This window comes from Nonomuraea sp. NPDC050022, from assembly GCF_044460705.1.
GTDB lineage: Bacteria > Actinomycetota > Actinomycetes > Streptosporangiales > Streptosporangiaceae > Nonomuraea.
Genome location: NZ_JBITKE010000005.1, coordinates 112,911 through 170,373 on the forward strand (window position 1 = coordinate 112,911; position 57,463 = coordinate 170,373).

At 69.1% G+C, this 57,463-nt stretch carries 52 protein-coding genes and 1 riboswitch (2 of these 53 only partly in view); of the genes, 20 read left to right on the plus strand and 32 right to left on the minus strand.

The features are described 5' to 3' along the window. Window positions 1–4,295: the 3' portion of an SDR family NAD(P)-dependent oxidoreductase gene (locus tag ACIBO2_RS21990; protein ID WP_397298724.1), read on the plus strand. It extends 739 nt beyond the left edge of the window; 4,295 of the gene's 5,034 nt are visible here — the last part of the coding sequence; its start codon lies off the left edge, out of view; its stop codon occupies window positions 4,293–4,295. A gap of 6 nt (window positions 4,296–4,301) precedes the next feature. Here the strand turns inward: ACIBO2_RS21990 and ACIBO2_RS21995 are convergent, their stop codons facing one another. Continuing rightward, window positions 4,302–5,000 (minus strand): alpha/beta fold hydrolase, encoded by a 699-nt coding sequence (locus ACIBO2_RS21995; RefSeq protein ID WP_358551663.1) that lies wholly within the window; start codon window positions 4,998–5,000, stop codon window positions 4,302–4,304. A 188-nt stretch (window positions 5,001–5,188) separates the two neighbouring features. Here ACIBO2_RS21995 and ACIBO2_RS22000 point away from each other — a divergent pair, with 188 nt between their 5' ends. Then, window positions 5,189–5,887: a sulfite exporter TauE/SafE family protein gene (locus ACIBO2_RS22000; protein WP_397298727.1), complete on the plus strand. Its 699-nt coding sequence runs from the start codon at window positions 5,189–5,191 to the stop codon at window positions 5,885–5,887. A gap of 265 nt (window positions 5,888–6,152) precedes the next feature. Here ACIBO2_RS22000 and ACIBO2_RS22005 read toward each other — a convergent pair whose 3' ends face one another. From ACIBO2_RS22005 to ACIBO2_RS22035, 7 genes are all read right to left on the minus strand, one after another. After that, window positions 6,153–6,914 (minus strand): ABC transporter permease, encoded by a 762-nt coding sequence (locus ACIBO2_RS22005; protein ID WP_358551667.1) that lies wholly within the window; start codon window positions 6,912–6,914, stop codon window positions 6,153–6,155. Between the two features lie 9 nt (window positions 6,915–6,923). Next, on the minus strand, window positions 6,924–7,688 hold the full coding sequence (locus tag ACIBO2_RS22010) for an ABC transporter ATP-binding protein (protein WP_397298730.1): 765 nt from the start codon (window positions 7,686–7,688) through the stop codon (window positions 6,924–6,926). A 649-nt stretch (window positions 7,689–8,337) separates the two neighbouring features. Continuing rightward, entirely contained in the window at window positions 8,338–8,664 is a 327-nt protein-coding gene (locus ACIBO2_RS22015; protein ID WP_397298733.1) for a DUF1048 domain-containing protein, read from the minus strand. A gap of 1 nt (window position 8,665) precedes the next feature. Beyond that, complete coding sequence (locus ACIBO2_RS22020) at window positions 8,666–9,022, minus strand: DUF1048 domain-containing protein (protein WP_358551673.1); 357 nt, start codon at window positions 9,020–9,022, stop codon at window positions 8,666–8,668. Beyond that, window positions 9,019–9,345, minus strand: a complete 327-nt coding sequence (locus ACIBO2_RS22025) for a PadR family transcriptional regulator (protein ID WP_358551675.1) — start codon at window positions 9,343–9,345, stop codon at window positions 9,019–9,021. Before ACIBO2_RS22025 ends, ACIBO2_RS22020 begins: the two co-directional genes overlap by 4 nt. Window positions 9,346–9,540: 195 nt before the next feature. Continuing rightward, a complete protein-coding gene (locus ACIBO2_RS22030; RefSeq protein ID WP_358551677.1) occupies window positions 9,541–9,864 on the minus strand; it encodes a multidrug efflux SMR transporter in 324 nt (107 codons plus the stop codon). A gap of 18 nt (window positions 9,865–9,882) precedes the next feature. Further along, window positions 9,883–9,948: riboswitch (guanidine-III (ykkC-III) riboswitch) on the minus strand. Window positions 9,949–10,145: 197 nt separating this feature from the next. Next, entirely contained in the window at window positions 10,146–10,769 is a 624-nt protein-coding gene (locus tag ACIBO2_RS22035) for an SDR family NAD(P)-dependent oxidoreductase (protein ID WP_397298738.1), read from the minus strand. Window positions 10,770–10,849: 80 nt separating this feature from the next. Here ACIBO2_RS22035 and ACIBO2_RS22040 point away from each other — a divergent pair, with 80 nt between their 5' ends. Next, complete coding sequence (locus ACIBO2_RS22040) at window positions 10,850–11,269, plus strand: MarR family winged helix-turn-helix transcriptional regulator (protein ID WP_358551681.1); 420 nt, start codon at window positions 10,850–10,852, stop codon at window positions 11,267–11,269. 284 nt (window positions 11,270–11,553) lie between these two features. On the opposite strand, the gene ACIBO2_RS22045 is transcribed toward ACIBO2_RS22040, so the two are convergent. The 4 genes from ACIBO2_RS22045 to sigE all read right to left on the minus strand — a co-directional run bounded on the left by ACIBO2_RS22045 (window position 11,554) and on the right by sigE (window position 15,094). Beyond that, window positions 11,554–11,910, minus strand: coding sequence for a sec-independent translocase (locus tag ACIBO2_RS22045; protein WP_358551683.1), 357 nt, complete (start codon window positions 11,908–11,910; stop codon window positions 11,554–11,556). A gap of 271 nt (window positions 11,911–12,181) precedes the next feature. Beyond that, entirely contained in the window at window positions 12,182–13,741 is a 1,560-nt protein-coding gene (locus ACIBO2_RS22050) for a trypsin-like peptidase domain-containing protein (RefSeq protein WP_358551685.1), read from the minus strand. A gap of 194 nt (window positions 13,742–13,935) precedes the next feature. Beyond that, window positions 13,936–14,472 (minus strand): anti-sigma factor family protein, encoded by a 537-nt coding sequence (locus ACIBO2_RS22055; RefSeq protein WP_397298742.1) that lies wholly within the window; start codon window positions 14,470–14,472, stop codon window positions 13,936–13,938. Between the two features lies 1 nt (window position 14,473). Then, window positions 14,474–15,094, minus strand: a complete 621-nt coding sequence (sigE, locus tag ACIBO2_RS22060) for an RNA polymerase sigma factor SigE (protein WP_372451219.1) — start codon at window positions 15,092–15,094, stop codon at window positions 14,474–14,476. 182 nt (window positions 15,095–15,276) lie between these two features. Here sigE and ACIBO2_RS22065 point away from each other — a divergent pair, with 182 nt between their 5' ends. Next, entirely contained in the window at window positions 15,277–15,915 is a 639-nt protein-coding gene (locus ACIBO2_RS22065) for an O-methyltransferase (RefSeq protein ID WP_225300697.1), read from the plus strand. Window positions 15,916–15,984: 69 nt separating this feature from the next. Here the strand turns inward: ACIBO2_RS22065 and ACIBO2_RS22070 are convergent, their stop codons facing one another. Next, window positions 15,985–17,391: a leucyl aminopeptidase gene (locus tag ACIBO2_RS22070; protein WP_397298746.1), complete on the minus strand. Its 1,407-nt coding sequence runs from the start codon at window positions 17,389–17,391 to the stop codon at window positions 15,985–15,987. Window positions 17,392–17,469: 78 nt separating this feature from the next. Next, a complete protein-coding gene (locus tag ACIBO2_RS22075; RefSeq protein WP_020545024.1) occupies window positions 17,470–17,637 on the minus strand; it encodes a DUF3117 domain-containing protein in 168 nt (55 codons plus the stop codon). A 150-nt stretch (window positions 17,638–17,787) separates the two neighbouring features. On the opposite strand from ACIBO2_RS22075, the gene ACIBO2_RS22080 reads away from it, so the two are divergent. Together ACIBO2_RS22080 and ACIBO2_RS22085 are read left to right on the plus strand one after the other, a co-directional pair. Further along, a complete protein-coding gene (locus ACIBO2_RS22080) occupies window positions 17,788–18,594 on the plus strand; it encodes a PaaX family transcriptional regulator C-terminal domain-containing protein (RefSeq protein ID WP_357944246.1) in 807 nt (268 codons plus the stop codon). Beyond that, complete coding sequence (locus ACIBO2_RS22085; protein ID WP_358551689.1) at window positions 18,591–19,367, plus strand: enoyl-CoA hydratase-related protein; 777 nt, start codon at window positions 18,591–18,593, stop codon at window positions 19,365–19,367. The genes ACIBO2_RS22080 and ACIBO2_RS22085 overlap by 4 nt, the downstream gene beginning before the upstream one ends. Before the next feature lie 3 nt (window positions 19,368–19,370). Here the strand turns inward: ACIBO2_RS22085 and ACIBO2_RS22090 are convergent, their stop codons facing one another. The 6 genes from ACIBO2_RS22090 to ACIBO2_RS22115 all read right to left on the minus strand — a co-directional run bounded on the left by ACIBO2_RS22090 (window position 19,371) and on the right by ACIBO2_RS22115 (window position 24,336). Next, on the minus strand, window positions 19,371–19,937 hold the full coding sequence (locus ACIBO2_RS22090; protein WP_397298749.1) for a DNA-3-methyladenine glycosylase I: 567 nt from the start codon (window positions 19,935–19,937) through the stop codon (window positions 19,371–19,373). After that, the gene (locus ACIBO2_RS22095; RefSeq protein ID WP_358551691.1) at window positions 19,934–20,746 is read right to left on the minus strand and encodes a hypothetical protein; all 813 of its coding nucleotides are present in this window, start codon (window positions 20,744–20,746) and stop codon (window positions 19,934–19,936) included. The genes ACIBO2_RS22090 and ACIBO2_RS22095 overlap by 4 nt, the downstream gene beginning before the upstream one ends. Before the next feature lie 80 nt (window positions 20,747–20,826). Beyond that, a complete protein-coding gene (locus ACIBO2_RS22100) occupies window positions 20,827–21,411 on the minus strand; it encodes a TIGR00730 family Rossman fold protein (RefSeq protein WP_358551693.1) in 585 nt (194 codons plus the stop codon). A 10-nt stretch (window positions 21,412–21,421) separates the two neighbouring features. Next, window positions 21,422–22,219: a TIGR00730 family Rossman fold protein gene (locus ACIBO2_RS22105; protein WP_358551695.1), complete on the minus strand. Its 798-nt coding sequence runs from the start codon at window positions 22,217–22,219 to the stop codon at window positions 21,422–21,424. A 227-nt stretch (window positions 22,220–22,446) separates the two neighbouring features. Beyond that, on the minus strand, window positions 22,447–23,502 hold the full coding sequence (dapE, locus tag ACIBO2_RS22110; protein ID WP_358551697.1) for a succinyl-diaminopimelate desuccinylase: 1,056 nt from the start codon (window positions 23,500–23,502) through the stop codon (window positions 22,447–22,449). After that, a complete protein-coding gene (locus ACIBO2_RS22115; RefSeq protein ID WP_358179325.1) occupies window positions 23,503–24,336 on the minus strand; it encodes a 2,3,4,5-tetrahydropyridine-2,6-dicarboxylate N-succinyltransferase in 834 nt (277 codons plus the stop codon). A 37-nt stretch (window positions 24,337–24,373) separates the two neighbouring features. Between ACIBO2_RS22115 and ACIBO2_RS22120 the strand changes: the two genes are divergently transcribed. After that, window positions 24,374–25,195, plus strand: a complete 822-nt coding sequence (locus tag ACIBO2_RS22120; RefSeq protein WP_358551699.1) for a hypothetical protein — start codon at window positions 24,374–24,376, stop codon at window positions 25,193–25,195. Window positions 25,196–25,206: 11 nt separating this feature from the next. On the opposite strand, the gene ACIBO2_RS22125 is transcribed toward ACIBO2_RS22120, so the two are convergent. The 3 genes from ACIBO2_RS22125 to fdxA form a co-directional block, all read right to left on the minus strand. Continuing rightward, a complete protein-coding gene (locus ACIBO2_RS22125) occupies window positions 25,207–25,872 on the minus strand; it encodes a DUF4178 domain-containing protein (protein WP_358551701.1) in 666 nt (221 codons plus the stop codon). 78 nt (window positions 25,873–25,950) lie between these two features. After that, window positions 25,951–27,021, minus strand: coding sequence for a succinyldiaminopimelate transaminase (gene dapC / locus ACIBO2_RS22130; protein ID WP_397298756.1), 1,071 nt, complete (start codon window positions 27,019–27,021; stop codon window positions 25,951–25,953). Window positions 27,022–27,124: 103 nt separating this feature from the next. Further along, window positions 27,125–27,451: a ferredoxin gene (gene fdxA, locus ACIBO2_RS22135; RefSeq protein WP_358551705.1), complete on the minus strand. Its 327-nt coding sequence runs from the start codon at window positions 27,449–27,451 to the stop codon at window positions 27,125–27,127. A gap of 103 nt (window positions 27,452–27,554) precedes the next feature. Here fdxA and ACIBO2_RS22140 point away from each other — a divergent pair, with 103 nt between their 5' ends. The 9 genes from ACIBO2_RS22140 (at window position 27,555) to ACIBO2_RS22180 (ending at window position 41,304) form a co-directional block, all read left to right on the plus strand. Beyond that, window positions 27,555–27,785, plus strand: coding sequence for a hypothetical protein (locus tag ACIBO2_RS22140; protein ID WP_358551707.1), 231 nt, complete (start codon window positions 27,555–27,557; stop codon window positions 27,783–27,785). Between the two features lie 17 nt (window positions 27,786–27,802). Further along, window positions 27,803–28,864: an ABC transporter substrate-binding protein gene (locus tag ACIBO2_RS22145; RefSeq protein WP_397298759.1), complete on the plus strand. Its 1,062-nt coding sequence runs from the start codon at window positions 27,803–27,805 to the stop codon at window positions 28,862–28,864. Between the two features lie 101 nt (window positions 28,865–28,965). Continuing rightward, entirely contained in the window at window positions 28,966–29,742 is a 777-nt protein-coding gene (locus ACIBO2_RS22150) for a class I SAM-dependent methyltransferase (protein ID WP_357944215.1), read from the plus strand. A gap of 153 nt (window positions 29,743–29,895) precedes the next feature. Next, window positions 29,896–31,899, plus strand: coding sequence for a hypothetical protein (locus ACIBO2_RS22155; RefSeq protein ID WP_358551711.1), 2,004 nt, complete (start codon window positions 29,896–29,898; stop codon window positions 31,897–31,899). A 3-nt stretch (window positions 31,900–31,902) separates the two neighbouring features. Then, complete coding sequence (locus tag ACIBO2_RS22160) at window positions 31,903–33,723, plus strand: UvrD-helicase domain-containing protein (protein WP_358551713.1); 1,821 nt, start codon at window positions 31,903–31,905, stop codon at window positions 33,721–33,723. Window positions 33,724–33,771: 48 nt separating this feature from the next. Next, window positions 33,772–35,619, plus strand: coding sequence for a sigma factor-like helix-turn-helix DNA-binding protein (locus ACIBO2_RS22165; protein ID WP_358551715.1), 1,848 nt, complete (start codon window positions 33,772–33,774; stop codon window positions 35,617–35,619). A gap of 33 nt (window positions 35,620–35,652) precedes the next feature. Next, window positions 35,653–37,011: a cysteine--tRNA ligase gene (gene cysS / locus ACIBO2_RS22170; protein WP_358551717.1), complete on the plus strand. Its 1,359-nt coding sequence runs from the start codon at window positions 35,653–35,655 to the stop codon at window positions 37,009–37,011. A gap of 340 nt (window positions 37,012–37,351) precedes the next feature. Beyond that, on the plus strand, window positions 37,352–40,012 hold the full coding sequence (locus tag ACIBO2_RS22175; RefSeq protein WP_397299883.1) for a penicillin acylase family protein: 2,661 nt from the start codon (window positions 37,352–37,354) through the stop codon (window positions 40,010–40,012). A gap of 242 nt (window positions 40,013–40,254) precedes the next feature. Continuing rightward, a complete protein-coding gene (locus tag ACIBO2_RS22180) occupies window positions 40,255–41,304 on the plus strand; it encodes a hypothetical protein (RefSeq protein ID WP_397298764.1) in 1,050 nt (349 codons plus the stop codon). A 144-nt stretch (window positions 41,305–41,448) separates the two neighbouring features. Here ACIBO2_RS22180 and ACIBO2_RS22185 read toward each other — a convergent pair whose 3' ends face one another. The 4 genes from ACIBO2_RS22185 to ACIBO2_RS22200 all read right to left on the minus strand — a co-directional run bounded on the left by ACIBO2_RS22185 (window position 41,449) and on the right by ACIBO2_RS22200 (window position 45,342). Next, complete coding sequence (locus ACIBO2_RS22185; RefSeq protein WP_397298767.1) at window positions 41,449–42,387, minus strand: MBL fold metallo-hydrolase; 939 nt, start codon at window positions 42,385–42,387, stop codon at window positions 41,449–41,451. A 231-nt stretch (window positions 42,388–42,618) separates the two neighbouring features. Further along, window positions 42,619–43,338 carry a zinc ribbon domain-containing protein gene (locus ACIBO2_RS22190; RefSeq protein ID WP_397298770.1) on the minus strand — a complete coding sequence of 240 codons (720 nt, stop codon included), beginning with the start codon at window positions 43,336–43,338 and terminating at the stop codon, window positions 42,619–42,621. A 225-nt stretch (window positions 43,339–43,563) separates the two neighbouring features. Next, window positions 43,564–44,613: a hypothetical protein gene (locus ACIBO2_RS22195; protein WP_397298772.1), complete on the minus strand. Its 1,050-nt coding sequence runs from the start codon at window positions 44,611–44,613 to the stop codon at window positions 43,564–43,566. Between the two features lie 297 nt (window positions 44,614–44,910). Then, on the minus strand, window positions 44,911–45,342 hold the full coding sequence (locus tag ACIBO2_RS22200) for a hypothetical protein (RefSeq protein WP_357944194.1): 432 nt from the start codon (window positions 45,340–45,342) through the stop codon (window positions 44,911–44,913). Between the two features lie 90 nt (window positions 45,343–45,432). On the opposite strand from ACIBO2_RS22200, the gene ACIBO2_RS22205 reads away from it, so the two are divergent. After that, window positions 45,433–46,419 carry a hypothetical protein gene (locus ACIBO2_RS22205; RefSeq protein WP_397298775.1) on the plus strand — a complete coding sequence of 329 codons (987 nt, stop codon included), beginning with the start codon at window positions 45,433–45,435 and terminating at the stop codon, window positions 46,417–46,419. Between the two features lie 393 nt (window positions 46,420–46,812). On the opposite strand, the gene ACIBO2_RS22210 is transcribed toward ACIBO2_RS22205, so the two are convergent. The 3 genes from ACIBO2_RS22210 to mshB form a co-directional block, all read right to left on the minus strand. After that, window positions 46,813–47,313, minus strand: coding sequence for a flavin reductase family protein (locus tag ACIBO2_RS22210; protein ID WP_358558179.1), 501 nt, complete (start codon window positions 47,311–47,313; stop codon window positions 46,813–46,815). 18 nt (window positions 47,314–47,331) lie between these two features. After that, the gene (locus ACIBO2_RS22215) at window positions 47,332–47,769 is read right to left on the minus strand and encodes a DUF6113 family protein (protein ID WP_357944186.1); all 438 of its coding nucleotides are present in this window, start codon (window positions 47,767–47,769) and stop codon (window positions 47,332–47,334) included. Window positions 47,770–47,873: 104 nt separating this feature from the next. After that, a complete protein-coding gene (mshB, locus tag ACIBO2_RS22220) occupies window positions 47,874–48,779 on the minus strand; it encodes an N-acetyl-1-D-myo-inositol-2-amino-2-deoxy-alpha-D-glucopyranoside deacetylase (RefSeq protein ID WP_358558176.1) in 906 nt (301 codons plus the stop codon). Between the two features lie 29 nt (window positions 48,780–48,808). Here mshB and ACIBO2_RS22225 point away from each other — a divergent pair, with 29 nt between their 5' ends. Together ACIBO2_RS22225 and ACIBO2_RS22230 are read left to right on the plus strand one after the other, a co-directional pair. Further along, window positions 48,809–50,875, plus strand: coding sequence for a DPP IV N-terminal domain-containing protein (locus tag ACIBO2_RS22225; protein WP_358558173.1), 2,067 nt, complete (start codon window positions 48,809–48,811; stop codon window positions 50,873–50,875). 214 nt (window positions 50,876–51,089) lie between these two features. Next, window positions 51,090–52,478: an alpha/beta fold hydrolase gene (locus ACIBO2_RS22230; RefSeq protein WP_358558170.1), complete on the plus strand. Its 1,389-nt coding sequence runs from the start codon at window positions 51,090–51,092 to the stop codon at window positions 52,476–52,478. 98 nt (window positions 52,479–52,576) lie between these two features. Here ACIBO2_RS22230 and ACIBO2_RS22235 read toward each other — a convergent pair whose 3' ends face one another. Continuing rightward, window positions 52,577–54,376 carry an ABC transporter ATP-binding protein gene (locus ACIBO2_RS22235; protein ID WP_397298781.1) on the minus strand — a complete coding sequence of 600 codons (1,800 nt, stop codon included), beginning with the start codon at window positions 54,374–54,376 and terminating at the stop codon, window positions 52,577–52,579. Between the two features lie 2 nt (window positions 54,377–54,378). Continuing rightward, window positions 54,379–56,157: an ABC transporter ATP-binding protein gene (locus ACIBO2_RS22240; protein WP_397298784.1), complete on the minus strand. Its 1,779-nt coding sequence runs from the start codon at window positions 56,155–56,157 to the stop codon at window positions 54,379–54,381. Window positions 56,158–57,277: 1,120 nt separating this feature from the next. Here ACIBO2_RS22240 and ACIBO2_RS22245 point away from each other — a divergent pair. Further along, on the plus strand, window positions 57,278–57,463 hold the beginning of the coding sequence (locus tag ACIBO2_RS22245) for a phosphotransferase (RefSeq protein ID WP_397298787.1). The gene runs 441 nt beyond the window's last position; only the first 186 of its 627 coding nucleotides appear in the window; it begins with the start codon at window positions 57,278–57,280; the stop codon falls past the right edge of the window.

The following is a 57,463-nucleotide window of genomic DNA, read 5'->3' on the forward strand; positions in this document are numbered from 1 at the left end:
TGGTGCTCAAGCGGCTCGCCGACGCCATGGCAGACGGCGATCGGATCACCGCGGTGATCCGGGCTGTGGCCGTCAACAACGACGGCGCGAACAAGGTCGGCTTCACCGCGCCCAGCGCCGATCGGCAGGCGGAGGTCGTGCTGAGAGCCATGGAGCTGGCCGGCGTGGGTCCCGAGGACATCGGGTACGTGGAGGCGCACGCCACCGCTACTCGACTGGGTGACGCCATCGAGATCGCGGCGCTGAGGAAGGCGTTCAGCGCTCGGGCGACGTCGGGACTCGCACCCGGGCGGTGTCCCATCGGATCGATCAAGGGAAACGTGGGCCACCTGGGTCACGCGTCAGGGATCACGTCGCTGATCAAAGCGGCGCTGTCGCTCGATCATGAGCAGATCCCCGCGAGCGTCAACTTCACGGAGGTGAACCCGTTCCTCGAGCTCGGGAGCTCACCCTTCTTCGTCAACGACACGCTGCGGCCCTGGCCTCGATCGGCCGGGCAGCGACGCCTGGCAGGGGTCAGCTCCTTCGGCATCGGCGGCACGAACGCGCACGCGATACTCGAAGAGCCGCCGCCCCGCGTGGTCGACCCCGCTCCGGGGCCTACGCAGCTGATCGTGTGGTCAGGACGGACGCCGTCCGCGGCCGAGGCGTACCCGGAGCAGCTTGCCCGCTCCTTCAAGGAGAGCGCGGACCCGCTCTCCAGCGTCGCGTTCACGCTGCGGCAGGGGCGTACGCCGCACCCGGTGCGAGGCGCTGTGGTGGTCGAGAGCATGTCCGACGCGGCCAATGCCGTACGTGACCACGGGAGGCGAATCGTCACCCCGGAGGAGCAGGCAGACCGAAGCACCGTCTTCCTGTTCCCGGGCGAAGGGGCGCGGCACGCCCACATGGCGGCGGAGCTCTATCGCACCGAACCAGCGTTCAGCGAGGCACTCGACGAGTGCTTCGCTCTCTTCGATGCCTGCGGCCTGCCCCAGCGGCAGATCTGGGAGCGGGCGCCGGAAGAGCCGTCGCTCTTCAGCGTCGAGTACGCGCTGGGGCGGCTGTGGCTGGCCCTGGGCATCGAGCCCGACGCGCTGCTCGGCCACGGCGTCGGGGAGTTCGCGGCCGCCACGCTCGCCGAGGTGTTCACCCTTCCGGAAGCGGTACGGCTGGTGAGCGCCCGAGCGATGGGCGAGTCACCCGGAGGCGCGCGGCCGGCCTTCGACGGCATCGAGTTACGTCGTCCTCGGTGGAAGCTCTACTCCGCGTCCACAGGCGGCCTGGTGAGCAGCGTGGACTTCTGGAGCCGGCAGCTCACCCAGCCCGCCCTGTTCAAGCAGGCGCTTGAGGCTGTGTTGTCCGACGGTGACCGCGTGCTGGTGGAGGTGGGTCCCGGGCGGACGCTCACCACCCTGGCGCGCTCACATCCTCAGGTGCGCACCAAGCGGCATTTGACGGTGCCGACGCTGCCGAGCGGGCCGTCCAAGGGCGCCACCGAACGCAGCTCGTTCCTTCACGCGCTGGCCCGGCTGTGGACCCTTGGCGCCGATGTGGACTGGTCGGCGCTGGCCGCGACGGGTGAACGCGTACCTCTGCCGGGCTACCCGTACCAGCGCGAGCGGTACTGGATCGAGTCTCCGAGCGGCCCCGCGCCCGTCCACGAGGCGCGGGAACCAGCGGGCCGCGCGGTGTTCCGTCTGCCCACGTGGGTGGAGGCCGCGTCGGCCGGGCACACCGAGGTCTGGGACCGGCCACTGGTATTCCTGCCCGACGATGCGCGACGAGCCGCCGAGCTGATCGGCCTGCTCGGCAGGGCCGGTCTGGAGGACGCGTTGCTGGTACGGCACGGTTCCGCCTATTCGGGAGCAGCGGACTATTCGGGAGCCGTTTCGGGCGCAGCGGACCGGAGCTCGGAGTTCGTGATCCGTCCCCGCCACGATGCGGACGTCGTCCGGCTGCTGGACGAGCTGAGAGACTCGCGGCGCTACCCGGAGCTCATCATCGACGCGACGCAGCTCGGCGGCGACCTGGCCGAACCCGGCCTGAGCGGCATCGACGACCAGCTCGACACCGGTTTCCAGCGAATCGTCGACCTGCTGCAGGAAGCGGCGCGACGGGCGCCCGACAAGCGCGCTCGCGACGTCCTGGTCATCACCGAGCTGTCCGCTGACGTGACAGGCGGCGAGAACGTGCACCCGGTGCGGGCCATGCTGCTCGGGCTCCTGCGGAGCTACATCCTTGAGAACCCGCGCGCCATGTGCAAGCTCGTCGACATCCAAGACGGCGTGACAGACGAGCGGCTGATCGCGGAGCTGGGCGGCCGGAAGCGATCCGAGATCGTCGCCCTGCGGGGGGATCGGCGTTGGGTGCCCGGGGAGCGGGAGTTCGTCCCTGACGGTGCGGGCCCTGTCGACCTGCGGCACAGGGGTGCCTATGTGATCACCGGCGGACTGGGTGGCCTCGGTCTGGCGGTGGCGCGCGGCCTGGCGGACACCGGTCTGCGACCACGGTTGCTGCTGCTGGGCCGCCATGTGGCAGGCGGGCACGAAGCCGAGCTCGCCGAAATCCGGGCTCTCGGCGCCGAGTGCCGCGTCGAGGCCTGCGACGTGACCGACGTGGCCGCGCTGCGCCGGGTGATCGACCAGGCGTCGGACTCCTTCGGGGGCATCAACGGGGTCTTCCACCTGGCCGGCGTGGCGGGAGGGGGCATGCTCCAGTTCCGGACGCGGGAGCAGGTGTCGCGAACGCTCGCACCGAAGGTCCACGGTACGTTGGCGCTGGTCGAGGTGCTGCGGGGCCGGGCGGACCTCGACTTCTTCGTGGCCTTCTCCAGCCGCGCGGCGCTCAGGGGCTTGGTCGGCGGTGCCGACTACGCGGCGGCGAACGCCTTCCTCGATGCGGTGGTACGCCGGCAGCCCTTGGCAGGCTGCGCCTCGATGACCATCAACTGGCCCTCGTGGGCCGAGGTCGGTATGGCTGCCCGCCAAGGGCGGCCACCGCAAGACACATCATCGGATGTGCGTTGGTGGTCGACCCCGCTGTCGGCCGAGAACTATCCGATCCTGGACGAACACCGTATGGACGGCGTACCGGTACTGCCGGGCACGGCCCAGGTCGACTTCGTCCTGCGCGCCTTCCACGAGGCGATCGATCGCCCGAACGGGCGGCCCGCGCAGCTGCGCCACATGGTCTTCCGGAAGCCGATCACCACCCCGGAGCCGGTGTCACTCGAGGTCGGCTTCGAGCCGCACGAGGACCTCTGGCGATTCACCGTTCGCACCGCGCCGCTCTCCCCCGACTCTCCTGACGGCTACCGCGTCCACACGACGGGGGAGATCCTGCTGGTGGACGCCGGGGCGGACACGGTGGACCTGGACGGGCTGCGCGCGTCGCTGCCCGAGCGGCGGATACCCGTGAACGACGCGGAGAACCGGCTGTTCACCATCGGGCCGCGATGGCCGGGAGAGGAGATCTGGACCTCCGGGGAGGACATCAGCACGAAGCTCGCCGTACTCACCTTTCCCGAGGCGTTCGACCATGAGCTCGACGAGCACGCGCTGCATCCCACCCTTCTGGACGCGGCGGTGTCGCTGGCGCGGGATCCTGACCTTGAGCCTCCGCACGCGCCCTTCGCGTACCAGTCGATCGTGGTGCACCGGTCGATACCGGGGCTCGCATACAGCCACATCCGCCGGCGCCCGAGCGGTTCGGACACGATCGTGGCGGACATCGACGTGCTGACGGCCGGCGGTGACGTCGCCGTCGAGGTCAGGGGCTTCACGATGCGCCGCGTCGACGAATCCATGGTCGCCCCCGAGACCTCTCGTGACTCTCGTGAAGAGCGAGGCGCCGATGCCCCGTCATCGCCCGACGACGGGATCACGCCCGCGACCGGGGTCAGCATGCTGCTGCGCCTCCTGGGTCGGCCCAGCCACAGACAAGTGGCGATCACCATGTCGGGGGAGGACTCGGTCCTGAAGAACTCCCCCGAGGGCATGCCAGACTCCGCCGACGCCGACGCCTCTGAACAGCCGACGGCCATGGCACGTGCGCCCGAGCGGGTCTCGGATGGAGCGCCATCGGACGAGGCGTCGCTCGAAGCTCGGCTGACGGAGATGTGGTGCGCCGAATTCGGTGTGGAGTCGGTCCGCCCCGACGAGGACTTCTTCGAGCTGGGCGGCGACTCCTTCGCCGCGGTGGGTCTGGTCGAGGAGATCCGCAGGGCTTTCAGTGTGGACGTCGGCATCGCGGTGATCTTCGACCACCCGACGGTGGCTGAGCTGGCCGCCGAACTGCGCCGGCTGACGTCATAGCGGCGTTCAGCCACGAACCTTCCTGACCCATTCGTGAAGAGTCTCGGGAGGCAATTGCTCGACGATCTGGTGGCCGCCGTCGATCATGTGGACCGACAGCCATTCTGTCGTGTACTGGCTCCAGTCATTGAGACACTCGGTGTTCCATGAGCTCGCATCATCCTTGGCGCCGACCGCGATTATCGGCGCGTTGAGCATCGGCCGCGGATCTGTCTCAAGATAGCGATTGAGCAGCTGATATTCAGACCGCCAGAGACGTGCGTACTCGGGGAGAGCCGCCGTTTCCATGATGTGTGACGGCGCCTCCAACTCCTCGGCCAATGCCCGGTCCGGCAGCTCCGCCAAAGGCGAGACCGGCGTGCGATGCGGCGGATACTGGCACATGACGACGGTGCCGCGAAGCTGTCGCTCCAGGTGTTTGGCCGCCTCCAGGCAGACCAGAGCACCCATGCTGTGGCCCACGAGCACGACATCCGTGGCGCCAGAGTCCGCGATGAGGACCGCGAGCGCCGCGCCGCGCTCGTCGACGGAGGGCACATTCATCGGCTCGCTCCAGTTGGCCCGGCGGACGACAGGTTCCTGGCCCGGCTCGTTCCACCGCTCCACGAACTTCGTCCGGCCGCCCAGACCGGGAACGAAGATGACGGCCTGGCCACCATCGAGTGCCGGGCTGACAATGTAGCTCGCAGGCTCCTGACCACCCATTTCATTCGCTCCTATTGACAAGTGACGAAGTACAAGGGCCAACCATTTACCAACGTGTAACTACCCCATCCCGGACAGTCTCCATATATCGCAACGCCAACCGCCAGAGGCAAATTTTCCGAGAATACTGGTTCATTTCAGTAGATCATGGCAAAGTGTGGCAGGTGTCCACGCTGCTAGCTGCCGCCGTGATTATCCTGATCGCTTCAACAGTGCACGCGGTGACCGGATTCGGGTACGCCCTCGTCGCCACTCCCCTACTGGCCCTCACGGTCGACCCTCATACAGCGGTGGTCGCCACGACGATGTCCGCCCTGGCCATGACCGTCACGATCGCCGTGCGGCAGCGTCACCACGCCGAGTGGAAGGTGGCCATGATCGCCATGGCCGGCATCGTGCTCGGCATGCCGCTCGGCCTCTGGGTCTATGGAGTGACGTCCGAGCGAGTGCTCACGGCGCTCATCGGGGTCGGAGTCCTGGGCTGCACGGTGATGGTGTGGCGGCGCGTGAAGGTGCCGGGGAATGTTCCCGTACTGGTGGGAGTCGGCTTCATCTCCGGTGCGCTCTCCACCTCGACCGGCACCAATGGGCCACCGATGGTCGCCGCCTTCCAGGGCATGGGCTACGACCCCACCAAGTTCCGCGCCACCCTCTCGGTGGTGTTCGCCGGCACCAGCGTGCTGAGTCTGGTCGGATTCGCCGTGGCCGGCGAGGTGAACACCCAGTCGATCTGGATCGGAGTGGTGGGCCTGCCGATCGTGCAGCTGGGGTGGTTCGCCGGCAACGCGGTCTTCCGCCGCATCGATCCGGACCGCTTCCGCAAGATGGTGCTGGCGGCCCTCCTGGTCAGCGCGGTGGTAACCCTCTCCGCCGCACTGAACGGCTGACGTCCTTTTACCGCTTCTACAGCTTTTACGGCAGGCCCGGTGGGCCCCAACCGCCGCACGGGGTCGGCCTCTGTCCAGGGAGACGCTCCTCCGGTGGAGGGGGCCGGCCGCCGTGACGAGACGGTGAGACCGCCCGCGTGGACTTCCGGCCCAGCTGGCTTCCGAGTGGCCGGAAAACGACTCCCCGGCTCAGATCGCTTCCGCGTCGGCCGGGGAGGTCGTTCGTCGCTCGCACGGGCAAGGAGCAGTAGCTGCCGCACGTGGCTTAGGAGATCTTGCGGCGGTAGGTGTTCATGGCGAAGGCGTAGGCGACGACGAGGATGCCGACGCACCAGGCCAGGGCGATCCAGATGTCGGTGCCGACCGGCTGCTGGGTGAACAGGGCGCGGATGGCGTTGACGATGGAGGTGACCGGCTGGTTCTCGGCGAAGACGCGCAGCGGGCCGGGCATGGTGTCGGTGGGCACGAACGCCGAGCTGAGGAAGGGCAGGAAGATGAGCGGGTAGGAGAAGGCGCTGGCGCCTTCCATGGTCTTGGCCGACAGGCCGGGGATGACGGCGATCCAGGTCAGCGCCAGGGTGAACAGGATCAGGATGCCCGCCACCGACAGCCAAGCCAGCACTCCCGCCCCCGAGCGGAAGCCCATGAGCAGGGCGACGAGCGTCACGACCACGAGCGAGATCAGATTGGCGACCAGCGAGGTCAGCACGTGCGCCCACAGCACCGACGAGCGCGCGGTCGGCATGGACTGGAAGCGCTCGAAGATGCCGCCCTTCATGTCCATGAACAGCCGGTATGCGGTGTAGGCGATGCCCGAGGCGACCGTGATGAGCAGGATGCCGGGCAGCATGTAATTCACATACGAGTCCGACCCTGTTCTGATCGCGCCGCCGAACACGTAGACGAACATCAGCATCATGGCGATCGGCATGATCGCGGTCGTGATGATGGTGTCCGGGCTGCGCGTGATGTGGCGCAGGGATCGTCCCAGCAGGACGGTGGTGTCGGTGAGGAAATGCTTGCTCATTGTTGTTCCTTATGCCTTCGTGCCGACGAGGGTGAGGAAGACGTCCTCGAGGGTCGGCTGCTTTTCGATGTATTCGACCTTGGCGGGTGGGAGCAGTTGCTTGAGCTCGTCCAGGGTGCCGTTGACGATGATCCGGCCTTCGTGGAGGATCGCGATCCGGTCGGCGAGTTGTTCGGCCTCGTCCAGGTACTGCGTGGTGAGCAGCACCGTTGTGCCGCGGTCGGCGAGCTCCTTGACGGCCTGCCAGACCTCGATGCGGGCCTGGGGGTCGAGGCCGGTGGTCGGCTCGTCGAGGAAGATGATCGGCGGGTTCCCGATGAGGCTCATCGCGATGTCCAGACGCCGGCGCATGCCGCCGGAGTACGTCGCGACCTTGCGTCCGCCCGCATCGGTGAGTGAGAAGCGGGCGAGCAGGTCATCGGCGATCTTGCCGGGCTTCTTGAGATGCCGCAGCCGGGCGACCAGCACGAGGTTCTCCCGCCCGCTGAGGATCTCGTCGACGGCGGCGAACTGCCCGGTCAGGCTGATCGATTCGCGTACGTCCGCGGCCTGGGTGGCGACGTCGAAGCCGTTCACCCGTGCCGTCCCCGCGTCGGCCTTGAGCAGCGTGGACAGGATCTTCACGACCGTGGTCTTGCCGGCCCCGTTGGAGCCGAGCAGGGCGAAGATGCTGCCCCGCGCCACGTCGAAGTCCACGCCGCGCAGCACCCGCAGCTCCTTGTACGCCTTCTCCAGGCCCTGCACCTGGATCGCCGCAGCTTGTTGTGTCGTCATCAGTCCGTCCTGTCCTTTTTCGTGGTGTTCTCGCCGGCGGCACGCTCGATGGCAGTGGCGAAGCGGTTCCGCTCGTAGACCCTCGGGCGGCTATTTAGCGTTGCTGACTACCAGTACAAAGTACCACTGACTACCGGTACTTAGCAATACAGAATAGTCGAGGTCTGAGCGTGTGGGTGCGGGCGGCCTGATCGCCGTTCGTGAGTGAGTCCGTCATCCCTTGGGCGAAGACGGGCTCCGCCGGATCACTGGAGAGTTCGATCGTCGCGGCCGAGGCGGGAGCGCCCCGCGGCCACGAGTGCGATCGCTGAACTGTTCATGGCATCCACCATCGCCGAACGCGCTGATACCAGCCCGTTGCCGTGCTGACATGGACGCTGACACGACATTGCGGCAGGCCCGCCCACCACCGGCCTGACACGCCTCCCGAGGGACGATTCGGCGCCCACAGAGCCCTCCCCGGGCCCCTGGGATCTCACCGTCGGCCGCCCGCTGGACGCGCGGGCGGGTGTCCACCAACCGAGCGCCGCGGGCGACCGCGACGCCGGCTTCGGCGGGAGACAAGCGGCGCGACTCGGCGCGCGCAGCGGCAAGCGGGCTGTCGATGGCCAGGGGCCGGAAGAACTCCGCCTGGCACCGGTCGACGGTGTTACTTCTCGGCCGCGCCGGATTCCCCGCTGATGGACTCCTGATAGATGTCCGCGTAGGTGCGCGAGTCCTTGATCAGATCGTCGCAGAAGGCAGCGACGTCGTTGCCGATGAGTTCCAGGACTCCCCTGTCGGCCGCGACGCCCTCCTCGAAGAAATCGAGGATCCCTGTGAGCAGGGACCCGTCAAACAGGTCGATCGGTCCGACCTTGAAGAGGTACTTCTGAATCTCCTTGTAGACGATCCGGTAGTCCGGCGGGAGCGCCTTGACCCGCGCCATATGCGCCCGCCACTGCTTCTTGCCCTCGATGATGTCTTGGATGCCCACGTCAGCCTCCTAGCCGGCCCAGTTTCCTTGCGACGTTCCTGTTCAACTGCTCGCGCCACCGGTCGCGATAGCTCCGAGCCCCTTCTCCGCCGACCAGCGCCGCGCAGAAGCCCGCGATGTCGTCACCCAGCACCTCGTGAATGCTCTGCTCATCGGCCGCCGTCTCTTCGAGCAACCCCAGGGCGCTGTCGAGGATCGGCATCAGGTTGCGACCCGAGAAGTCCCCGTAGGGAAAAAGATGACCCTTGATCTCTTCCCACGCCGCCCGGTATTCGGCCGGCAATGCCGCGGCCCGGACTTCGAACGCCTTCCAGTCCCTGGTGAGATCGCTGCCTGTCATGGCCTCCCAGAAGTTCATCTCCCGCCCTCCTTGAGCTTGTCGATCCGTGATGTGACGTACTCCCATTTCGCCCAGAACCTCGTGAGCTCTTGCCGCCCCGCGTCGTTGAGCGCATAGAACTTGCGCGGCGGGCCCACCCCGGACGGTCGTTTCGTCACCTGGACGAGCTTGTTCTTCTCCAGCCGCAACAGGATGGTGTAAACCGTCCCCTCGACGACGTCGGCGAAGCCGAGTTCATTCAGCCGACGCGTGATGGCGTACCCGTAGGTCTCCTCGCTGCCGATGATTTCCAGCACGCAGCCCTCAAGCGTGCCCTTCAGCATCTCCGTCAGGTCGTCCATCGTGGTTCCTCTTCGATCTCCCAGTACTTTGTAGTACCGAGTACCACTATACAGTAGCACAGAGTAGAGAAGAAATGCCTAGCGAGCGGACCGGCGAACTAGAAAGGATCATGGCCGCACGCCCGCGCAGCTCCACGGGCGTGTGCACCCGCGACGACGCCCCGGGCCCTCGGACCCGCATCTGGCGTCAAGGCGTCAGTGACTGCCACCCGCCAGGTTGAGACCGACAACGCCGAGGAGGATCAGCGCTATCGAGGCGATCTTGATGACGGACACGTCTTCTCCCAGCACGATCATGCCGAGAGCGGCCGTGCCGACGGCTCCGATGCCTGTCCAGACCGCGTAGGCCGTACCGATTTCGAGAGTCCTGAGCGCCAATGCCAGCAGGCCGAAGCTGAGCACGGCGAAGACGAAGAAGCCGATGCTCGGCAGCAGTACGGAGAATCCGTTGCCGTGCTTGAGCGAGTAGGCCATGGCGACCTCGAACAGACCGGCGACAATGATCATGAGCCAGGCCATGACAGCCCCTTTCTTCAAGGAGCGTCGTCTTCGCAGGCCGGGTACGGCGCATCTCGTCCGGGTGGGACCCGATCGGCCCCACATCGCTGACAACGGCCGCGACCACCTGAGGATTCCCGGCCGCGGCCCTGGTTGTTGATCACTCATGACGCCGCCAGCGGTTCGCGGGCGGCGACACCGACACGACATCACTGCCTACCACCGAGATCTTTGCCAGACGAGCCCTGGCCCGCGTCCCCGCATCGGCGGCCTCGCGAGTAGCATCACGCCCGCGAGAACGGCTAGGCGAGGTCGACGACCTCGTGCAGGCGCTGCCGGCGGTGGAACTCGCCGGTGATCCGCGCCACGACGGTGCGCGGCAGCAGGCGCGCGGGCCAGGTCAAGGCCCGGTTCACGGCCCGGCCCGGGTAGGACACCGGCCGCCGCCGGGCGTAGTCGTCCAGCGTGCGCGCCGCGACGGTGGCCGGCGTGTCGGCCCGGGGGTCGATCGCGGCTGAGGTGCCGTCGAAGAAGCCGGTCGCGATCGCGTGAGTCAACGCGATCAGGCCGCTGACGTTGAGCCTGACGGAGCGCAGCTGTGGCTCGAGCGGACGATTGAGGAACGGACCCGCGCTGCCCGCGCCGGCGTTGTTGAGCAGGAGGTCGACGGTCAGGCGGCGGTCGCGCAGCTCCCGCAGGATCCGCTCCGGGCCGTCAGGAGCGGCGAGGTCGCCGACGATCACCTCGGTGTCCGGACCGCCGTGCCGTTCTCGAATCTGGGCGGCGAGCTCTCGCAGGTCACCGTACGAGCGGGCCAGCAGGATCACCCGCGCTCCCCGGCGCGCCAGCTCCAGCGCGTATGCCCGCCCCAGCCCTTTGGACGCGCCCGTGACAAGCACGGTGACGTCGCGAAAGTCGTCTTTCACCAGACTCCCATTGCTTCAAGTCTCGAAGCATCGAAGCTAGCCCGATCCTTCAATTCTCGAAACGTCTATAGGATGGCGGCATGACCACGCCCGAGCTCACCGCGGTGGTGGCCGCGACCCACGAGATCTGGATGCGGACCAACGACCTGATCGGGCACGCGCTGGCCGGGCACCAACTGACACCGGCGACGTTCCACGCGCTTTGGGCCATCGACCCGGAAGAGCCGCCACCCTCGATGAAGGTGATGGCCGAACGCCTGTATTGCAACGCCCCCAACCTGACCTTCATCACCAACCAGCTCACCGACCGGGGCCTGGTGGAGCGCGCCGTGGACCCGGCCGACCGCCGCTCTCGCGTCCTGGTCCTGACCGCCAAGGGCCGCCAGGTCCGCGACGAACTGGTCCGGACGGCGCTGGAGAAGACCCCGCTGGCAGCGCTGACCGATAGCGAGCTGCGGCAGCTCATGGCCCTGCTGAACCGTGCCGTCGGACCCGACTGACTCACCCGGCACTCCCGGGAGCCGGGGTCGTGAAACCCTGGAAGCGGCTGACCGCCGCGAAACGGCAGAGGAAGGCGCGTGTGACCTACGTGTCGATCACTTCGTCGTCGCGGATCCAGCCGCAGGTGTCATCGCGGGGTGAGTCGGACGTCGACATCACGGGGGGCGCCGGGACCGCGTTGCCGGGGGCGACGTGCCGGCGCCCCACGGTCTAGGTCCGGTCGTAGACGACCGCGCCGTACACCGAAACCCCGCCTCAGGTCGCTTCCAGGCCGTACCCCGGCTCAGGTCGCTTCCGCGTCGTAGGGAGGCAGTTCGCCGTAGCCCAGCTCGTCGACCGGCTCAGGATCGTAAGAGGTGGTGACGGGCTCAAGCTGCTGGGGCTTGCTGGCCCAGTCGTCCTCGTCCTCCAGCAGATGCTTGCGGACGAAGTTCTTGGGGTTGAGGTCGCTGGGGTCGAAGTTGGAGAACTCCGGGCCCAGGCCCGCCCGCAGGTCGTCGCGTGCGCTGTTGGCCATCCGGCGCAGGTTACGCAGCGTCTTACCGGCTTGCGAGGCCGCCTGAGGCAGCTTGTCGGGACCGAAGACGAGCAGCGCGATGACGACCAGCGCGCAGATCTCCATCCACCCGAGTCCGAACACCGTTTGCTCCTACCGCAGTCCAACCAAACCGGGGACAACCCGACCCCTCAAGACTAAGGCCAAACCACCCCGGCCAGGTCGCCAGCCCCCGTCTCGGTTCAGCAAGACCACGTAGGCGGTCTCCAAGACCACGCGGGCGGTCTCACCGTCTCGTCGCGGCGGCCGACCACCTCCACCGGAGGAGCGTCCCCCTGGACAGACCCCGGCCCCGCACGGCGGGTGGGGCCCACCGTGCCTGCCGTAAAGCTGTGAAAGAAAAAGCTTTTGAAAGTCAGGACGGCGTCGGAGCCGGAGTGTCATCCGCGGTAACAGTCAGGGTGGCGGTGCGGTCTTGGCCGGCGCGTTGGTATTTGATAGTGATCTTGGAGCCCGGAGACTTGCTGCGGATCAGGGCGATCAGTTCGTTGCCGTCCTGCAGCATCAGCCCGTCGATCTCCATGATGACGTCGCCCGCCTTGAGGCCCGCCTTGGCGGCTGGGCCGCCCGCGTCGACCGGCTGCCGGCCCTCCGTCGGGCCCGAGGCGATGCGTACGCCCTGGCCCTTGTAGTCCTTGTCGAGGACGATGCCGATCTTCGGGCGCTTGGCCTTGCCGGTCGTGATGATCTCCTCGGCGACGCGGCGCGCCTGGTTGACCGGGATGGCGAAGCCGAGGCCGATGCTGCCGCCCTGGCTGCTCATGGAGCGGCTCAGCGTGGCGATCGCGGAGTTGACGCCCACGACCTCGCCCTTGCCGTTGACCAGTGGCCCACCCGAGTTGCCGGGGTTGATGGCGGCGTCGGTCTGGATCGCGCTGATGTAGGCCGGCTCCTCGCTGCTGGTGCCGCTCTCGTCGCCCGCGATGACCGGGCGGTTCAGGGAGCTGACGATGCCGGTCGTCACCGTGCCGGTGAGGCCGAGCGGGGAGCCGATCGCGATGACCGGGTCGCCCACGACCACGTCCTCGGAGTTGCCGAGGGTGATCTCGGGCGTGCCGAACGTCTCCTCCGGCTTGACCACGGCCAGGTCGGAACCCGGGTCACGGCCGACGATGCGGCCCTTCGTGGTCTTGCGGTTGTTGAACATGATCTGGATGTCGCCGCCCTTGGCGGCCGGGGCGACCACGTGGTTGTTGGTGACCACGTAGCCGTCCTTGATCAGGAAGCCAGAGCCCGACACGCCCTCGGCGCTGCTGGCGTTGACCTCCAGCGAGACCACGCTGGCCCGGGCGCGGGCGGCCACTCCGGCGACGGAGTCGGGGGCCCGGTTCGTGGCGCCGCTCGGGATGGGGCCGAGGCTGTAGGAAGGGTTGGTGCCGCTGCCGCCCGACCTGGTCAGCAGGTAGGTGCCGACGCTGCCCAGCCCCGAGGCGACCAGGGCGATGACGACCGCCAGGACGATCAGGACGCCCGTGCCGGGACCGCGCCTGGGAGCGGGTGCCGACGTCAGGCCGCCGGGCGGTGGCGCCCAGCCCGCGCCCATGCCGAGCGCGTTGGGCGGCGGGGGCGGACGCTTGTCGCCGCCGCCGAACGGCGGCGGGCCCGCCGAGTTGCCGAAGAACGGGCTCTCGTAGGTGCGGGTGCTGTTGGGCGGCGGTGGCTCCTCAGCCGGCCCTTGATCCGAGGCCGGAGCCGCGTAGGAGGCCGGAGGCGGGTAGGAGGGGCTGCCATAGGACGCGGTGTCTCCGGGGCGGCCTGACGGGTCACCCCACCGGCCGCTCTCGAAGGAGGCCGTCTCGGACCGCCATCCAGACTGTTCGGCCTGGTCGTCGGCCGGCAGGAACTCCGGCCGCCCCTGTGGCTCAGGGAAGTCCGACGGCATGCGTCCTTCTGGTGGGCGCGTCTCGTCGGTCATCTAGATCTCACCACTCCTTGCCTCGGACACCGCAATCCTGGCGTGAACGGCATACGAGAGTCGTAAAGCAATTGTCAGGCAATGAGCCAACATATGTGGACACCTGACAGATTCCCGAACTCAAATCGTATGCCCCTGACGCCGTCGACTACGCCACTCGAGTATCCCAGGCATTCCTGAGAGCGGGCGGGAGATCAGGGCGTGGCGGTGGGCAGAGTAGTGGTGGGCGACGAAGTGGGCGTGTGCCGCGCCTGCTCGAACAGCTCGACCGGCGGCGCCTGGGCGCTCTGACCGACCCCCGAGACAGCGAAGAAGGTGCCGAGCGCGACGGCCGCGGATACCACGCCGACCGCCACGTACGCGCCGCGCCGCCTACCCCCGCGGCCAGGGCCCGAACCGCCACCAGCCGCGTCCCTGCGCGGGCGGTTGTCCAGCGGAGCGATGCTGTGCGGCCCAGGGATGGGCACTCCGCCGAACGTCCGGGTAGGGAAAGGCCGCTCCCTGGGGGGCAACGGGCCACCGGGCTCGGACATCCGCAGCAACGACATGGTGAGATCGGCCGGCATCACCGGGCCGTCGAGCGAGCGCAGGCGCGACTTCAGCGCCCGCATCGACTCGACCTCCCGCCTGCAGTCGCCACAGAAGGTCAGATGGGCTAGAGCGCGGTCGCGTTCGGTGTGATTCAACTCACCGTCCACGAGCGCGGAAACGCGTTCTCCAAGATGCGACATATCAGACTTCCTCCCCACGGGTCCCCGACGGGAATGATGGCGGGGGGAGTTGGGAATTACGGGGGGCCCGGTGATCGAGCGCCTCCCGCAACTGCGCCCGGCCACGGTGAATACGGCTTCGGACCGTACCCAGCTTGACGCCGAGCGTGGCCGCGATCTCCTCGTACGACAGACCCTCGATGTCACACAGCACGATCGCGGCCCGGAACTCCGGTGCGAGCGCGTCGAGCGCGGCCTGGATGTCCGGCTCAAGGTGCGCGTCGTCGAACGCCTGCGCCGGTGACGGCTCGCGCCCGCGCAGCCGTTCGGCCGCGTCGTCGGCGAGTCCTTCGAACCGGATGCGCTGCTTGCGCCGCGCCATGTCGAGGAACAGGTTCGTCGTGATCCGGTGCAGCCAGCCCTCGAACGTTCCGGGGGTGTAACTCGACAGGGACCTGAAGACCCGCACGAAGACCTCTTGGGTGAGATCTTCGGCATCGTGGACATTGCCGGTCAGGCGATACGCCAGCCGGTATACACGTGCGGAATGAGTCCGCACCACTTCCTCCCAGGTGGGAGGCGTCCAGTCAGACACGGGAGTATCGGCCTGGTGGTCACTTTCGTCCACCAGAACTCCTCTCATTGGGACCACCGCTACCGCCATAGTGCCTGGTTTCGTCCCTTCGTGCGTACTGCCTGCCTTCCGGACCGGCAAAGCCCGTTTAAACCTGCAACGCCTCACGGTCGTCTTGAGTTCCCGTCCCGGCGTGTCTCCCCTAGGCTGCGATCGGTGACCAATCGCACGAAAGTGGGGGGAGGAGGCCGATGACCAGTCCGGTAGAGGCCACTCTGGCCTATGCGGAGCAGTTCCATCATGAGGATGAGATCCTGCACGCGGCGCGCCTGCGCGGCCTGGAAATGGGTGCCACGCCCATCCTTCCCGGGGGCGGGGCGGCGCTCTGCTTCCTCGCCACCGCCGTCAACGCCAAGTCGGTCGTCGAGATCGGCACGGGCTGCGGCGTCTCCGGTCTCTGGATGCTGCGTGGCATGCGCCCCGACGGCACGCTGACCAGCGTCGACGTGGAGCCGGAGCACCAGCGGCTGGCCAGGCAGGCGTTCGCGGAGGCCGGGTTCTCCGGCGGGCGGGTGCGGCTGATCACCGGCCGGGCCCTCGACGTGCTGCCCCGGCTCTCCGACGGCGGTTATGACATGGTCTTCGCCGACGGGGCCAAGCAGGAGTACGCCGACTACCTGGCCGAGGCGGTCAGGCTGCTGCGCGTGGGCGGCATCGTCGCCTTCGACAACGTCCTGTGGCACAACCGCGTGGCCGACCCGGCGCAGCGCGACCCCGACACGGTCGCGCTACGCGAACTGGGCAAGCTGGTGCAGTCCGACGACCGCCTGCGCTCGCTGCTGATGCCCCTGGGCGACGGCCTGCTCGCCGCCGTCAAGATCGCCTCATAGCGCCCTCATAGCGCCAAAACTGCGGCGCGTACTCCTGACGCGTCAGCCACACCAGCAGCGTGCGTACTCCTAGCGCGTCAGCCACTCCAGCAACACGCGCACCCCGAACCCGGTGGCGCCCTTGGTGAGCACGCCCTCGTTCACGGTGCTGCGTCCGACGCCCGCGATGTCCAGGTGCGCCCACGGCCGCTTGCCCGCGAACTCCCTCAGGAACAACGCCGCCGTGATCGACCCGGCCCCATAGGTGGAACCGCTCTCGACGTTGGCCAGGTCCGCGATCGAGGACTCCAGCGCCGGCGCGTAGTCGTCGATCAGCGGCATCCGCCACAGCCGGTCGTCACTGGCCTGCCCCGCCTCGACCAGCCGCTGGGCGAGGTCGTCGTCGGTGGCGTAGACGGCGCCATAGCCGCGGCCGAGCGCGACGGTGATCGCCCCGGTGAGCGTGGCGATGTCCACCACCGCGTCCGGGTCGAGCTCGGCGTCGGCGTAGGCGAGCGCGTCGGCCAGCACCAGCCGCCCCTCGGCGTCGGTGTTGAGCACCTCCACCGTGCGGCCGCCGTAGTGCTTGATGACGTCGCTGGGCCGCTGGGCCGTGCCGGAAGGCATGTTCTCGGCCGCCGCGACCAGGCCGGTCACCCGCACGGGCGCGCCCAGCCGGGCGAGCGCGGAGATGACGGCGATCACCACGGCGCCGCCCGCCATGTCGGTCTTCTGGGTCTTCATGTTCTCGTTCGGCTTGAGCGAAAGACCGCCCGAGTCGAACGTGATGCCCTTGCCCACCAACACGACATGCCGATCGGTCGGCTCGGGCGGGGTGTAGGAGAGCTGGATGAAGCGGGGCGGGTTGGCCGAGCCCCGGCCGACGGCCAGGATGCCGCCGAAGCCGCCCGCCTGCAGCTGCTCCTCGTCCCAGACGCGTACCGGCACGTCCTGCTCGGCCGCGCGCTCGGCCAGCCAGAGCGGGTTCTTGACCGACGCGGGCGTGTTGGTCAGGTCGCGGGCCAGCGCCACCGCCTGGGCGACGGTCTGGCCGCGCCGCACCGCGTCCTCGTCGGCGCCGACGAACCTCAGCGCCCGCACGGACGACTTGCCCGGATCACCGATCTTGAAGGTGTACGCCGCCAGCAACGCGGCCTCGGTGAAGGCCGTCACGTCGCCCGCCGGCGTCACCACGACCAGCGCTTGCCTGCCCTTGGCCTTGCGGGTGAGCGCGGCCGCGGCCTTGCGCAGCGCGCGCGGCGAGCCGTCGCCGACCCCGTACAGGAGCACCCGGCCGACCCCGTCCGCCCGCGCCACCGGGACCTCCACCACCTCACCCGCCTCTCCCTTGGCGTCGTAGTGCGCCAACAGGGCGGCCGTCGGCAGGTGCAGATCCAGCTCGACGGCGGGAGCGAGATCGGCGTCATAGGGCACGGCGAGCAGCTCGACATCCGCTGGTACGTCGGCCACCACCGATGCCGTGGTCTCAATGGGCACGGAAATCCCCCTCAAACGTCAGCGGCCCTGGCGCGGACGCACGCCAGGGCCGTGGAACGACCTGTGTCTCGGGAGCTCTCAGCCGACGACGTTCTTCAACGCTTCGCCGAGCGCCTTCGCCTCGTCGGCGGAAATCTCCACGACGAGCCGGCCGCCACCCTCCAGGGGGACCCGCATGACAATGCCGCGCCCTTCCTTGGTGACCTCCAGCGGACCATCGCCGGTCCGCGGCTTCATCGCCGCCATGCGTGCATCCCTTCCTGCCTTGGGCTCCCGCGGCCCGCGGTTTCCGGCCGCCCCTGAGGATGGCCGACGCATTCACGTCATCTGTGATGTCCTATTCTCCCGCATCGAGAGCGCTCATGGGTAACGATCTCCTCCCAGAATGCGTTGTCCATGCTGGCGAAGGCGGCCAAACTGGACTTCGTGCATGCTCGCGCCGCTCTGTTCGACCTCTATGGAGACCACCTGCGCTCGCGCGGTGGACAGGCGTCCGTGGCCGCTCTCGTACGGCTCATGAAGCCCCTCGAAATCGCCGCCCCAGCCGTGCGGACGGCCGTTTCCCGCATGGTGCGGCAGGGCTGGTTGCAGCCCGTCAGGCTGCCCCAGGGCGCCGGTTACGGACTTACGCCGAAGTGCGTCAGACGTCTGGACGAAGCCGCCTTGAGAATTTACCGAGCCGGAACTTTGAGCTGGCGTGGCCGGTGGCACCTGATCGTCCTCGAGCCGGTCAAGGACCGTCCGCGCAGGGAACGGATCCGCGCCGACCTGACCTTCCTGGGGTACGCCGCGCTGTCGGAGACGACGTGGATCGGCCCGCGTTCGTCGATCGAGCTGGACAACCTGCTGGAGGGCGAAGGCGTGCGCGCCGACAGGTTCGACGCGGCGTTGGAGGGCGACCCGCGCGAGCTGGTGGCCCGCGCCTGGGATCTGACCGCCATCGGCGCGGCGTACGAGCACTGGCTGTCGGAAGCTGTCACTCTGGTCGGCGCGCTGCCCGGTGGCGCCCCGGCTGATCAGGTGTTCGCGACCAGGAGCAAACTCGTGCATGGATGGCGCAACTTCCTGTTCCGGGACCCTGGCCTCCCCCCGGAACTGCTGCCGTCCGCCTGGCCGGGCGAGAAGGCCAGGGCCTACTTCGAGCAGGAGGCGGTCCGCCTGCTGCCCGCGGCCGCCGCGTTCGTCGACAGGGAGCTGCCTTGATCCGCTATGACGTGTCCGATGCCGTCGCCACCATCACCCTCGACCGGCCCGAGGCGATGAACTCACTGACGGCCGAGGTGAAGGCGGCCCTGCTCGACGCGCTGCGCCGCGCCGCCGCCGACCCCGAGGTGCGCGCGGTGCTGCTCACCGGCTCGGGACGGGCCTTCTGCGCGGGCCAGGACCTGCGCGAGCACGCCGACAACCTGGAGGCGGGCCGCGGCCTGGCCGATACGGTCCGCGCGCACTACAACCCCATCGTCGAGCTGATCACCACGATGGCCAAGCCGGTCGTGGCGGCGGTCAACGGCGTGGCCGCCGGGGCGGGCGCCTCGCTGGCCTTCGCCTGCGACCTTCGGGTGGCCTCGGACAAGGCCAAGTTCGCGATGGCGTTCGCCGGGGTGGGCCTGGCGCCCGACTCGGGCGCGTCGTGGACGCTGGCCCGCCTGGTGGGTCTGGGACGGGCGACCGAGCTGCTGCTGCTCGGCGAGCCGCTCGGCGCGGCCCGCGCGCTCGAACTGGGCGTGGTCACGCGCGTGGTGCCCGCCGAAGACGTGCTCAAGACCGCCCATGAACTGGCCGTACGACTGGCGGCGGGGCCCACCAGGGCGTACGCGGCCACGAAGCGGGCGCTGGCCTACGCCGCGACGCACTCACTGCCCGAGACCCTGGCCGTGGAGGCCGACCTGCAGGACGAGTGCGTGGCCACCCAGGACCACCTCGACGCCACGCGGGCCTTCCTGGCCAAGGAGCTGCCGACGTTCCACGGCCGCTGACTGTCAGGGCTGTTCCTGCCGGGCGACGCAGCCCTCGATGTGGTCGTTGACCAGGCCGATGGCCTGCATGAGGGCGTACGCGGTGGTCGGGCCGACGAATCTGAAGCCACGCTTCTTGAGGTCCTTGGCCAGCGCCTTGGAGGCCGGGGTGATGGCCGGGACGTCGGTCATCGACCTGGGGATCGGGGACTCGGCGTCGGCGTACTGCCAGACCAGATCGGACAGGCCGCCGGGCAGGTCCAGTGCGACCCGCGCGTTGGCGATGGTCGCCTCCACCTTGGCGCGGTTGCGCACGATGCCGGGGTCGCCGAGGAGCCGGGTCACGTCCTCCTCGGTGTACGCGGCGACCTTGGGGATGGAGAACTGGTCGAAGGCGGCGCGGAAGTTCTCGCGCTTGCGCAGGATCGTCAGCCACGACAGGCCTGACTGGAAGGCTTCCAGGGAGACCCGCTCGAAGACACCGTCGTCGCCCCGGACCGGGCGGCCCCATTCCTCGTCGTGGTAGGAGATGTAGATGGGGTCCGCCATCCCCGGCCAGGTACAGCGGATCACTTCGGTCGCTTGCGTCACTTGCTCTCGTCCCTGTCCTCGCCCGGCGCCACCCGCACCGGCTCGCCCTCGCGCTCCAGCCCCTTGTCGCTCGGCTGGGCCGCGATCGGCTCCCCGTCGTCGCTGGGCTGGACCGCGACCGGCTCGCCGTCGCGAACCGGCACCCCATCGCGGACCAGCTCACCGTCGCGGACGGGCTCGTCTTCTGTTGCCGCAGCCGAGGCGTCGAACGCGGCCGTGCGATCGGCCGGCGCCTCGGATGGCGTGGCGTCGTCTTCCGGCTTCCCCACAGCGTCCGGCCCCGCCACCACGTCCCGCAGGTCGGGCACCGCCGCCACGTCCTCCGGCTCGTCCGTGGACGGCTCGGCGTGGTGGTCGCTCGAAGCGTCCGGGTCGGCGTGCTGGTCTCCCAAGTTGTGCGGCTCGGCCGCCGAGTCCCCCTCCTGGGAGAGGTCCCGGGGCGCGGCCGGTGGCTGGTGGTCGGTACGCAGACCGGCGCCCGGAGCCGCGTAGACCTCCTGGCGCGCGTACAGCCGGCTCGACAGCAGCTCGGAGACCCGCTGTTCGAGCACCGCGATCCTCGTGTCCCGAGCGCTGATCGCCGTCGCCGCCCTGCGCAGGGTCTCGTCGACACTCTGCGTGTGATAGCCGACCAGGTTGACCGGCAGCTGCAGCGCCATGAAGTCCACCGCCGTGAGCTGCCCGGGCTCGGGCAGGTCGAGAGGCGGCACGTCCGGCGGGAACTCGGTCAGCTCCCCGCCCCTTCCGAGGGAGACCAGGACCACGCAGGCCAGAATGGCGAGCGCGGCAATGGCGAGTACGACCAGCACATTGGCATCGTACTCATACGATCGAGGCACGAGTCCCGCACTTGCCGCGCCTGTTGCGTCTTGGGACTCCCCGGGACGGGTCAGCCGGTGGCCTCGCCGAGCTCCTCGACGCTGGGCCGAACCGGCTTGCCGGTGGCCTCCAGGTGCGCGAACGCCTCCTCGACCGTGTTGGTCCAGGAGATGGCGTCGAAGATGTTGGCCCGGGTGAAGCCCGCCTCGTACATGTTCTCGATGAGCTGTCGCAGCGGCGTGTACAGACCCCATGGGTCGAGGATCACCAGCGGACGGTCATGGATGCCGAGGACGCGGGCCGTCCAGATCTCGAAGAGCTCCTCCAGCGTGCCGATGCCGCCAGGCAGGACGAGGAAGGCGTCGGAGCGCTCATCCATGGCGGCTTTGCGCTCGCGCATGCCGGTGGTGACGATCAGCTCGTCGGAGGCCGTGTCGGCGACCTCGATGTCGACCAGGACCTGGGGGATCACGCCGATGGTCCGGCCGCCGGAGGCGCGGGTGGCGGCGGTGATGGCGCCCATGCACGAGACGGTGGCGCCGCCGCTCACCAGCGTGTGGCCACGCTGGGCGAGCTCGGCGCCGACCTCTGTTGCGAGTTGGAGGTACTTCTCATCAATCTTCTGACTTGAGGCGCAAAACACGCAGATATTCACATATTTGAGCTTATTGGGGCTCGGCCGGCTGGGCGGCGACGGCGCTCTGCTCCTCCCGGAGCTGCTCGGACCGCTTGAGGTCGGCGTCGACGATGATGCGTACGGCCTCCTCGACGTCGTCGGTCATGGTGATGAGGCCGAGATCCTGCTCGGCGATCTTGCCGCTGTCCAGGAGCGTGCCCTTGATCCAGTCCATCAGGCCGCCCCAGAACTCCGAGCCCATCAGCACGACGGGGAAGGAGGTCACCTTCTGCGTCTGCACCAGCGTGAGCGCCTCAAACAGCTCGTCGAGCGTGCCGAACCCACCGGGCAGCGCGATGAAGCCGCACGAGTATTTGACGAACATCGTCTTGCGGACGAAGAAGTAGCGGAACTCGATGCCGAGGTCCACGTAGTCGTTCATCTTCTGCTCGAAGGGCAGCTCGATGCCGAGCCCCACCGACATGGCGCCCGCCACGTCCAGAGCACCCCGGTTGGCCGCCTCCATGATCCCGGGGCCGCCGCCGGTGATGACCGCGTATCCGGCCTGGGCCAGCGCACGGCCGAGCGCGCGGCCCATGCCGTAGTCGGCCGAGCCCTCGGGCGTGCGGGCGGAGCCGAAGACGGTGACCGCCGGGGGCAGCTCGGCCAGCTGCCCGAACCCCTCCACGAACTCCGCCTGGATGCGCAGCACTCGCCACGGGTCCATGTGCACCCAGTCGGCGGGACCCTGACGGTCGAGCAGCCGCTGATCATGGGTGGTTTGAAGCGCGAGACTGCCGCGGATCACGGCCTGCCCCTGACGGCGTTCCGGACGTGTCTGTTCCATGCGGTCACGCTAGCCCAACGCCGGGCGGCCCCGCGCACAACGAGGACTAGTCACCCGTTAGAGGGCCTCTGAGGCAAATGCCCTGGTAGATGGCCTTAAGAACCCGCGTAAAAAATCTTGTAAGAAGCAGGAACCAGATTTCGACCTGCCTGCGTCTAACTGCCGAGGGTGCTGCTCGGGACTGAAAGTGGCTTTCCCCGCCAAATGGCCGGCGAGGAAAGCCACTTTCACTTTGTCAGCCAGTTCAGCAGAGCCCGCTCGCTCTCCACGATCTTGGGAAGCGACACGTACTCCCCCTGCTGATGCGCCAGGTTCGGGTCACCGGGACCGTAGTTGACGGCCGGCACCCCCAGTGTGGAGAAGCGCGCGACATCCGTCCAGCCCAGCTTGGCTCGCGGTGTGCCGCCGACCGCGGCGGTGAAGGCCGCCGCCACCGGGTGGGTGAGGCCGGGCCGCGCCGCCGGGGCGCCGTCGGTGAAGCGGACCGCGAACCCGTCGAACACCTCGCGTACGTGCTCCTGCGCCTGCTCGATCGACAGGTCGGGCGCGAACCGGTAGTTGACCGTGACCACGCACTCGTCCGGGATCACGTTGCCCGCCACGCCGCCGCGCACGCCGACCGCGTTGAGCCCCTCGTGGTAGGCGAGCCCGTCGACCACGGGCTGCCGGGCCTCGTAGGCGTTGAGCCGGGCCAGGACCGGCTCGATGCCGTGAATGGCGTTGACCCCGAGCCACGATCTGGCGCTGTGCGCGCGCTTGCCGGCCACGGTGATCTCGGCCCGCAGGGTGCCCTGGCAGCCGCCCTCGATCACCCCGTCGGTGGGCTCCATGAGCACCGCGAAGTCGGCCGCCAGCCAGTCGGGGTGCTCGCGCGCCACCCTCGTCAGCCCGTTGCGCTCGGCCTCGATCTCCTCGCAGTCGTAGAAGACATAGGTGACGTCACGGTTGGGCGCGGGCACGGTGGCCGCCAGCTTGAGCGCGACCGCCACCCCCGCCTTCATGTCCGAGGTGCCGCAGCCGAAGAGCAGGTCGCCCTCGACGCGGCTGGGCAGGTTGCCGGCGACCGGCACCGTGTCGAGGTGCCCGGCGATCAGCACCCGCTCGGCGCGGCCCAGCTCCGTGCGCGCGACGAGCGTCTCGCCCGATCTGTCGACCTTGAGGTACGGCAACGCCGCCAGAGCCTGCTCGACCGCGTCGGTCAGCGTCTTCTCGTCGCCGCTCACCGACTTGATGTCCACGATGGCCGCGGTCAGCGTCCGTACGTCCTGCGTCAGGTCCAGCATCTAGGTGTTCACTCCGTGTTCGCGCAGCGCCTCGTTGAGCGCTGCCTTGTCATGACGCTGCCCCGGCTCCAGGCGCTTGATCACCAGCACGCAGGGCAATCCGAACGTGCCGCCGGGGAACTCCTTCTGGCGGGTGCCGCCGACGGCGACGCACCAGTCGGGTACGCGGCCGCGGGCCAGCTCCTCGCCGGTCTGCACATCGATCACCGGGATGGAGGCCGACAGGATCGTGCCCGCCCCGATGACGGCGCCGCGTCCCACCCGGGCGCCTTCGACCAGCATCGCACGGCTGCCGATGAGCGCGTCATCCTCCACGATCACCGGCACGGCGTTGGGCGGCTCCAGCACACCGCCGATCCCCACACCGCCCGACAAATGGACGTTTTTCCCGATTTGGGCACAGGAGCCGACCGTGGCCCAGGTGTCGACCATCGTGCCTTCGCCGACGTACGCGCCGATGTTCGTGAACGACGGCATCAGCACCACGCCGGGCGCCAGATAGGAGCCCCAGCGCGCGATCGCCCCCGGAACCACCCGCACCCCGTCGAGCGTGGTCTTGAGCGGATGCCGGTCGTGGTGCTGGAAGTCGCCCACCTGCGACCTGGCCAGGCCGAGCACCTGGAAACTGAGCAGGATCGCCCGCTTGGCCCGCTCATCCACGACCACCTCGCCGTCGGACAACCGGGCGGCCCGCGCCTGTCCCCTGTCCAGCAGGTCGATCGCGCTCACCACCACCTTGCGCGCGTCCAGGTCGCGGGGTGACAGCTCCTCGCGACGCGCCCACAGCTCGTCCACCGCGGATACGATCGGTGACACACCGCTCACGTGCCTCATGGCCACGGAGCTTATCTGGCCGGGTAGGTTTTTCAGGGTGCGCCTGCGCTTCTCCCGCGGAGTCATCACCATCGCGGTCATCGTTCTGCTGCTCGCGGTGGGGATCTCCGTCGGCCTCTTTCACCTGCTCAAAAAGACGGAGCCGCTGGCCATTCCGGAAGCCCACTGCAGCGTCAAGACCCCCGTGGGCGACCGGGATCTCGACATCGAGCAGGCCCAGATATCGGCCACCATCGCGGCCGTCGCGGAGCGCCGCAAGCTGCCCGAGCGGGCGGTGGTGATCGCCTACGCGACCGCGCTGCAGGAGTCGAAGCTCTTCAACCTCGACTACGGCGACCGCGACTCCGTCGGCGTGTTCCAGCAGCGCCAGTCGCAGGGGTGGGGCAAGCGCAAGCAACTCCTCGACCCCGTCTACGCGACCAACCGGTTCTTCGCCGCGCTGGTCAAGGTCAAGAACTACCGGAAGATCCCGCTGGAGGACGCCGCCCAGGCCGTGCAGCGCTCGGCGGGCGGCTACGCCTACGCCCAGCACGAGGAGGACGCCAAGATCCTCGCGGCGGCCTTCACCGGGCGTGTTCCGAAGGCGGTGCACTGCTGGTACCCACCGCCCAAGACGGGCACGCCCGCCCCTCAGGCCAAGACCGCCGAGGCGCGGCGCCAGCTCGTCCGGGCGCTCGGCGACCCGTCCATCTCGACGCGCAAGCGCGGCTGGCTGATCGCCGCCTGGTCGGTGGCCCACGCGCGGAAGTACGGACTCAAGCACGTCGGCTTCAACGGCGCCACCTGGACCAACGACATGAACCTGGAGGGCTGGCAGTCGGGCGGCAAGGCGACCGACAGCAAGGTGGACATCTCCTAGGCGGATCCGCCCTAGGAAGTGGCGCGGCTGACGATGCTGATCGAGCCGGGCGGCAGCGGCCTGGCGTAGCTGGCCGTCCATCTGGCGCCCTGGATCCGCTCGAAGGAGAGCAGCCGCCCGTCGGAGGCGCGGTAGTCGGCGAAGTCGAGCAGGCCCCGCTCGGCGTTGCCGGTGTTGCCCTCCGACCTGAACGCGGCCGTGCCCCGCTCGATCGGATGGAACTCGACGCCCTCCATGATCAGCATGCTCTTGGCGGGCACCATGCCCTCGGTGGGCACCTCGGTCCAGATGAGCACTTCCAGATGCGACGGCTCGCCCTCGGCCTGCCGCACCTGCACCGACAGCCACTGCATGCGACGGGAGCTGTCACGCAGCCGATATTCGACCCACTGCATGCCCTGCCACGAGACGTACATGGCACCGAGCACTCGCGCGGGCGATCCGTGGACCTCTATCCGGTCACCGACCTTGATGGTACGGGGATCGACATAGTCGGATCCGGTGTACCCGGACATGCTCACCGGTGCCGGCAGCGGGGCCTCGGTGGCCGCGATCTCGACCGGCTGTGCGGTCGCGCGGCCCTTCCTGTCCTGGCGCATGGTGGCCAGGAAGGCACCCAGCAGCAGGAGGACGGTGGCGATGCTCAGCCCGAGTACGACCACGAAGGTCATGCTCATCGATCAGCTCGCTCCACTCGCGGTCTGCCTCAGCAAACGCCGTTATCAACTTATGTGTGCCCTGCTTCGCGGGGGATCCTACTGGAGGCGGCGCACCGCCGCACTGATGCGTTCATCAGTGGCGGTCATGGCGATGCGGATATGCCGCCCACCTGCCGATCCGTAGAATTCCCCCGGAGCAACCAAAATACCGATTTCGGAGAGCTTACTGACCTGTTCCCAGGAACTGGTCCCGTCCGTCGCCCAGAAATACAGCCCGGCGGTCGAGTGCTCGATGCTCCAGCCCGCCTTCTCCAGCACCGGCCGCAGCTGCAGGCGCCGCCTGGCGTAGCGCTCGCGCTGCTCCTCGGCGTGCGCGTCGTCGCCCAGCGCGACCGTCATGGCGGCCTGTACGGGGGCCGGCATGAGCATCCCCGCGTGCTTGCGGATCTCCAGGAGCCGCTTGACCAGAGCCGGATCGCCGGTCACGAACCCGGCACGGTAACCGGCCAGGTTGGAGCGCTTGGACAGCGAGTGGACCGCGAGCAGCCCCTCGTGGGAGCCCTCACAGACGTCGGGATGCAGGATGGAGACGGGTCGCTCCTCCCAGCCCAGCTCGATGTAGCACTCGTCGGAGGCGACGACCACGCCGCGCTCGCGCGCCCAGGCCACCACCTTGCGCAGGTGCTCGACGGGCAGCACCCGGCCCGTGGGATTGCCGGGCGAGTTGACCCAGACGAGGTCCACGTGCTGGGGCCCCAGCGCGAGCAGGCCGTCGGAGGCCGTCGCCTCCGCTCCGGCCAGCCGGGCGCCCACGTCGTAGGTGGGATAGGCCAGCTCGGGGAAGACGACCCGCCGCGCGCCCAGGTAGCTGGGCAGCCAGGCGACGAACTCCTTCGAGCCGATCAGCGGCAGCACGTCGCTCGGCTCGACGGTGACCTCGTGCCTGCGGCGCAGCCAGCCGGCGGCGGCCTCCCGCAGCGCCTTCGTCCCGTGGGTGAGCGGGTAGCCGGGGCTGTTGGCGGCCTCGACGAGGGCGCTTTGCACGAGCGGCGGCACCGGATCGACGGGCGTGCCGACCGACAGGTCGACGATGCCGTCGGGGTGGGCCAGCGCGCGCGCCTTGTACGGCTCCAGCCGGTCCCAAGGGAAGTCGGGCAGGTTGTTCACGGTTCTCCAGGTATCAGGCGGGCACGCCTCCAGCTCTCAGGCGTGCGCGCCGTACGCCCGGCAGCGGGGCCCACCGTTCGGGCGCCCCGCTGCGGGGTGCGGGCTAGTGCTCTTCGGCCTGCGGCGGCAGCGCGGCGATGACCGGGTGGTCCTTGTCGATCTTGCCGACCTTCGAGGCGCCACCGGGCGAGCCCAGGTCCTCGAAGAAGTCGACGTTGGCCTTGTAGTAGTCCTTCCACTGCTCGGGAAGGTCGTCTTCGTAGAAAATGGCCTCGACGGGGCACACTGGCTCACAAGCGCCGCAGTCCACGCACTCGTCGGGGTGGATGTAAAGCATGCGCTCGCCCTCGTAAATGCAATCAACGGGGCACTCCTCGATGCACGCCTTGTCCAGGACGTCCACGCAAGGCTGCGCGATGACGTAGGTCACCTCGAGCTCCTTCTCTCCGCACCATGGCATGACTCTGACGGCGGTCTGCTAGCCCTAGTATTGCCGTGCTTGCCAACTGGCCGAAACGGAGGGTGGCAAACTCGTGGCCGCTCGCCTCGTGATCGCGATCACAACAGCTGACGTCGGCGCCCGGATCACCACCCGCAGACGGGTTCCGGAAGGCTTCCGTGACGCCGTCGGGATTCTCGAATCCTGGGACGGCGGCGTGCTGCGTGTCCGCAAGAGAGACGGCACTCTGGTGGAGATCTCCGAAGAGGCGCTGGTGGCGGCCAAGGTGGTTCCGGCCGCGCCTCCTCGACCTGGACGGAAGTAACGGCGAGTATTCGTCGTGTGACCGTACGTATCTGCGCCGCCGTAACCGTCCTCATCGCAAGCGCCGGATGCGGCGCGTCGTCGTCCCCGGCCGAGAAGCCGCTGCCGCCGGTGAACGTCAAGGCCGCCTCCATGAAGCAGGGTTTCACCACCCTCGAAAACCTCGCCGCGACCGCCAAGCGGGAAGGCTCGCTCACCGTGATCGGGCTTCCCCGGGACTGGGTCAACTATGGCGCGATCATCAACGCCTTTACCGACAAGTACGGCATCAAGGTCAACGAGCTCGAGCCCGGCGCCAGCAGCCGGCGCGAGATCGACTCCGCCGCCCAGCTCAAACCCGACGTGTTCGACCTCACCCTTGACGTCGCGGTGGCCGATGCCGCCAAGTTCGCCCCGTACAAGGTGCAGGGCTGGCAGGACCTGCCCGATCACATCAAGGACCCCGCGGGCGCCTGGTACGGCGTCTACGGCGCCTACATGTCGCTCGGCTACGACCCGCGCAAGGTCCCCGCCCCCGCCTCCTTCGCCGATCTGGCCGCCAAGCCGGGCTACCTGGTCGCGCTCGACGGCGACCCGCTGCACTCGGCGGCGGCCTTCGACGGCGTGATGGCCGCCTCGCTGGTGTCGGGCGCGCCACAGCCGCAGCGCGGTGTCGAGCTGTTCGCGAAGCTCAAGCAGGCGGGCCGGCTCACCGATCCGGCCAAGGCCAACGTGATCGTGGACTGGGACCACCTCAACGCCGCCCGCAGCGCCCGCGACGCGGAGGCGTGGAAGGTGACGATCCCGCGTGACGCGCCGCTGGGCGACTACCACGTACAGGCGATCAGCAAGGACGCGCCGCATCCTGCCGCGGCCCGTCTCTGGCAGGAGTTCCTGTTCTCCGACGAGGGCCAGAATCTCCTGCAGAAGGGCTGGGCCCGCCCCGCCCGCGGCGAGGCGATGCTGATGCGCGGCACGCTCGACGCCGAGCAGGCAGCCAAGATGCCCGTCGCCCCCGGACCGCCGGTGCTCCTCACGATTCCGCAGACAGATGCCGGAAAGTCCTACCTCAAGAAGCGATGGACGCAAAGTGTGCGATGAGACCATTGTGACTTGATATGTCGCGGAGACAATCAGCCTCTAAAGTGAACAGACAGCACGGCCACAGGGGGCCCTTGTCTGACGAATGAGAGCTGATCGTCTTGCGATACGACACACCGAGCTTGGAGCGGTGGAGCAGTCGCGCCTACGACGGCAGTTTCGGCTACGTCTCGACGCAGGGCGCGCCCCTGGTGGACCTGCTCGATCCGCGGCCGGGAGAGCGCGTGCTCGACCTCGGCTGCGGCACCGGGGTGCTGACCGCCCAGATCGCGTCGCGGGGTGCCGACGTCCTGGGGATCGACGGCTCCCCCGCCATGATCGAGAAGGCCCTGGCCCTTTATCCGGGTGTCGACTTCATCGTCGGCGACGGGCACGACTTCAGCGTGGCGCTGGCCTATGACGCCGTCTTCTCCAACGCCGCGCTGCACTGGATGAGTCGCGACCCCGTCTCCGTCATCGCCAACGTGCACGAGGCGCTCTCGCCCGGCGGCCGGTTCGTGGCCGAGATGGGCGGCGCGGGCAACTGCGCCGAGCTCACCGCCGCCATGCACACCGCCTGGCGGGAGTACGGTCTGCGCGAGCCCGACCTGCCCTGGTACTTCCCCACGCCGGCCGAGTACGCCCGCCGGCTGGAGCAGGAGGGCTTCGTGGTCCGCCTGCTCGAGTACTTCGACCGGCCGACGCCGCTGGAGGAGTGCCCGCAGGGGGCCGCCGACTGGGTACGCATGTTCGCGTCCTCGGTCATCGAGGGGCTGCCGAAGGACATCGTCGAGCCGCTGCTCCAGCGGGTCAACGAACTCGCCGCACCCGCTCTGCGCAGGGAGACGGGCTGGATGGCCGACTACGTCCGTCTACGCTTCGCCGCCGTCCGGCGCTGATACGTAGTGGATGATGCGTAGGGGAGTTTTGCCGGACTATGGTCTGTTCGTGGGCGGCGGAAAGAGTGGCGGAGAGAGTAAGGCTGCACCGCTGACGAAGTTGAGGAGCCTTGCGACGATACGGCGGCGTGAGGGGCTGGTGAACGGAACGGGATGAATTTCTGCCTGAGCGACCTCGTACCACCGTTGAGGTGGAGCGACGCGTCCACGATCACGCTGCTCACCGGGCAGCCGGAGCTTCCGGACGCCTGGTGGCGCAGCCTGCCCATGCCGCTCGTGCTCGCGGCCATCGGCCCCGAGCCGCTGGCCGAGCTGCTCACGGAGATCGCGCTTGAGCACTGGCCGGCCGCCGCTGTGGGCGACGTGCTGCCGGCGCTGCACGTCCTGGATCCGGACGAGGCCGACGAGCCGCAGGTGGCGATCGCGCTGGACCGCGCCGGGTCGTGGACGGGGCTGCTCGCGCTGACCGGCAGAGAGCTGGTGGACCAGCCGTTCATCCAGGCGCGTCCGGTGCTCAACACGCTGTTCTCCGCGGCCCTGGTACACCTCGCGCCCCAGCTCCAGCGCCCGTCGGCGCCGGTAGCCGCGCCGGCCCCGGCCCCGGCCCCGGTTGCCCTCGCGCCCGAGGCCGTGCCGGTCGCACTGCCGGTGGAGGCGCCGCCGAGCGCCGAGCCGGTCGTCGAGGAGGCTCGCGTCGCCGAGCAGGCCCCGATCGCCGAGGAGGCACCGGAGCGCGAGGAAGCGCCGGACGCCGAAGAGGCGGTGGCCGCCCACAAGGCCGAGGACGCGACGGAGGCCGAGGAGCCGGTGCTCGACGCCGACGACGAGCCGGTCGTCGACGAGGCCGCCGAGCCGGAGGCCGAGTCCGAGCCCCAGCCCGTCCTGGACGCCGCCGACGAGCCCGCGCCGGAGCCCGCCGCCGAGGAGGCCGCCGCGCTCGAAGCCGAGGGCGCGGAGCCGGAACCGCAGGACGCCGAAGCCGCACCTGAACCCGAGCCCACTCCCGAAGAGGCGAAACCCAAGTACGACACGCCGGACTTCGAGGCGGCCGAATCGGAGGAGCCGGAGCCGGAAGAGCCCGCGGGGCACGAGCTGCCCGAGCTGATCGAGGCCGCGTTCGCCGGTCTGGACGACAAGAGCTGGGCCGTCGCCCAGAACCGGGTCTTCACCGACCAGCCGTCCGCCGTGGACCAGCTCGCCAAGCTGTTCGCCGTGCCGGCCGCCGACATCTCCGCCACCGAGACCGAGTTGCGGGCCCGCCTCGGCCAGTGGCTGGCCAGCGAGGAGGCGGCCCCGTACCGGGCGCATCTGGACGAGCTGCGCCGGACGATCGGCCCGGCCGCCCCCAGGGACCAGCTGATCGGCGCGGCCGACTGGCACGCCCAGGAGATCCGCGCGCTGGAGGTCCCCGCCTGGCAGTTCGTGCTGGCCACGCTGCCGTCGGAGGCGCCCGCCAGGCCGTCTGAGCCGCCGGCTGCTTCGGAGCCGAAAATCATTGAGGTCCCCCCGGCATCCGCGTTCGCCCAGGTGCCGCCGATCCCGTCGCCGCCGCCGGGGACGCCGCAGTTCCAGGCGTTCGCTCCGGCCGAGGTCGTGGTGGGTGAGGGCAACGGAGCGTCGAACGAGCCGGCCAAGCCGTACCAGCCGCTGAAGGACGTCTCGCAGACCAGGCGGTGCTTCCGCCAGCCGGACGGCCGGTGGTGGCTGCGGATCGACGTGACGGCCGAGCAGCTCGGCGGCGGCGAGTGCGCGCTGCCCACGGGGTTCGCCACGTACCTCGGACTGTCGCCGGGAGAGAGCAGGACCGTGCGGAGCGCGGCCGGCGAGCTGACCATGGTCTGGCACGGCAGGCCGGTGCTCGAATCGGTCGAGCGGCTGCTCGCGGACGTCGGCGCGAAGGAGGGCGGGCACCTGTTCCTCACGCTGTCGGACGAGGGCGTGTTGCGGGCCAGGCACCTGCCGGTGGCCGCGCAGGGGGCCGAGAAGATCACCAAGGCGCTGCGCCTGGTCGGCTACACCGCCCCCGGCGGGACCCGCGACCAGGCCGCCAGAGTGATCGCCACCAGGATCGGGATGACCGGACCTGTCGGACTGCCCGACCTGCTCACCAGGCTCCGCGAACGCGGGGACCGCGACCTGCTGCAACTCTTGGACTGAGCCGTGCCGCGGCTGGCGATCGCCCCGGGCTTCCCCCGGGACCTCAGCGCACTGGCACAGCCGGTGCGCAGGGACGCCGTGGTCGCACTCCGCCGCCTGCTGCTGAACGTCTCGGGCGCCCCCCACCCCGAGCGGGTCAGGGGCGCCAGGGACCCGCGGATCGCGACGCTCCGTCTCACTTCGGGGCATCGGGGCGTGGTGGTGCGTCAGCGGGACGTGTACTGGCTGCGTACCGTGCTCCCGGATCCCGAGGCCTGGTCGTACGCGCAGCGCTACCGCTACGGGATCAACCCGGTGATCGGCGTCGTCGAGGAGTGGGACGCCGAGGCGCTCGAACGGGTCGAGCCCGCGTTACGGCGATCGGCGAGTGCTTCGGGGTTGTTCGCCCCGATCTGCGATGGTGATCTGCTCGCGCTGGGCATCGACGTGCGCGCGCTGCCACTGGTGCGGCTCATCAGCAACGAGGCCGACGTGGAGGCGCTCGAACCGCTGCTCCCCCCGACCCAGCACGTGCCGCTCGCGGTGCTGGCCCGGGGCGGCACGCTCGCCGAAGCCTGGCGGGAGCTGGACGCCTGCCGCGCCACGGACGAGGGCGCCGACCTGGTCGATGTAAACGACTTCCACGCGGCGCTGCGCCGCAGTCCGGACCGTGCGGTGTTCGCCGCCGACAAGGTGGAGCTGGAACGGATCCTCGACGCGCCGGAATGGTGCGCCTTCCCGCGTCCGGAACAGCACCGGCTGGCCCGCGCCGCGCGCTACGAGCACCCGGTGCTGGTGATCGGCGGGGCGGGCACCGGCAAGACGATCATCGCGCTGCATCGGGCGGCCTATCTGGCCGCGCACGGGAGCGGGCCGGTGCTGCTGGTGACGTACTCACAGGGGCTGGGCGAGGACCTGTCAGACCGGCTCGACCGGCTGATCGACGACGGGGTGACGCGCAAGCGGGTCGACGTGGACAACGCCGAGCGGCTGGCGATGCGCATCGTGGCCAGCGCCGAGGGCCAGCGTCCGGCGCTGATCGGCCCCGGCGCGCGTACGCTGGCCGAGCTGACCGACGAGGCGCTCCGGCTGCTGTCGAGGGCCACCGGCGACCTGCTCGACGACATCGAGCCGGGCCGCAAGCCGTACCGGCACGTCGTGGTGGACGAGGCGCAGGACATCAGCCCGTCGCAGTGGCGGCTGCTGCGGGCGGTGGCGCCGCGGGCGCACGACGACCTGTTCATCGTCGGCGACCCGCACCAGCGGATCACCGACACGCGCGTGACGCTCGGCTCGGTGGGCATCCCGGCCCTGCAGCACACGCTCAAGGTGTCCTACCGGCTGCCGCACGAGCTGCTGTCGTTCGCGGTCCGGTTGCGCGGCGGCGGACCCGTCGACGGGCTGGTCAAGGGCATGTCCCCGCTGTACGGGTTCCGCGCGCTGCGCAACGGCGAGCGGCCGGTGCTCAGGGCGTATGACTCGCCGGAGGCGGAGCTGGCCGGGCTGGTGGCCACGGTCGTCTCCTGGCTGGACGACGGTGTCCCGGCCGATGAGATCGCCGTCGGCGCGCGCACCTCGAAGCTGGTCCGTGAGGCGCGCAAGGCGCTCGGGCGGGCGGACGTGCGGGTGGCGGCGTTCCAGAATCTGAAGGGCCTGGAGTTCGAGCGGGTCGCGCTCATCGGCGTGGCGGAGGGCGTGGTGCCCGAACCGCCGCCCGACGAACCGGGGGCCCGGGCGAGAGCACTGCAACGGGAACGGAGCATGCTGTATGTAGCCTGCACGCGGGCCCGATCCATGCTCTATATCTCCCATTCAGGAAGAGGTAGCCCCTTTCTGTCGCTCTGATCACATAGTCTGAACTGCGGATATATTCCCATTGCCGGTTGGACCTCAATGAACCTCAGCCTGAGCGACCTCGCGCCACCGCTGCGCTGGACTTCTCCTGTGCAGATAGCGCCGATCGTGGAGGAGCCCCAGCTTCCCGAGGCGTGGTGGCAGACGATTCCCCTCGACCGCGCGTGCGCGGTCATCACAACGCAGACCGTGGCGGGCCATCTCGCCGATCTCGCCGTGGCCTGCTGGGGGCACCTGCTGATCGGCGACATCCTGCCGCTGCTGCGTTTCTCCGACCCCGCCGAAGCCGAGCGTACGCCCGAGATGCTGGGCAAGGACGTCGTGCAGAAGCTGTTCAGCGGGGTGTTCGAGCGCTTGCTCGAACCTCCGTCTGAACCGGTCGCCGCGACCGTGGCCCGGCCGGACAAGCCACTGCCCGAATTGATCGACGCCCTGTTCGCGGCGCTGGACGAGCGGCAGCGGGCGATCGCCCGCGACCGCCTGTACGCCTCGCAGCGGGCCACACTCGACGAGCTGGCGCAGCGCTTCTCGGTCACGCGGGAGCGGATCCGGCAGATCGAACGCGACCTGCGCGACCATGTCGAAGCCTGGCTGGGCGGCCCGGAGGCGGTCTCGCTCGTCGCGCACGTCACCTGGCTGCGCGGCCGGCTCGGCTCGGCCGTACCCGCCGACGACCTGGCCGCGGCCGTGCCGTGGCACCGCGGCGAGCTGCGCACGCTGGGCATCCCCGCCTGGCGGTTCGTCCGCACCCTGCTGACCGGGTACGAGCAGGCCGACGGCTGGCTCATCGCGGGCGGCGCGGACGAGCTGAGGGAGAAGACGCGCCAGCTGTTCACCGACGGGCCGCGGCCGATCGGCGAGGCCGTCACCATGGTCACGCAGCTCGGCATCCGCGAGGACGTGGCCGAGCGGTGGATCCTGGCCGTGCCACAGCTGCGCGTACTGGACCAGCACGTGGTGCCGTGGCCGCGCAGCATCAACGAGAAGGCGGAGGCGGTTCTGGCGGTGGCCGGGCAGCCGATGACGCCGGAGGAGATCCAGGAGCGCATCGGCGAGGACTACAGCCTGGTCGGCATCCGCAACCAGCTCACCGCCGACGAGCGCTTCCGCCGCGTGGACCGGAACAAGTACGGGCTGACCAGATGGGGCGGCGACGAATACCTGGGGATCCGGGAGATGATCGCCAGGGAGATCGAGCGCGCCGGCGGTGAGGCGTCGGTCAGCACGATCGTCTCGAACCTCACCTCCCGCTACGACGTCAGCGAGAGCTCGGTACGCGCCTACTCGGGCGGTCCCGGGTTCGAGCGGACGCAGCGGGGCTGGATCCGGGTGGCGGGCACCTCGCCGACCGGTGAGGCCGAGCCGTACCAGCCGCGCAGGGACGTGTCGGAGACCCGGCGCAGCTTCCGCAGCCGCGACGGCCGCTGGTGGCACCGCGTCGACGTCAACGCCGAGCACCTGCGCGGGTCGGGGTCGCCGCTGCCGACGGGGTTCGCGGCGTACCTGGGGATGGCTCCCGGCGGGCAGCTCACGGCCGCGACGCCGTCCGGCGACGTGGTGGTCAGCTGGCACAACCAGCCGACCATGGGGTCGATCAGGAACGTGCTGGCGGACTTCAAGGCCGGGGAGGGCGACCACGTCTTCCTGACCGTGTCCGACGGGGGCGAGCTGCTGACCCGCTACCTGCCCGCGGCGGCTCCGGGGATGCCGCCGTTGAACCGGGCGCTCTATCTGATCGGCTACACCGCTCCGGTCACCTCGGAGTTGGAGGGGCTGCGGCTGATCGGGGCGCGCATCGGGTTGCCGGACACGGCGACGCGTGACGAGGTGCTGGCACGGCTGCGGGAGCGGGGGGACCGGGACATCGTCGGCTTTTTGGGTGGCTGACGTTGCTTGGAGGCCGGGGGCTAGGCTCGGGGGATGTTGCGGATCTACGACACGCGCGCCAGGCAGGTCGAGGAGATCGCCCCCGCCCGCGCCATGCGCATGTACTCCTGCGGGCCGACGGTCTATCGCCACGCGCATGTCGGCAACCTGCGCTCCCAGCTGCTGTCCGACCTGATCCGGCGGGTCCTGGAACGGCAGCGGGTCCGCATGGTGGTCTGCCAGAACATCACCGACGTGGGCCATCTGGCCGACGACTCGGAGGCCGGCGAGGACAAGGTGCTCATGCGGGCGCGGGCCGAGGGCCGCTCGCCGCGTGACCTGGCCCGCTACTACGAGGACGCCTTCAAGCGGGACACCGCCGCCCTGAACATGCGGCCGCCTGAGCACATGCCCCGCGCGAGCGAGACGATCGACCTGATGATCGAGCTGATCGCCAAGCTGATCGAGCGGGGACACGCGTACGCGCTGCCGGACGGAGCGGTGTACTTCGACGCCACCTCCTTCCCCACTTACGGCGAAATTTCCGGCAACCGCCTCGACTCCCTCCGTCCCGACGGCACCGACCCCCGCAAGCGCTTCCACGCCGACTGGGCCCTCTGGAAGCCCTCCGACGGCGAACTGTCCTGGGAGGCCCCCTGGGGCCGCGGCTTCCCCGGCTGGCACATCGAGTGCTCGGCCATGTCGCTGCACTTCCTCGGCGAGCGCATCGACCTCCACACCGCCGGCATCGACCTGCGCTTCCCCCACCACGAGGATGAGCGGGCCCAGTCGAACGCGGCGGCCGGCCACGAGGTGGTGCGTCATTGGGTGCACGGGGAGCACCTGCTGTTCGACGGGCGGAAGATGGCCAAGTCCACCGGGAACGTGGTGCTCCTGTCCGACGTGACCGAGGCGGGCCTCGATCCGCTGGCCGTACGCCTGGCGTTCCTGGAACACCGCTACCGGCAGCAGCTCAACCTCACCTGGGACACCCTGCACGCGGCCGACAGGACCGTACGGCGGTGGCGGACACGGGTGGCCGAGTGGTCGGAGTCGCCCAGCGCGCCGATGGCGGCCGACTACGTACGGCGGGCGGAGTCCGCCTTCGACGACGACCTCGACACGCCGGCCGCGCTACGTGCGCTGCGGGAGCTGGAGCGGGACGAGTCGGTGGCGCCGGGGGCGAAGCTGGAGTCGTTCCTGCATCTGGACCAGGTGCTGGGGCTGGACCTGGCCGTCGAGATCGGGCGGTCTCGACGGCCGGCGTTGCCGCCGGGGGCGGCGGAGCTGCTGGCCGAACGGGCGCGGGCTCGGGAGGCGGGGGATTGGGCGGCTTCGGACCGGCTGCGGGAGTCCCTTGTGAGGATGGGTGTCCGGGTTTCCGATACGCCTTCCGGACAGGTGTGGGATTGACGTGCTCCTCGCCTGCTGCTTTCGCAGCGGCCAGGATGCTTGACGCTTCACCGACCCGCCTACCGGCAAGTCTCCACGTCCTGTCCCCGCCCGCGCCCACAACATCCCGCCTCAAGACGGGAGCATCGGCCGCATCTCGGTAGATTCCCCCGGCCGCAGTTCGATGTTGGAGCAGTCGGCCCTTCGTTACCCCTGGCCGGCCGTCCCCATGTGCTGGAACCCCGTAGGCGCCGGTGTTTCAGGAGGGGCTCGTGGGGCGGGAGTAGTGATCGTGGGCTGTCAGACTTGAGGGGCTGCGCGAGAGATGGAGGTCTTCGTGAGGTTGCGGCCCTACGCCTGGATGCCCTGGCCGTTCCGGTGGGTGGCGCGGGCATTGACCGTGGTCCTCGTCCTCGCGCTGGTGCTCGCCGGGGTGCTCGTGTACACGGTGCGACGGTCGTTCCCTCAGGTGGACGGAGCCGTGCGGCTACCCGGTTTAACCGGGAATGTGGAGATTTATCGCGATAAAGCGGGAATTCCACAGATCTACGCGGACACGGCCGAGGATCTGTTCATGGCGCAGGGGTTCGTCCACGCGCAGGACCGGTTCTGGGAGATGGACTTCCGGCGGCACGTGACCTCAGGGCGGCTGTCGGAGCTGTTCGGCAAGGCGACGCTCGACAACGACAAGGCCATCCGGACCATGGGCTGGCGCAAGGTGGCCGAGCAGGAGCTGCCCGAGCTGGGCGAAAGCACCGGCCGCTACCTCGACGCGTACGCCAAGGGCGTCAACGCCTGGCTCCAGGCCAACCCCAATGCCTCCGACCGGAGCCTCGAATACTCGGTGCTCAAGGTGCAGAACGGGTCCTACAAGCCCGAGCCGTGGACCGCGCTCGACTCCGTCGCCTGGCTCAAGGCCATGGCCTGGGACTTGCGTTCCAATATGGAAGACGAGATCGACCGCGCTCTGGCGCTTACCAAGCTGCCTCGGGCCCGGGTTGAGCAGCTTTACCCGGATTACCCGTACGACAGCCATATGCCGATCGTCACCCAGGGCACGATCGCCGACAACCGCTTCGACCAGCGCGACCGTCTGCCCGCACGCGACACCTCCATGCGCGGCACCACAACGGACGGCACCACTCCACGCGGCACCACTCCACGTGGCACCACTCCACGCGGCACCACTCCACGCGGCACCACTCCACGCGGCACCACTCCGCGTGGCACCACGACACGCAAGACCACGCCACAGGAGGCGACAACACAAGGCCAGGGCGCGGCCAGGGCGCTCGCCCAGGCCGCGAAGGCGCTCGACGCGGTGCCCGGCACGATGAGCGCCGCGGACCGCGAGGGCATCGGTTCGAACTCGTGGGTGGTCTCCGGCGAGCACACGGCCAGCGGCAAGCCCTTGCTGGCGAACGACCCGCACCTGTCGGCGCAGATGCCGTCCGTCTGGTACCAGGTCGGGCTGCACTGCCGGAAGATCACGGAATCCTGCGCGTACGACGTGACCGGGTTCAGCTTCTCCGGCGTTCCCGGTGTGATCATCGGCCACACCGACAAGATCGCCTGGGGCTTCACCAACCTGGGCCCCGACGTGGCCGACCTGTTCCTGGAGCGGGTGAAGGGCGACACGTACCTGTACAAGGACGAGTCGGTGAAGCTGGAGACCCGACAGGAAGAGATCAAGGTGGCCGGCGGCGCCACGGTCACACTGAACGTCAGGAGCACCCGGCACGGCCCACTGATCAACGAGGTGATGGGCGACGTCAAACCGAGCGACGGCGCGAACGCCGTGGCCCTCCGGTGGACCGCCCTGACGCCCGGCACCACGGTCGACGCGATCTTCGCGCTGAACTCGGCCACCGACTGGCAGGAGTTCCGCGCCGCGGCCGCGCTCTTCGACGTGCCGGCCCAGAACCTGGTGTACGCCGACACCGAGGGCCACATCGGCTACCAGGCGCCCGGCCGGATCCCCGTACGCCAGAAGGGCGACGGCACATGGCCGGTGCCCGGCTGGACCGGCGAGTACGACTGGCGCACCGCCCCCATCCCCTACGACCAGCTGCCCTCCATGGAGGACCCCTCCGACGGCTACATCGTGACGGCCAACAACGCCGTCATCGACCCCAGGCAGTACCGGCCGCTGCTGACCAAGGACTGGGCGTACGGCTATCGCTCCCAGCGCATCATCGACCGGCTCAACCAGGAGATCGCGAAGGGCAAGGTCGACGCCACGACCATGTCCAAGATCCAGCAGGACACCCAGAACGGCCTGGCCAAGACCCTGGTCCCCGCCCTGATGCGGGTGCCTCTGGCGGGTCCTGCCGTACAGGCCAGGCAGTCGCTGAAGGACTGGGACGGCTCACAGGGCGTCGACTCGGCGCCTGCGGCGTACTTCAACGCGGTCTGGCGGCAGTTGCTCAAGCTGACGTTCGACGACGACCTGCCCGCCGGCGCCAGGCCGAACGGCGGCGACCGCTGGTACGAGGTGATCAAGCGACTGCTCGACACCCCCGACGACCCGTACTGGGACGACACCACGACCAAGGGCCGTACCGAGACCCGCGACGACATCGTCCAGCAGGCGCTGGCCTCGGCCTACCAGGAGGTGTCCGACCGGCTCGGCACGGACGTCAAGGCCTGGCGCTGGGGCGACCTGCACCAGCTGACGCTCACCAACGGCTCACTCGGCACATCGGGCATAGCGCCCATCGAGGCACTCTTCAACCGCGGCCCGTTCGAGGTACCGGGCAGCAAGGACGCGCCGAACGCCACCGGCTGGAACGCGCAGCGCGACTACGCGGTGACTTCGGTGCCGTCGATGCGGATGATCGTCGATCTGGGCGATCTGGACAAGTCTGAATGGATCAACCTGACGGGGGCTTCGGGGCACGCGTTCCACGACAACTACTGGGACCAGGCACCGCTGTGGGCTAAGGGACAGTTACTCCCGATGTACTCAAAACCGGCAACCGTCAAGAAGACCGCCGTCCACACCTTGCGCCTCACTCCTTGACCAGGCACGGCGCTTGACCAGCGCCTCACTCTCTGACCCTTGCGGCCTACTCCTGGCCCGCCGGGCGCTCCCTAGTCTGGTGGGGCGCTCCCCTGACCCTTGCGACCCGCTCCTGGCCTGGCAGGGCGCTCGCTAACCTCTGCGCCTCATCCCCTGACCTGGCAGCTACGACCACAGCCGTATGTGGAATCAAGACCCTGGGCTGACGCCCACGCCCCCTCCTCCACGTCACCATGGCGAACATGACTCGCCTCTGGTACCTGATCGGACTGCTCCTGATCGTCTCCGGGCTCGTCCACCTGGGCGTGCTCGTGGTCGACGGTGGCCCGTGGGACGGCCCTGTGTCGTGGCGCAAACCGTTCACGTTCGGGGTCTCGTTCGGGTTGAGCGTGCTTTCGCTCACCTGGGTGTCACAGTTCATCCAGCTACGCAGGCGCAACGTCCTCCTGGGCCTCTTCGCCGTGGCCTCGGTCATGGAGGTCGCGCTCATCAGCGTGCAGGCGTGGCGCGGCGTGCCCTCGCACTTCAACATGTCCACCGACGTGGACTCGCTCATCGCCAGAACCTTGGCCGCCGGCGGCTTCACCCTGATCGCCGTTGCAATCTTCATGACCATCTCCGCCTTCCGCCCATCACACCCGGATACCGGCGAGCCGCCCAGCACAGGTCACGGCGGCTCCCCCACCACGGGTCTCACTGGACCCGCCGCGGGTCCCGGTGGGTCACCCAGCACAGGTCACACCGGACCCAGCACGGATCCCGGCGGGTCTCTCATCGTGCGGTTGGCCGGGTCGCCCAACACAGGTCTCGGTGGAGCGCCCAGCGTACGTCTGGCCGGATCGCCCAGCATGCGTCTGGCTGTCCAGGCCGGGTTCGGCACGTTCCTGGCGGCGATGGCCTTTGGGGGCATCATGATCGCCCGCGGAGTGGTCGAGGCCATGACCGGCTCCCAGCAGCTCGCCTACACGGTGGCCGGCTCGCTCAAGTCCGCCCACGCCATCCTCATGCACGGTGTGCTGCTCCTGCCCGCCCTGGCCTGGCTCCTCTCCCGCACCCACCCGTCCGAGCAGACCCGCCTGCGTGTCGTACGGCTGGCGATCGGGACGTACATCACCGTCTCCGCGATCGTCTCGGCCCTGGCCCTCTTCGGCATCACCATCGTCAGCCCGTCCACCGCCTCGGTGCTCTGCGCGGGCGCGATCTCAGGCTTGGCCATCGTCGCCCTGACTCTGGGCACGCTCCTCCACCCGCAGACGCACAGCCCAAACGCATCGGGAGACGAAGGAACATGACTCCCCCGCCCGCCAGCGCACAGCCCACAGATCAGGAGATGAAGAAGCGTCACCCCCCCCACAAGCCACAGACCCACATCCCACACACATCAGGAGACGAAGGAACGTGACCCCTGCCAGCCACCGACCCACAGCCCAAACCCATCAGGAGACGAAGGAGCGCGACTCCCCGATCGCCAGATCCCACAGACCCTCTCGTGGCAAGCTCTGGGCGCGCCAGGCGGACCGTGCGGCCTTGATCGGCGCCAGCAGCGGCTCCCCCGACAGCACGAACGTGCCCCAGTGCATGGTGGCCATCCGCCGCGCCCCGACGTCCAGACACCCCCGCACCGCCTCCTCGGGGTTGACGTGCGCGGCCTTCATGAACGAGTGCGGCTCATACGCCCCCACCGGCATGAGCGCCAGGTCCAGCCCGCCGAACCTGTCCCCGATCTGCGCCAGCCGGTCTCCATAGCCGGTGTCGCCCGCGAAGTAGACCGAGCCGTCGATCACCCACCCACCCCAAAGCGTCTTACATGTGTCCCAGACGGTCCGCCGGCTCCAGTGGTGTGCGGGTACGAAGTCGAATGTGACACCGCCGATCGACGTGGACTCCCACCAGTCCAGCTCCGTCACCTGGGTGAAGCCGCGCCGGTCGAACCAGGGCTTCAGCCGGGCCGGCACGAGGATCGGCGTGTCCCTCGGCAGCTTGCGCATGGTGGGCGCGTCCAGGTGGTCGTAGTGGTTGTGGCTGATCACCACGGCGTCGATCCTCGGCAGGTCGCTCCAGGCGACACCCGGAGGCGTCAGCCGCTGCCGTACACCGGGAATCCTGCGCGACCACACCGGATCGGTCAGGATCGTTAACCCTCTGATCTGCAGGACGAATGTGGAGTGACCCACCCAGGTGACCATGGTCTCGCCGGTTTTGGCCCGAGGAAGACCGCCGTTGCGCAGCACCGGAATCTGGTCGGCGTCACCGATGTCCGGACGGAACGCGCCATGCCAGGTGACGCTCAGCAACTCACGAAACTCGGGGAGCGGGGCGGTGAGGCGGTCCTTGAAGCTGTCCGGCCAGTGCGGGACCTCGATCGTCTGCGTCATACGCGTCGCTCTGCCCTACGTAGCGGATCAGTCACCCAGACCAATCGTGACCTGCGCCCCTTCCCCATCAGAGGGGTACACGCATCACCTCAACCGCCCCACCAGAGGCTGCGCGGGTCACCCTGACCAACCCCCGTCCCTCCCCACCCGAGGCGCATATAGATCACCCTGAGCAACCACGATCCCCGATCGGGTGAAGCGTCTTGAATTCTCTGTGGTTCCCTGAAGGAGTCAGGTAACTCGGACGGGCGTGGCCTGGCCTGGGCTGTTCCCGTGCTCGATGTGTATGAGCACGGGGGTGGCTTTGGCGTGGTGGAAGCCGGTCCGATGGTGAGAATTCCTGGCATGCCCTGTCCGGTGCGGCTGGTGCCGTCCCGGCTGGGGTGCATGGCCCGCCGGACGCTGTCCACCGCCGGTGGGCGGTGGGGCGGGCACCGTGCGCCGGTCGGGCACACGGCTGGACGTCATCGAGTTGTTTCGTGAGTTGGCCGGGGTACGGGTGGGCCGTTTCGGGGTGGGGCGCCTCTTGGCTCTGTCGCGTGCTGCCGGGCGGGGGTGCAGATCGGTTCGGGTACGGCGGGCGCGGCGGGCCGCCCGGGTGAGCCTGCGCGTTCGGCGGGCGCGGGCGACATTCCTCTCCACGACGGCGTGGATGGTGCGCACCCCGGTGGAACGGTGGGTGCGGGTAGCGTGCTGGCCGAGCAGGCCGCGGGAGACGATCCGCTCGGCCGCTGCCCAGTCCCGATCACAGGACAGGCCGCAGGCCGGGCAGTAAGCCCACCTCCAGCCCCGCTCGGCGAGCCGGTCCGGGGCCGGGCAATGCCGGAGCACCGACGTGCCGTCCCCGCATCGGGGGCAGTACCGGGAAGTGCCACGCGCCGCGACCGTGACCACCGCGATGGCGTACTTGGCCGCCAGATGCCGGATCGCCTCGACGATCCGGCCGCGCACCTGCCCCGACAGGCGCGCGTTCGCCCTGCCCGGCGTCCGCGCGCCTCCAGGGTGGCCAGGTCCTCCAGATAGATGACCGTCGCCCCCGCGGCGGCGGCCTGGTCGACCGCCCACCGCGCCGCCGACCAGGTCAATGCCTTGTTCAGATGCCGGATACGGGCGCACAGCCGCTCATGCTCGACACCGAGGGTCTGGCAGGCCGTACGCAACGCGAGGTAGCGGGGATCAGCAGGCGTGATCCCGGCCAGCAGCCTTTGACAGGTGCCAGTGCTTGGCGGCCAGGTGTTCACGCTCGCCGCGCAGCCGGTGCAGCTTGGCCGACACACCGCTCGCATCGTAGACCAGCGGCCGCCCATCACTGATCACCCGGCCATCGGTCAGCTTCCCTACCGCGCCGACCAGCAGCCCGTTGAGGCCCCAGTCGAACCCGCACCCGATGCGATGACCGGTAGCCGGCGCGAAACCGACCGCGATCTGGAACGGCAGATCGACCCGCACCCGCCCCTTGACCACCCGCACGGTAGGGGCGCACAACGCCGCCTCCGCCGGCACCGTCGGCGGCAACGCGACCGGCAGCACATGCCACGCCCAGTCCCTGGAAGAGGCGGGAAACTCCACCAGCGGAAGCCGCACCCGCAGCCGGGCGCTGCGGCCGTCGTCGCCGACGCGCTCCAGGGTGAGCAGTTGCCGGTCGGCCGCCGCCAGCACGACCTGCGCCGCAACGTTCGGCGGCTCCTCCAGTTCGGTCAGATCGGCCGGGAACACCTCATGCGCGTCGCGATACGCGCGAACCTGCCGGGTCCGGCTGCGGATGTCGGCCGCCGTCACCCCGTCCGGCAGCAGCGCACCCAACGCCTCCCACTCGGCGCCGGTGCGTGCACCCGTATCCTGCGGCCACGTCGCCACGATCGCCGCCACCAGACGGCGCCGGTGCAACGCCAGCCGCAACAAGCGGGCGGCCTGCTCCTGCGCGCACCGCAGCACCCGATCACAGACGTACACCCCCGAGGGCGGGCTCACACCCCAGCCGAGCCTGCGCAGCGCCATCCAGCCCTTCGACGGCAACACCCGCCCGTCCAGCCTCACCCCGGAGGCCAAAGCGTCCAGATCAGCCGCATTCCACCGGGCCACCACCAAACGGGCGGTCACATCGCGTGCCAGAGCGGTCAACCAGGTCACCCGCCGCACCAGCAGCGCCTGCCCGACGATCTCACCGCTCGCCTCCACCACGGCGGCATGGGCGGTGCAGGGAGCGGTCGCGGTGAGCCTACTCACCCACCGCCCCCATCAGGTGATGGGTGACCAGGCGGCATCGACACGTGTACCGCACGGGCTGGAGCCCAACCTGCACCCCGCCCACCCCCCGCCACCACGATATGTGACCGTAACGCTACCAAGAGTTTGCATCTTTGGGTAGAACACGTGAGCGATACCCGCCCGCCGGACACCGATCCATCCCGCGGATCACATTCACCGACACAGCACGGACCACGACCCCAGAGCAGAATCCCAGGTTCTCATAGCGAATATGAAGAACGGTTCATACCTCTGACCAGAGGAGTAGTACGTGGATCACCCCAACCGATCCCGGCCCCCGCCCCTTCTCCACCAGAGGGGTGCGCGTGGGTATCCGCCGTCGTCAAGTCCGGCCAGCCGTTCGAAGACGTTGTACGAGGCCTGGTGCCCGCAGACCACTACGGACACGAGCATGGCCACCAAGTAGAGCGGGAGCATCGGCAGGCCGACGCACCAGGCCCACTGGGTGGCGTGCCGGCCCTCGTGCCGGATGAGCTGGTCTTCCAGCGAGTCGCGCCTGGTCAGGACGACATTTCCGACGGTGAAGGCCCCGGCGATGGGGAAGCGGTAGCGGTAGCCGAACGCGAGGACGAGGCCGTTGGGCCCACTCTGCCTCGTGGCACCGCCTACGACGGAGATCAGCAGACCGAGCGGGGTGGAGAGGTTGACGTAGTTCACCGCCCGCCGGAACCGATAGCGCCTGTTCATGCGTTTCAGCCTTGACCAATCTTGACAAGACGGAATAATGATCCGCGTCCTGAAATCTCCCCCAAGAGCAGGATTATGAGATTCACCATCGTGGGCGCGCTGGTCGGCACCATGGCCTTGGCCGGAGTCGGCGGAGTCGCGATCACCCAGACGTCAGCGTCCGATCCCCTCAATGCCACTGGCCCTCCTCTCCGCGTAGAGGTGGCGTTACCCGCCGCCGCCCCGACGACGACCCCCACCCCTAAAGTCGGGAAGTACACCGCGAAGACGAAGGTCGTCAAGAAGAAGGGCGTCTCGTATCTGGATGTCTCCATCAAGTACGACGGAGCGGCCAGGTTCAGCGTGAAACAGAAGGTCTGCAAGGCCAAGTCGTGCAAGACGACGGCCACCGACCTCCCCGTGACCACCGGTGCCGGCCAGACGAGCAAGAAGATCGGCAAGGGTAGCTACAAGGTCAAGGGCAAACCCGGCATCAAGGTCAAGGTCCTGCCCTGGCCCACTCGCACCGTGACAGCCACACCAACGGCGGCGGCCACGGCGACGATCACCGGCACCCCTGGCACCAGCGATTCGGTGACCAATACGGCGACCGTGACAGTGACCGAAACTGCCACGGCGACCACCACGGTCACCCAGCAGGCCACGGCCACGGTAACTGAAGCCGCCCCAGCGGCCACCGTCACCGCCACGGTCACCTTCACGTGCCAACCCAACACCGCAGCGCCATTGGCCCCCACCGAAACCCCAACAAACCCAGAAACCCCAACAAACTCGACAATCCCGACAACCTCGGCGACTCCAGAACCCACCCCGACCCCGACCCCGTCGGTCACGGTGTCGAACACGGTTTCCGAGACAGTGCCCGAAACAGCGCCCGAGACGGCGTCGAACACAGCGTCCGTGACGGCCACCGAGACGGCGACATCGACCGAGTCCGCTGCAGGCCCGGTCCCCACGTGCCCGCCAGCGGCGGAAACGCCGTCGGCGACCCCCACGGCGGAAACACCGGTGCCCACGGACACGGCGGCCGAAGCACCGGCGCCAACGGACACAGCCCCAGCTCCCGAGGCCCAATAATCCCGACCCGCCGACCCGGCTCCCCCTCCAGCGCCGGGTCGGCGGTCACCGTGGCAAACAGGCACACAAGCACACGGCCACACGCGACCGGACACACGCGCACAGGGCTACAGGACCCATATTCCGCCCGTAGAGCCGACAGAGCCCATCACATAGGGGGCACCGGCCCACGAATGACCACGGCCGGAGTCAAGAATGCGCACGTCACGAAGCTCAGCCACCTCCACCGGAGGAGCGTGCCCCTGGACAGAGCCCAACCCCGTGCGGCGGGCGGGGCCCACCAGGCCTGCCGTAAAAGATTGCAAAACAAATCGGCGCCCAGCCACCTCCACCCGAGGAGCGTGCCCCCGGACAATCCTCAGTCATGCATCCGGGGCGGCCGCAAAAGACTGCTCATAACGTCTTATAGCGGCCCTGGTGGTAAAGCAGCGGACGGTCGTCAGCCCGGGCGCCGAGCGCGGTAACCCCACCCACCACGATCGAGTGGTCGCCGCCCTCATGGACGGAGGTCGTCCGGGCCTCCAGCGTCGCCACGGCGTCGGTGAAGAGCGCCACGCCCGATTCGCCCCGATGGTGCGCCCAGCGTGCCAGCTGCCCGTCGAGTTCCCGCCCCCGATGCGCGAAGAACCGCGACGCGTCCTCCATGGAGGCCGGCAGCACCGACACTCCCCACACACCCGCCTCTATCACGGCGTCGTGGAAGCGGGCCACCTTCTCCGCGCAGAACAGTACGAGCAGGGGATCCAGTGACACGGACGTGAACGAGTTCACGGTCATCGCGTGATCGATCCCGTCGAGCCTGGTCGTGACGATCGCGACTCCAGTGGCGAATCGGCCGACCACCTTGCGGTAGATGTCCCGATCAACGTGCTGCTCTGTGGAACCATGGTGCACGATCGCTACTTTATGCCTCTAAGTCGGGTTCCTTGGCTGCTGGCCATGCAACAACCAGGAACCGCCGCCCGACGAAGGCGCCAGCCAAAAGGCCACGACCACCGCCGCCATGCCCCCGTAAAGGTAGACGAACCCGGCGGGGCCGTTACCGGAGATCACCAGGTCGCCCTGCGACAGCTTGAGCGAGAACGGCATGGACACCAGCAGCCACCCAAGTGCCGTCACCGACACTCCGAGGCGCGAACCCATGAGCTTGCCCGCCCCGAAACAGACGCCGAAGAGCGCGAGCAGCCAGCCGATCGCCGAGCCCGGGATCATCCCGACGAACGGGACAGGACCGACGTGCCAAATCGCCTGCGTGAACCCGCCCACGATGCCCATGACCAGCCCCAACACGAACAGCATGCCGTAGGCGGCCCCACCCAACGCCGACTCGGCCTGGCTGCGTTGCTCCATGAAGAACGAGGTTAGTGGATGCCCGCGAAGAGATCATTCGCGAGGTCAGTGACCGCCCGCCAAGAGACCGTCCGCGAGGCCGGAAACCAGATCATCCGCGACGGTCAGTGGATGCCCGCGAAGAGATCATTCTCGCGGTTGTGCGGCGCTCCCATCCCGCCCGCCTCGATCGGCGCGCCGGGCATCGCGTGGCCGGGCACGCCGAGCGCCAGGATGTAGTGCTCGACGCCCTGCGCCTCCTGGCCGATGTTGTTCGAGAGCGCGAACCACGGGTCGTCCACACTGATCTGCGTGGCGTGCGCGCGCATGGCGTCCAGCTTGTTGCCGACCCACGGCCGCGCGTCGATCTCCGTGGTGATCACCTCGTCGGGGCTGGCGAACGGCATGTCGTCGACGTCCTCGACGAGGAAGTCGATGTCGGCCGCGCGCAGCGCCTCGGCCGTACGGCGCATCACCGACCTGGCGACGGCCGTGTGGTAGAACTTCGTGATCCGCCACGGCGCACCCTCACCGAAGCGTGGGTCGGCGGCGAGTTCGTACGCCCGCCGCGAAACGCGATGTGCCTGAATGTGGTCGGGATGCCCATAGAACCCGTTGTCGTCATAAGTGACCAGGACCTGGGGCCGTACCTCGCGGATGACCTTGACCAGGTCCCCCGCCGCCTCGTCGAGGTCGGCCTGCCAGAACGCGTTGGGCCGGTCGTTGGAGGCGACGCCCATCATGCCCGAATCGCGCCAACGGCCCGGCGCGCCCAGGAAGCGGTGGTCCTCGACGCCGAGCGCCTTGCAGGCCATCGCGAGTTCGGCGATGCGGTGCGTGCCCAGCGTGTCGTCGCGGTCGGCGGCCAGGTGGGCGAGCTCCGGGGGGATGATCTCCCCCTCCTCGCCGAGCGTGCAGGTCACGAGCGTGACGTGCGCGCCTTCCGCCGCGTACTTGGCCATCGTCGCGCCGGTGCCGATCGACTCGTCGTCGGGGTGGGCGTGCACCAGCAGCAGCCGTCGGTCAGTCATGCGTTCGAGCGTACTGGCAGGATTAGGGCATGAGTGAGAGCTTCCCGCGCCTGTCGGCCAGGACCCGCAGGTTCACCCTCGGAGTGCCCAGGGGCTTCACGATCTCCCCCGACGGCGGCAAAGTCGTATTCTTGCGTACGAAGTCCGGCACCGACCCGGTGACGTGCCTGTGGGAACTCGACACCGAGACTCACGTCGAGCGCCTCGTGATCGACCCGCGTACGCTCGACGCCGACGACGGCGACCTCCCGCCCGAGGAGCGCGCCCGGCGCGAGCGCAGCCGCGAGCAGGCGGGCGGCGTGGTCGGCTACAGCACCGACTCCTCGGTGACCAGGGCCGCCTTCGCGCTGGCCGGCGGCCTGTACGTCACCGACCTGCCCAACGGCGACACCCGGCGGCTGGAGACGCCGGGCGCGGTCATCGACCCGCGCATCTCCCCCGACGGCCAGCGGGTCGCGTACGTCAGCGGGGGTGCCCTACGGGTGCACACCCTCGCGACAGGTGACGACCACGCCCTCGCGGAGCCCGAGTCGCCGACCGTCACGTACGGCCTGGCCGAGTTCATCGCCGCCGAGGAGATGGACCGGATGCGCGGCCACTGGTGGTCGCCGTCGAGCGACGCGCTCCTGGTCGAACGGGCCGACGAGGCTCCGGTCCACACCTGGCACATCGCCGACCCGGCCAACCCGGACCGGCCCGCGACGGCCCAGCGCTATCCGGCCGCCGGCACGCCCAACGCGGTGACCCAGTTGTTCGTGCTCGGAGTCGACGGGTCGCGCGTGGCGGTGCCGTACGAGGACGAATACCTCACGACGGCCGCCTGGAGCTCCCATGCGCTGTCGATCGTGACCATGTCGCGTGATCAGAAGAGGCTGCGCCTGTTCGCGGTCGATCCGGCGACCGGCGTGTCCACGCTGATCCGCGAGGACACCGATCCGGCCTGGGTCGACGTCGTCACCGGCGTGCCCGCGCACCTCGACGACGGCTCGCTGGTCTGGGTGGCCGCCGCCGACGGCGGCAACCGCCTGTTCGTGGGTGACCGCGCCGTCACTCCGCCCACCCTGCAAGTACGCGCGGTGCTCGACGTCGACCACGACAGCGTGCTGTTCAGCGCGAGCGGCGACCCCACCGAGATCCAGTTGTGGACCTGGGACGGCCACTCGCTACTGCCCGTCTCGACCCGGTCCGGCGTGTTCTCTGGGCGGATGTCCGGCGGCGTCGGCGTACTGACCGAGCAGAGTCTCGACACCGAGGGCGTGTCCACCACGGTCGTACGGCGTGACGGCATGGCCATCCCGATCCCCTCGCTGGCCGAGCGCCCCGGCCTCGACCTGCGGGTCTCACTCGGCCGCTCCGGCCGCCGCGACCTGTCCACCGCCGTGGTACTGCCCTCCTGGCACGAGCAGGGCTCGCGGAAGCTACCGGTCCTGATGGACCCGTACGGCGGGCCGCACGCGCAGCGGGTGCTCAACCGTCGCGGCGGCTACCTGGAGAGCCAGTGGTTCGCCGAGCAGGGCTTCGCCGTCATCGTGGCCGACGGCCGCGGCACCCCGGGCAGGGGCCCCGCCTTCGAACGCGCCGTGCTCAACGACCTGGCCACGCCCCCGCTGGAGGACCAGATCGACGCCCTGCAGGGGGTGGCCGAGCAATACCCCGACGACCTCGACCTGACGAAGGTGGCCATCAGGGGCTGGTCGTTCGGCGGCTTCCTGGCGGCACTGGCGGTGCTGCGCCGGCCCGACGTGTTCCACGCCGCGGTGGCGGGGGCGCCGGTGACGGACTGGCGGTTGTACGACACGTGTTACACCGAGCGGTACCTCGGGCATCCGGACGAGCAGGCGGACGTGTACGACAACTCCTCGCTGTTCGGCGATGCGGCCAAGCTGGAGCGGCCGCTGCTGCTGATCCACGGGCTGGCCGACGACAACGTCGTGGCCGCGCACACGCTTCGCCTGTCGTCGGCGCTGCTGGCGGCGGGGCGGCAGCACAGTGTGCTCCCGCTGTCGGGGGTCACCCATATGACGCCGCAGGAGGTCGTGGCGGAGAACTTGCTGCTGCTGCAGGTGGAGTTCCTGAAGAGGTCCTTGGGCGTGTGACCGCCTGGCGCGGGCCGTGGCCCGGCTTCCCGCGCTGTAGGTGACACTCGTCGGTCTGCGCTGTAGGTGACACTCGTCGGTCGACCACTCGGGGTGGGCCGCGTCTCAGGTGTCATCAGCCCGTGGCATGACATGCCACGGGCTGATTCGCCTCCCCCCAGACCAGCCCCTGGTCCGATGTGCCCGGAACCCCCGCTGCGGGATCGTCGTGCGCATGCTCAAGCACATCTCCCTCTCCATCGCCATGGCCCTCCTCGGCTCCGGCGTCCAGTCCCAGCAGGCGGCCACCCTCGACTGGGCCGCCTGCCCCAACGACAAAGTCGGGATGACCTGTGCCGACCTCCAGGTCCCCGCCGACTGGCAGAAACCCGACGGCCGCAAGATCACCCTCAAGCTGGGCCGACTGAAGGCAACAGGCACTTCCGCCGAAGGGTCGGTCCTGGTGGCCTACGGCGGCCCCGGCGGCCCCGGCATCGCCTTGACCCAGACCTACGCCGACCTCTGGGCCAAGCTGCGCGAACGGATGGACGTCATCACCTGGGACACCCGCGGCTACGGTGCACAGTTCAGCGGCCTCAGCACCGGGCTGGCCTGCACCTGGACCCGAATCCCGCTGCCCGACCTCCCCAAAGACGACGCCGCCTTCGGACGGCTCTCCGACACCAACCGCGGCTACGCGGAGGCCTGCCGCAACAAGGACCCCGAGCTGTTCGCCAACATGAGCTCGGCCGACCACGCCAGAGACATGGAGGCCATCAGAAAGGCTCTGGGCGACGGCAAACTCAACTTCTACGGCGCCTCCTACGCCGGGATCTACGCGCAGGACTACGCCCGGCTCTTCCCCGCCCAGGTGCGCACCATGGTGCTCGACGGCACGATCAGCCACAGCGGCACCGACTGGACCACCGACATGGTCAACATGGCCAAGGACAACGAGACGTCCTTCAACCGCTTCTTCACCTGGTGCGCCGGTGCCGGCAAGTGCCGAGAGCTGTCCGCCCAGTGGCGCGGCCTGGTGGCCAAGGCCGACCGCTCCCCGGTTCCGGCCAAGTCTGCAGGAATCGCCTATACGGGGGGCGACCTGCAATCCCTCGCCATGGGGTTCGCCCACCAGGGTCCCGACAGCTATCCCAAGCTGGCGGAGGCCCTCCGTAAGGCCGTACGCGGCGACGCGTCCGGCTTCGTCCCCGCCCGCGGCTCCCGCTACCCCGACCAGTCGACCGGCGTCACCGAATGCACCGACTGGCCGCGCCCCGCTGGCCGCGCCGAGCTCGACAAGACGATCGCCCGACTCCGCAAGATCGCCCCCAACGCGGGCGCGGCCAACACTTTGGCGACGGGCACGCTCGGCTGCATCGGCTGGCCGGTCTCAGTGACCAACCCGCCCGCGCCCCTCCCCAAGGGCCTGCCGCCGATGCTGGGCGCTGGTGCCTGGCGCGAGTCCGACGCGGTCGCCCGGATTCTCACGCAGGTGCCAGGCAGCGCCACCATCCGCCATGAGGGCCCGGGACACACACTCTTCGCCTCCAACGAGTGCGCCCGCAATCACATGTTCCGCTACTTGACGGACCGCACCTTGCCGTCCTCTGAAGCGAAGTGCTGACCACCCCCGGAGGCCGGTTCGTCGACCCCCAAAGGCCGCCCATCGGGAGCCGGTGACCGGTGGCCGGTCACCCAGAGTCGATGGCCAGGAGTCGGCGGTCAGGAGTGCTGTGCCAGCGACTCTGCCGACTCCTCCGTTGCGAGGGAGCCGATGGTGGCCGGGGTCCCGTGCCAGCTGCTCCACAGAGCCGCATACGAACCGCCCTCCGCCACCAGCTCATCGTGCGACCCGAGCTCGCTGATCCGTCCGTCCTCGACAACCGCCACCCGGTCCGCGTCGTGCGCCGTGTAGAGGCGGTGGGCGATGGCGATCACCGTGCGACCGTCGAGCACCGCCGCCAGCGACCGCTCCAGGTGCCGGGCGGCTCGGGGGTCGATGAGCGAGGTGGCCTCGTCCAGCACCAGCGTGTGCGGGTCCGCCAGCACCAGGCGGGCCAGCGCCAGCTGCTGGGCGTGGGCAGGAGAGACGGCCAGCCCACCGGACCCGACGACCGTGTCGAGTCCGTCGGGAAGGGCGAGCACCCAGTCGAGCGAGTCGACCGCCATGAGGGCCGCGCGTACGGCGGTGTCGTCGGCGTCCGGGCGGGCGATCAGCAGGTTGTCGCGGAGCGTGCCCTTGAAGACGTGGTGCTCCTGGGTGACCAGCGCGACGTGGCCGCGCAGGTCGTCGAGGGGCAGGTCGACCAGGGGCACACCGCCCACCGACACCGCGCCCGTACGCGGGCCGTGGATGCCCGCCAGCAGCCTGCCGAGCGTCGACTTGCCCGCGCCGGAAGGGCCGACCATGGCCAGCCGTTCTCCTGGCCGGACGGTCAGCGACACGCCGTGCAGCACGTCGCGGCCCTCGCGGTAGGCGTAGCGGACGTCGTCGGCCTCCAGCAGTTCGCCCGCGGGCCGAGCGGTGGAGGCGGTCCGGTCGTCGGGTACGTTCGCCACGCCGAGCAGCCGGGCCATGGCGGCCCCGCCCACCTGCAACTCCTCGATCCACATGAGAAACCGGTCGAGCGGGTCGATGAGCTGCTGCGCGTACAGGGTGGCGGCGGTGACCTGGGCCAGCGACACCCAGCCGTTGGTATAGAACAGGCCGCCGATGAACAGGGTCGAGACGACCGGGATCACATAGCCCAGCTCGACGGCGGGATACCAGATCGTGCGCAGCCACAGCGTGTAGCGTTCGGCGGCGAACGAGCCGCGGATGTCGTTCGCGGTCCGCGCCTCCCGCCGCCGCTGGAGGCCGAGCGCCTCCACGGCTCTGGCGCCTTCGACGGTCTCGGCCAATCCCTCGGTCATGTCCGCGTAGGCGGCGTTCTCGCGCAGGTAGCCGTCGCGGGCGCGGTTGAGGTACCAGCGGGTGGAGATCCAGAGCAGCGGCACCGCGATCAGCATCGGCAGCATGAGCAACGGGCTGACCAGTACCATCGCGCCCACGGTGATCGTGAAAGTGACAATCGCGATCAGCGTCTCGGGCACGGCGTGCCGGACGGTTTGGGAGAGGGAGTCGACGTCGCGGGAGGTCCTGGTGATCAGGTCGCCGGAACCGGCCCGCTCCACCGTCGACAGCGGCAGGCCGAGCACCCGGTCGACGAACTCCTCACGCAGCTCGGCGAGGACCTTCTCGCCGAGCTTGGCCGAGGCGAGCACCGCGTAACGTACCAGAGCGCCCTGCCCGAACAGGAACGCGCCGATACCGACGGCGAAGAGCAGTACGTTGACATGGCCGCCGTCCTGGACGTTCTGCACCAGATTGCCGAGTTGCCAGGGCACGGCCAGGCCCACAATCGCCGCGAACCCGTGCAGGGCCAGCACGACGGTGAGCTGACGCGGATACTTGAGCGTCAGCCGCCTGGCGTAGGCGCGCACCTGTCTCTGGTCGGCGACCGGCAGGATCTCGCGGGCCATCGTCAGTCCTCCCCTCTCGTCACGGTCGCGGTGTATTCCGGTGAGGTCGCCAGCAGGTCGCGGTGCGTGCCTTCGGCGAGCACCCTGCCGTTCTCGACGTAGATCACGTGGTCGGTGCGGTCAAGCACCAGCGGGCTGGTCGTGCAGACCAGCGTGGTTTTACCGACGCGGGCCTTGGCCAGCCGCTCGCCGATGCGGGCCTCGCTGTGGGCGTCGACGGCGCTGGTCGGCTCGACCAGGATGAGCACCTCCGGATCAGCCAGCAGCGCCCTGACCAGCCGGAGCCGCTGCTGCTGCCCGCCGGAGAACTCCCGGCCCGCCTCGGCCACCAGAGCGTCGAGCCCGTCGGGCAGGGCCTCGATGATGTCCTCGGCACAGGCTGCGTACAGCGCCTGCGCCACCCGCTCACCGGAGGAGTCGCCACGGACGTCCAGCTCGTCGGAGGAGTCGCCACGGACCTCCAGCTCGCCTGAGGAGTCGCCACGGACCTCCAGCTCGCCTGAAGAGTCGCCACGGACCTCCAGCTCGTCGCGGAGCCTGCCGGTGAACAGGCGGGCGCCGTTGTCGGCGACCAGGATGCGCGTACGGATCTCGGCCATCGGCAACGTCGCCAGGTCGACCCCGCCGAAGGTGACATCGCCCTCGGCATAGCGGCCCAGCCGGTCGGCGATGGCGATGGCGTCCTCCGGCAGAGCGGCCGCGATCGCGGTCATGACGCCCGGCTGGACGGTGACGCCGCTGTAGGAGTCGCGCAGCACGCCGCCCTCACTGGTGCCCGTGCCCCCTGACACCTCGGGCTCGATGGACAGAATGCGCACCACGCGGCGGGCGGCGACATGGCCCTTGGTCAGTTTGTCGGCGACCTCAGTGAGCGTACGCATCGGGCCGATCAGGAAGACCGCGTAGCCGTAGAAGGCGACGAGCTGGCCGGCGGTGATCTCGCCGCCGATCGCGAACGAGGCGCCTATCCCGGTGACGACCGCGATGAGCACTCCGGGCAGCAGGATCTGCGCGCCTTCAAGCAGCGATTCGACCTTGGACACGTTGACGCCCGCGGCCCGTACACGCTGGGACTCCTCGCGGTAGCGCGCGGCGAACACCTGCTCGCCACCGATGCCGCGCAGCACCCGCAGGCCCGCCACGATGTCGGCCGACCTGGTGGACAGCTCGCCCATCAGGTCGCGCTGGGTCTTCTGCCGCCTGTGCAGCGGCTTGAGCAGAGGTCCGATCGCGACGGCCATCAGCGGCACGCCGAACATCACCAGCAGCCCCAACGGCAGCGAAGTGGAGATGAGGATCACGGTGACCGCGATGATCGCCACGACGGAGCCGGTGCCACGCGGCAGGATCTCCATCGAGTTGCCGATGTGGGAGATATCGGAGTTGCCGACGCTGACGACCTCGCCGGTCGAGACCCGCTTGGGCAGCGTGGCACCGAGCCGCGCGGCCTGCCTGGTGGTCACTTGTACGGTGCGGTAGGCGGCGGCCAGCCAGTTGTAGACCGCCATCCGGTGCCGCATGATCCCAGTGAACGCCTGCAGCACGCCGATCACGAGCATGATCGCCGACCAGGTCAGCAGCGCGTCGGTGTCCTTGGCCGTGACGGCGTCGATGCCCTTGCCGAGCACAGCGGGGACCAGCGCCTGCAACAGCCACCAGGCGGTGGCGAAGCCGATGCCGCCCAGCAATGCCGGGGCCTGGGCACGCGCGTTCCACCACAGGTACCGGAGCGGGCTGCGGATGTCGGGCATGCCGAAATCGGCTTCTGGAAGGGATCGCATAGCTCATCAAGGTTGACAAGGCGCCGGCTGACCCGGCAAACCATTTTCCGACTGGAGCACCGCAACGAGTGCTGACTGATCAGATCCACCGGCCTCCGACCTCAACACCCATAGCGGCGCTCACCAACCAGACCCACCGGCCTCCGACCTCAACATCCGTAGCGGTGCTCACCGATCAGGTCCACCGGTCTACGACCTGAACGCCCATAGCGGTACTCACCGACCAGATCCGCTGATCTCCGACCTGAACACCACACCGGTGCTACCCGACCAAGTGCAGCGGTTTCCGACCTGAGCACCCCGGCGGTGCTCACCGACCAGATCGACCGGTCCGTTGTCTTGGCGGCCGACTGCGCGTACGACCTGCCCGCGACGAACCGCACCGACCTGGATCGCCGACCCCTGCCAGATCGGGATTCCGGCCACGACACTTCCGGCGAAGGCGTCCGATGACGTCCCGCAGAGCGGTGTAGTTTTACCCGCTCAGCCCTGTTCGCCCACGTAGGAAACGCACAACGAGATCGTTGACCCACCCCTGGGCAGGACATCACCGGTCTTCCGCCAAGGCGTTCTGGCGGAGCCGCTCCGGCCACGCCGAGCGCCGGCCCGCGCGCCGACCGCCGGATGCAGCGGCTGCGCATCGGCGGCTCGACCCGCGCCTGCCGCAAGCGGCGTGTCGGCGTGCCACGGCAGTCCCGCCGGTCCGACCGGTCCGGCCACGGCGCTCCTGCAGGGACGGTCCGGCGCTCGATTATCCGGCGGACGGCTCCCGCCCATCATCCGACTGGCGTGCCACGGCGAGCCCCACCGGTCCGACCGCTCCGGCCACGGCGCTCCGGCAGGGACGGTCCGGCACCCGATCATCCGGCGGACGGCTCCCGCCGGATTGTCCTTGCGCCCGGCCCCAAGCAGGTAGCAGGGAGCGCGCTGCGGGGACACGCCGAAGCGCTTTACAGGACGCATGTTCGCATCAGGCTGACACTTCGTCGGGCTTTTGCCGTTCAGCCGCCCGGTGCCTGCGGTTTCCCCACCATTCTACCGCCGACCCGGTTTTACACCGTGTATCGAGGGTGGCTCAGGTGATTCCGGGGATCTTCCCGGTACGCCAGAATCGGTCCTTGTGAGGCACGGGTACACCAACAGCACGGTCGGCGACGACACATGGGTCGTCAAGTGTTACGAAGGTCCTGACGCGGCGATCCGTCTCAAGACCGAGAGCAGGTTCCTGCGCCGACTGCGCGGGCGACTGCCTGTGCCCGCCGTACACCGGGTGACCCCGACGAGTGTGACCACTCGCTACGTACGC

Excerpts from the sequence above, each read along its gene's own strand:
- ACIBO2_RS22115 (WP_358179325.1), bottom strand. The coding sequence starts at position 24,336 with ATGAGGCACGTGAGCGGTGTGTCACCGATCGTATCCGCGGTGGACGAG.
- ACIBO2_RS22175 (WP_397299883.1), top strand. The coding sequence starts at position 37,352 with ATGCCCTGGCCGTTCCGGTGGGTGGCGCGGGCATTGACCGTGGTCCTC.
- dapE (WP_358551697.1), bottom strand. The coding sequence starts at position 23,502 with ATGCTGGACCTGACGCAGGACGTACGGACGCTGACCGCGGCCATCGTG.
- cysS (WP_358551717.1), top strand. The coding sequence starts at position 35,653 with ATGTTGCGGATCTACGACACGCGCGCCAGGCAGGTCGAGGAGATCGCC.
- ACIBO2_RS22125 (WP_358551701.1), bottom strand. The coding sequence starts at position 25,872 with ATGAGCATGACCTTCGTGGTCGTACTCGGGCTGAGCATCGCCACCGTC.
- ACIBO2_RS22200 (WP_357944194.1), bottom strand. The coding sequence starts at position 45,342 with ATGAACAGGCGCTATCGGTTCCGGCGGGCGGTGAACTACGTCAACCTC.
- ACIBO2_RS22180 (WP_397298764.1), top strand. The coding sequence starts at position 40,255 with ATGACTCGCCTCTGGTACCTGATCGGACTGCTCCTGATCGTCTCCGGG.
- ACIBO2_RS22235 (WP_397298781.1), bottom strand. The coding sequence starts at position 54,376 with ATGGCCCGCGAGATCCTGCCGGTCGCCGACCAGAGACAGGTGCGCGCC.
- ACIBO2_RS22105 (WP_358551695.1), bottom strand. The coding sequence starts at position 22,219 with ATGGAACAGACACGTCCGGAACGCCGTCAGGGGCAGGCCGTGATCCGC.
- ACIBO2_RS22080 (WP_357944246.1), top strand. The coding sequence starts at position 17,788 with ATGCTGGCGAAGGCGGCCAAACTGGACTTCGTGCATGCTCGCGCCGCT.
- ACIBO2_RS22055 (WP_397298742.1), bottom strand. The coding sequence starts at position 14,472 with ATGTCGCATCTTGGAGAACGCGTTTCCGCGCTCGTGGACGGTGAGTTG.
- ACIBO2_RS22025 (WP_358551675.1), bottom strand. The coding sequence starts at position 9,345 with ATGGACGACCTGACGGAGATGCTGAAGGGCACGCTTGAGGGCTGCGTG.
- ACIBO2_RS22240 (WP_397298784.1), bottom strand. The coding sequence starts at position 56,157 with ATGCGATCCCTTCCAGAAGCCGATTTCGGCATGCCCGACATCCGCAGC.
- ACIBO2_RS22155 (WP_358551711.1), top strand. The coding sequence starts at position 29,896 with ATGAATTTCTGCCTGAGCGACCTCGTACCACCGTTGAGGTGGAGCGAC.
- ACIBO2_RS22075 (WP_020545024.1), bottom strand. The coding sequence starts at position 17,637 with ATGGCGGCGATGAAGCCGCGGACCGGCGATGGTCCGCTGGAGGTCACC.
- ACIBO2_RS22005 (WP_358551667.1), bottom strand. The coding sequence starts at position 6,914 with ATGAGCAAGCATTTCCTCACCGACACCACCGTCCTGCTGGGACGATCC.
- ACIBO2_RS22020 (WP_358551673.1), bottom strand. The coding sequence starts at position 9,022 with ATGAACTTCTGGGAGGCCATGACAGGCAGCGATCTCACCAGGGACTGG.
- ACIBO2_RS22065 (WP_225300697.1), top strand. The coding sequence starts at position 15,277 with ATGACCAGTCCGGTAGAGGCCACTCTGGCCTATGCGGAGCAGTTCCAT.
- ACIBO2_RS22225 (WP_358558173.1), top strand. The coding sequence starts at position 48,809 with ATGAGTGAGAGCTTCCCGCGCCTGTCGGCCAGGACCCGCAGGTTCACC.
- ACIBO2_RS22185 (WP_397298767.1), bottom strand. The coding sequence starts at position 42,387 with ATGACGCAGACGATCGAGGTCCCGCACTGGCCGGACAGCTTCAAGGAC.
- ACIBO2_RS22165 (WP_358551715.1), top strand. The coding sequence starts at position 33,772 with ATGAACCTCAGCCTGAGCGACCTCGCGCCACCGCTGCGCTGGACTTCT.
- mshB (WP_358558176.1), bottom strand. The coding sequence starts at position 48,779 with ATGACTGACCGACGGCTGCTGCTGGTGCACGCCCACCCCGACGACGAG.
- ACIBO2_RS22010 (WP_397298730.1), bottom strand. The coding sequence starts at position 7,688 with ATGACGACACAACAAGCTGCGGCGATCCAGGTGCAGGGCCTGGAGAAG.
- ACIBO2_RS22215 (WP_357944186.1), bottom strand. The coding sequence starts at position 47,769 with ATGGAGCAACGCAGCCAGGCCGAGTCGGCGTTGGGTGGGGCCGCCTAC.
- ACIBO2_RS22050 (WP_358551685.1), bottom strand. The coding sequence starts at position 13,741 with ATGACCGACGAGACGCGCCCACCAGAAGGACGCATGCCGTCGGACTTC.
- ACIBO2_RS22040 (WP_358551681.1), top strand. The coding sequence starts at position 10,850 with ATGACCACGCCCGAGCTCACCGCGGTGGTGGCCGCGACCCACGAGATC.
- sigE (WP_372451219.1), bottom strand. The coding sequence starts at position 15,094 with ATGAGAGGAGTTCTGGTGGACGAAAGTGACCACCAGGCCGATACTCCC.
- ACIBO2_RS22030 (WP_358551677.1), bottom strand. The coding sequence starts at position 9,864 with ATGGCCTGGCTCATGATCATTGTCGCCGGTCTGTTCGAGGTCGCCATG.
- ACIBO2_RS21995 (WP_358551663.1), bottom strand. The coding sequence starts at position 5,000 with ATGGGTGGTCAGGAGCCTGCGAGCTACATTGTCAGCCCGGCACTCGAT.
- ACIBO2_RS22230 (WP_358558170.1), top strand. The coding sequence starts at position 51,090 with ATGCTCAAGCACATCTCCCTCTCCATCGCCATGGCCCTCCTCGGCTCC.